A 57671-nucleotide genomic window follows, 5' to 3' on the forward strand; every position below is an offset into this window, starting at 1 on the left:
TCACGCCCTGGGTGTTGCGGCTCAACTGCGAGATCTCTGCCACGCGCGTGCGCACCAGCGTGCCCTGATCGGAGATCAGCATCAGCTCGTGGGCCTCGGTGACCTGCGTGGCGGCCACCAGCGGGCCGTTTCGCTCCGAGCACTGGATGCCAATGACGCCCTGCGTGCCACGTCCCTTCTTCGGGAACTCCTCGAGCGCCGTGCGTTTGCCGTAACCGCGCTCGGTTGCGGTGAGGATGTCGCCCTCGGCCGCCACGATCAGCGACACCACGCTGGCATCGTCAGCCAGCTTCATGCCGCGCACGCCGGTGGCGGTACGCCCCATGGAACGGACTTCGGATTCGTCGAAACGCACCGTCTTGCCGTTGGAGGCGAACATCAGCACATCGCTGTTGCCGTCGGTCAGTTCCACGCCGATCAGCGCATCGCCCTCGTCGAGGTTGATGGCGATCTTGCCCTTCTGCAGCTGGAACGCGAACTCGGTGAGCGGGGTTTTCTTTACCGTGCCCTGCTTGGTGGCGAAGAACACGAAGCGGTCTTCGGTGTACTCGCGCACCGGCAGCACGGCCTGCACCTTCTCGCCCTCGCCCAGCGGCAGCAGGTTCACCATCGGCTTGCCACGCGCGTTGGGGCCCGACTCCGGCATCTGGTAGACCTTGAGCCAGTAAACGCGGCCGGTGCTGGTGAAGGTGAGCAGCGTGTCATGCGTGTTGACCACCCACAGCTGCTCGACGAAATCCTCGTCCTTCAGCGCCGAGGCCGAACGGCCCTTGCCACCGCGACGCTGCGCGCGATAGGTGCTGGCCGGCTGGCGCTTCACGTAGCCGGTGTGCGACAGCGTGACGACCACGTCTTCCGGCGCGATCAGGTCGAGTACGTTGAGGTCTTCCTGCGAATGCTGGATCTCGGTGCGGCGTTCGTCGCCGAACTCGTCCTTGATGGCCTGCAGCTCGTCGCGGATCACCGCGAGCAGGCGCGCCGGATCTTCCAGGATTTCGATCAGGCCACGAATGGTCTCGAGAATCTGGCGGTATTCGTCGGAAAGCTTTTCCTGCTCCAGGCCGGTGAGGCGGTGCAGGCGCATGGCCAGGATTTCCTGGGCCTGCACTTCGGACAACTGGTAGCCCTCGGCCTTGAGGCCGTCGCGCGGGTCCATGTCTTCCGGGCGCGAGGCTTCGGCACCGGCGGCGGCCAACAGGCTGCCCACCATGCCCGGCTGCCACTTGCGCGCCAGCATGCGTTCGCGCGCTTCCTGCGGCGAGGCCGAGGTGCGGATCAGCTCGATCATCTCGTCGATGTTGGCGAGCGCTACGGTGAGACCTTCGAGGATGTGTGCGCGTGCGCGCGCCTTGCGCAGGTCGAAGATGGTCCGGCGCGTCACCACTTCACGGCGGTGACGGATGAACGCCTCGAGGATTTCCTTGAGGTTGAGCAGGCGCGGCTGGCCATCCAGCAGCGCCACCATGTTGATGCCGAACGTCACCTGCAGCTGGGTCTGCTGGAACAGGTTGTTGAGCACCACGTCCGCCATCGCGTCGCGACGGATCTCGATGACCACGCGCATGCCGTCCTTGTCGGACTCGTCGCGCAGCTCGCTGATGCCTTCGAGTTTCTTTTCCTTGACCAGCTCGGCGATCTTTTCGATCAGGCGAGCCTTGTTCACCTGGTACGGCAGCTCGTGGACGATGATCGTCTCGCGGCCGTTCGATTCGGTTTCGATCTCGGTGCGCGCACGCACGAGGATGCGGCCACGACCGGTGCGATAGGCCTCGATGATGCCCGACGAGCCGTTGATGATGCCCGCGGTCGGAAAATCCGGACCCGGGATGTACTGCATCAAGTCTTCGATCGACAACGAGGGGTCGTCGATCAGGCCGATGGTGGCGGCGACCACCTCGGTGAGGTTGTGCGGCGGCACGTTGGTCGCCATGCCCACCGCGATGCCGGCCGAGCCATTGATCAGCAGGTTCGGCACGCGCGTGGGCAGCACCAGCGGCTCGTGCTCGCTTTCGTCGTAGTTGGGGCCGAAGTCGACGGTGTCCTTGTCGATATCGGCAAGCAGCTCCTGCGTGAGGCGCGCCATGCGCACCTCGGTGTAACGCATGGCAGCGGCGTTGTCGCCGTCGACCGAACCGAAGTTACCCTGGCCATCGACCAGCATGTAGCGCAGCGAGAACGGCTGGGCCATGCGCACGATCGCGTCGTAGACCGAGGCATCGCCGTGCGGGTGGTACTTACCGATCACGTCACCGACCACGCGGGCCGATTTCTTGTACGGCTTGTTCCACGCGTTGCCCAGTTCGTTCATGGCGAACAGGACGCGGCGGTGCACCGGCTTCAAGCCATCGCGAACATCCGGAAGGGCACGCCCCACGATCACGCTCATGGCGTAGTCGAGATAGCTCTGACGCATCTCGTCTTCGATATTGACGCGAATGACTTCTTTGGCGAGTTCTGCCATCAATCGGCTTCCCTGATGAAGAAAAGGGCCGCTCTACACCCGCATTTCAGCGAGTGCGCCGGCGACCTAAGGACAACCTGCGAAGTGTAACACGTTCACAGCCGGATTCACAGTATTTTCACATTGCGAATCAAAGGCTTACGTAGAGGTTTTGGCACTCTTGAAAAGCACGCCGCGCGCCGTCGCGAAATTGACCAGCGAGGCCGCCGCCGAGCTCGCCGCCACGGCCACCGCAGGCCAGCGATGCAGCCATGGATAGACCATCAGAATGGCGGCGTAGGCGGCATAGTTGACCACCGCGCCCACGCTCATCAGGGCAACCCAATGCAGCCATTCGGCATGCAGCGAACGCCCGCTTTCGCGATGGCCGAAGGTGAAGCGCCGGTTCCACAGCCAGGTGGCCGTGGCCGCGCAGAGGAAGGAAACCACGCGCGCGAGATAAGGGTTCCAATGCCCCCAGCTCACCAGTGCCTGCACCACGCCGGCATCGACCACCAGGCCGATGGCGCCGCCGACGCCAAAAAGCACGACTTGTCGACGAAGACTCATCGACCGAACAGCGCCTGCATCGCCAGCGTATTCGGACGCTCGATCACGCCGCGCTCGGTGACGATGGCGTCGATCAGCTCGGCCGGCGTGACGTCGAACACCGGGTTCCACGCTTCGGCGCCCTCGACCACGGTGCGGCGCCCGGCCACGGACAGCAGCTCGGCGGCGTCGCGCAGCTCGATCTCGATCTCCTCGCCGGAAGCCGTCGCCATGTCCACCGTGGACGACGGCGCCACTACCATGAACTTCACGCCATGATGGCGCGCGGCGATGGCCAGCTGATAGGTGCCGATCTTGTTGGCCGTATCGCCATTGGCGGCGATGCGGTCGGCGCCCACGATCACCCATTGCACCGCCCCCGATCGCATCAGGTGCGAGGCGGCGGAGTCGGCGATCAGTTTGGCGGGAATGCCGTCGCGCACCAGCTCCCACATGGTCAGGCGCGCGCCCTGCTGCCAGGGACGCGTCTCGCCGGCATAGACCTGTTCGATACGGCCGCTGGCCACGCCCGCGCGGATCACGCCCAGCGCGGTGCCGTAACCCGCCGTCGCCAGCGAACCGGTATTGCAGTGGGTGAGCACGCCCGAGTGCGGGGCGATCAGGGCCGCGCCCAGCTCACCCATGTGGCGGTTGGCGGCCAGGTCCTCGTCCTGGATGGCCTGCGCCTCGCGCTCCAGCGCCACGGCATCGGCGCCGGCGGCGATGCGGGCCTTCATGCGATCGAGTGCCCACATCAGGTTCACCGCGGTGGGACGGGCGGCGCGCAACATGGCCAGCGCCGCATCCAGCGATTCACCCTGCTTGGCGGCAAGCACCACGCCCCAGGCCGCCGCAATGCCGATGGCCGGCGCGCCGCGAACGGCCAGGTCCCTGATGGCCTGGGTTACCTGGGCGGCGGTGGCGCAATCGATCCAACGCTCTTCCTGGGGCAGCAGACGCTGGTCCAGCAGGCGCAGATGATCGCCTTGCCACTGCACGGCGCGGATGCGGTCGTAACGGTCGTAATCCATAAATGTCGTACTACTCGAAGAAATCGAAGGGCTAGCGGAGGTCCGCCGCGAAGACTCAGGGCATATCGGGCATGACCACCCACAGGATCAGGTAGATCAGGATGCCCGATCCACCCGCCAGGGTGAGCAAGATCCACAGCAGGCGAACCAGCGTCGGATCCCAACCGAGATAGTCGGCGATGCCGCCGCAGACGCCGGCAATTTTCCTGTCAGTGCTCGATCGATGAAGACGCTTGTCCATGACAACCCCCTCTCCTTTGGAACGTATCAGTTTCGCGTACTCAGCCACTGATGGATAGCCGGCGGCACTTCGCGCTGCGCGCGACCGGACACATAGATGCCGATGTGGCCACCCTTGAAGGCGAGCTGCGTGTAGTCGGTGGTGCCCACGTAGCGCCCCAGCGCGCGCGAAGCATCGGGTGGCACCAGGTGATCCTGCTCCGCAAAGATGTTGAGCACCGGCTGCGTGATCATGCCGAGGTCCACCGGCTTGTCGCCGATCACCACCTCGCCCTTGATCAATTTGTTTTGCTGGTAGAAATCCTTGATGAACTCGCGGAACGCCTCGCCCGCCTGGTCCGGCGAATCGAAGATCCAGCGCTCCATGCGCAGGAAGTTCACCAGCTCCTTGGGGTTGTCGAGGATGTCGACCAGGCCCACGTATTTCTGCTGGTTCAGGCGCACCGGCTTGAGCGTGAGATACACCCAGTTGAGCAATTCGGCCGGAATATTGCCCATGGTGTCGACGAAGCGATCCACGTCCAGCTCCCGCGACCAGCTCGACAGCATGTTGTCCGGCGTCTGGAAATCCACCGGCGTGACCATGGTGATGAGGTTCTTGACCTTCTCGGCATGGGTCGCCGCATAGCACAGCGAGAACGTGCCGCCCTGGCAGATGCCGAGCAGGTTCACCGCATCGACGCCGGCATATCGGCGCACGGCATCCACGCAACGGTCGAGGTAACCGTTGATGTAGTCGTCCAGCGTCAGCCAGCGATCGGCACCGTCGGGATAACCCCAGTCGAGCAGGTAGACGTCTTCACCCTGCTCCAGCAGGTTGCGCACCAGCGAGCGGTCCTCCTGCAGGTCGGTCATCCACACCGTGTTGACCAGCGCATAGACGATCAGCGTCGGCGTCTTCGCCGTCGGCGCGCCCTGCCCCTTCATATGCCATAGCGTGAGCTTGTCCTCGCGATATACCGCCTCGCGCGGCGTATTCGCGTATTCGGGTTCAAGCTGATGGGCGAGATTGCCCAGTCCGGCCGCCAGCTTGCGCTGGAAGGCCGAGATCTCGCCCAGCAATGCGGCCGGATCGAGGCGTAGCGGCGGAAACATGAGCGCTCCTTACTTGCGCGTGCGCGTGGCGCCGCGCACGACGGTTTTGCGGGCGGCCACCGCGGCGGCCGGCTTGGCGCGACGCACGACAACCTCTTCTTCGACCGCACGCTTGCTGTTGCGCGTGGCGGACTTCTTCGCGGTGACCTTTTCTGCCGCGGGCTTGCTGGCCAGCTGGCGCTTCAATGCGGCGACTTCCGCGCGCAAGGCCATCAGCTCTTCCGATCCGGCGGCCGCGGCCTTCGCACGCACCTCGCGGCGCAGCTCGTGCAGCCGCTTGCTCAAGGCAGAGACTTCGCTGCGCGTAGGCATGCCCAGCTCACGGCAGTACGCCTCAAGCTGTTGCTGCTGCAGCTCGCGCACACGACTTTGCGCGTTGACCATCAGCCCGTAGATGTGACGGAACTCCTCGGACAGCGCGATCTTGGCATAGGCCTCTTCCGCACCGTCCACCCACAGGTCGTAAAGCCCCTTCAGCGATTCGATCTGGTGGTTGGAACTGCCCAGCTCGGCCAGCTTCGCCTGCAGCCGTTCGAACCCTTCGGCGTTGGCGCGCTGGATCAGCCCCTGGTATTTGTTGGCGCTATCGAGGTATTCGCGCATGGCTGCGGCCAACGCCTGCTGTTGCAGCTGACGCTCACGCGTATAGCCAAAGGCGGCCAGGTGCTCGACATCGAAGGCGAAGCCAGCCGTGCCCGATTGATTGGCCTGCAGCCAGCCTTGCCACATCTGCCCGAAGCTGCGCGCCGCCTCGCTGTCGAGCGTGGCGAAGGCATGGGCGAACGGCTGGCCACTCAAACTGGCATAAAGGTTCTGCAGCGCATGCTGCCAGTCACCACCGCCTTGCCCCAGTCCGCTGCTGGCAGCGCCTTGCAGCCACTCGCCATAACTCTTGAGGGCAGCCATGCTTCGCGCCAGCAGGTCATTGCTGGCGCCCGCGTGCGGCATGGGCGCCACCGACGCAAAGGGGTTTGTCGCCGTTGTCGCTTGCTGTTGCAGATAACGGGTCCAGGACTCCCAGGATTGCTGCGCCATCGCCTGGTAATCCTTCAACAAATCACTTGCCTGGTCGGCCATGCCTACATCCTCATCGCACTGCCGGCATCGTAGCAAAAGCGTGTTGCAGCGAACGCAAAAACAGCATTAGGAACGGCGCGTTCCTATGTCGCAGCCACCACTGAAAAATTCCGCAGTGCACCAAAAAGCAGAAGCCCGGCACGAGGCCGGGCTTCCGCAACTTACTGCGAGTCGACGACTCAGGCGTTGGCGCCCTCGTCCTCGGCCACGGCCTTCATGGACAGGCGAATGCGGCCCTGCTTGTCCACTTCCAGCACCTTGACCTTGACGATATCGCCTTCCTTCAGCTTGTCGGAGACCTTCTCCACGCGCTCGCTGGAAATCTGCGAGACGTGCACGAGGCCGTCCTTGCCCGGCATGATGGTGACGAACGCGCCGAAGTCCATCAGCTTGGCAACCTTGCCTTCGTAGATGCGGCCCGGCTCGACGTCGGAGACGATCTGCTCGATGCGCTTCTTGGCCTCGTCGGCCTTCAGGCGGTTCACCGAGGCGATGATCACGGTGCCGTCATCGCTGATGTCGATGGTGGTGCCGGTCTCTTCGGTGATCGAGCGGATGGTGGCGCCGCCCTTGCCGATGACTTCGCGGATCTTGTCCGGATGGATCTTGATGGTGAGCAGGCGCGGGGCGTACTCGCTCATCTCCGAACGCGGCGTGCTGATGACCTTGGCCATCTCGCCGAGGATGTGCAGGCGACCACGCTTGGCCTGGGCCAGCGCCGTGCGCATGATTTCCTCGGTGATGCCGTCGATCTTGATGTCCATCTGCAGCGCGGAGATGCCATCGGCGCTACCGGCCACCTTGAAGTCCATGTCGCCGAGGTGATCTTCATCGCCCAGGATGTCGGACAGCACGACGAAGTCGTCGCCTTCCTTGACCAAGCCCATGGCGATGCCGGCCACCGGTGCCTTCAGCGGCACGCCGGCGTCCATCATGGCCAGCGAGGAACCGCACACCGACGCCATCGACGAGGAACCGTTGGACTCGGTGATTTCCGAAACCACGCGGATCACGTACGGGAACTCTTCGATGCTCGGCTTGACGGCCTGCACGCCGCGCTTGGCGAGGCGGCCGTGGCCGATTTCGCGACGCTTCGGCGCGCCGAAGCGACCCGCCTCGCCCACCGAGAACGGCGGGAAGTTGTAGTGGAACAGGAAGGCATCCTTCGACTCGCCTTCCGGCGCATCGATGATCTGCGCGTCGCGGGTGGTGCCCAGCGTGGCCACGACCAGTGCCTGCGTTTCACCGCGGGTGAACAGCGCCGAACCGTGGGTACGCGGCAGCACGCCGACGCGCACGGAGATGGCGCGGACGTCGTCGAGGTTGCGGCCGTCGATGCGGACCTTGGTCTTCAGCACGCCGTCGCGCATGGTGCGGTACTCGAGCTCGGCGAATTCCTTCGCCAGCTCGGCCTTGTCCCAGCCCTTGGCTTCGGCGTCGCCGGCCAGCGAGGCCAGCACGTCGGCCTTGATCGCGGCGATGGCGTCACGGCGCTGCAGCTTGTCGCGCACCTGGAAGGCTTCTTCCAGCTTGTTGCCGACCGCACCCTTGAGGGCGGCGACCAGCGACTCGTTGCGGGCCGGCGGCTGCCAGTCCCACGACGGCTTGGCGGCTTCGGTGGCCAGTTCCGCGATGGCGCGGATGGCGGCCTGCATCTGCTGGTGGCCGAACACCACGGCGCCGAGCATCACTTCCTCGGACAGCAGCTTGGCTTCGGATTCCACCATCAGCACGGCGTTGGAGGTACCGGCCACGACCAGGTCCAGGTCCGAGCCCTTCAGCTCGGTGGCGGTCGGGTTGAGCAGGTACTTGCCATCGACGTAACCGACGCGGGCGGCGCCGATCGGGCCCTTGAACGGGATGCCGGCGAGGCTCAGCGCGGCGGAGGCACCCAGCATGGCCGGGATGTCACCGTCGATTTCCGGGTTCAGCGAAACGACCTGCGCGATGACCTGCACTTCGTTCTTGAACTCTTCCGGGAACAGCGGGCGCACCGGACGATCGATCAGACGCGAGGTGAGCGTCTCCTTCTCGGTCGGGCGGCCTTCGCGCTTGAAGAAGCCGCCCGGGATGCGGCCGGCGGAGTAGAACTTCTCGACGTAGTCGACGGTAAGGGGGAAGAAATCCTGCCCCTCCTTCGCCTTGGCGGCGGCCACCACGGTGACGAGCACGACCGTGCCGCCCATGCTGACCATGACGGCACCCGAAGCCTGGCGGGCGATTTCGCCCGTCTCCAGTGTGACTTCGTGATTACCGAACTGGAATGACTTGGTTACTTTCGCCACTGTCTTTTCCTGATTGGGGAAGTGCGGCCAGGAATGGCCGCCCTTTTGATTCTCGCGTTCATGGGAGAACGCAGAAATTACCTGCGCAGGCCCAGGCGCTCGATCAGGGTCTGATAACGAGCCAGGTCGCGGTCTTTCAGGTAGCCCAGCAGGCGCTTGCGCTGGTTGACCAGCTTCAGCAGGCCGCGGCGGGAATGGTGATCCTGCTTGTGGGCCTTGAAGTGGTCGGTGAGGTGGTCGATGCGGGCGGACAGCAGGGCGACCTGCACTTCCGGCGAACCGGTATCGTTCGCCACGCGGCCGAAGTCAGCAATGATCTTGCCGGTCTGTTCTGCGGTGAGGGACATGGTATCTCTTCCTAAAAAAACGGGTGCGAAGCTTGCGCAACGTCACGGCATGACGTTGCGCAAGCTTCGCCTTGATGAATGAAAATTCTCGAACAAGCTCCGTATTGTAGCGACCGGAGCCCTATGACAACAAGACCGTCATAGTTGGCTGGCAGGCTCGCCGGTAACGGGCAGATTGAAGCCACGCACGATGTGCAGTTTCCCGCCCATCGCCTCGCCCAGCGCCAGCAGGCGACCGTCCTCGCCAAACACCGCCAGCCGCCCGGTCATGTCGGCATCCAGCGGAATCTGCTGGCCCTGTGAGACGGCCACGCTACGCTCGGCATCCAGGTGTAGCTCGGGCAGATCCGCCAGGCCGGCCGAGACCGGCAACAGCAGCGTCAGCAAGGCATCGTCGCCCTGCGCGAGGGCGGCGTTGAGCTGGTCGACGGTGACCATGGCAGGCTCCCTGAACGGCTCCACCCACAGCCGGCGCAAGGCCGTCAGGTGGGCGCCACAGCCCAGGTCCTCGCCCAGGTCCACGGCCAGGCTGCGCACGTAGGTACCCGCGCCGCATTCCACATACAGGGTGAGGCTGTTCTCCGTGCGGGAGACCAGCTCCAGGCGATAGACCTCCACCTCGCGCGCGGGCACGTCCACGGCCTCGCCGCGCCGGGCCTTCACGTAGAGCGGCTCGCCATCCTTCTTGATCGCCGAATAGGCTGGCGGCACCTGGGTGATGCGTCCGCGCAGCTTGGCCAGCGACTGCTCGATGACGTCGTCGGTCAGGGTCGGCACCGGCCGCTCCAGCACGACCTCCCCTTCGAGATCCGCCGTGGCGGTGGTGGCGCCCAGCCGGCACTCGGCCAGGTAGGCCTTGCGCGAGCCCAGCAGCATGCCGGCCAGCTTGGTGGCCTCGCCGAAACACAGCGGCAGCAGGCCGCTGGCGAGCGGGTCCAGGGCCCCGGTATGGCCACCCTTCTCCGCCCGGAAAATACCCTTGCGCACGACCTGCAGGGCCTGGTTGGAGCTCAGGCCCAGCGGTTTGTCCAGCAGCACGATGCCGTGCAGGTCGCGAAAACGTATCCGCTTCATCAGTCCTCGGTGCTTTCCTCATCCGGCGCCACGGCGCGGGCACCGTCCTGGCGCAGCAGGCTGTCGATGCGCTCGCCCTTGTCGACCGAGTCGTCGTACTTGAAGCGCAGCTCGGGTACCCGGCGCAGGCGCATGCTGCGCGACAGCGAGCGGCGGAATTCCACCGCCAGTTCCTTCAGCGCCTTCATCGCCTCGGCGGAACGCTCCGGCTGCAGGGCCGTGACCCACACCGTGGCCCAGTCGAGATCACGGGTGACCTCCACATCCGACACGCTCACCGAAGGCAGGCCATGGTCGCGCACGGCGGCGTGGACCAGCAGGCCCAGTTCGCGGCGCAGTTCGGCACCGACGCGGTCGGTACGCTTGAAATCGCGTGAAGGCATGACGCACTCCTAGGTTTTTGCGTCCATCCATGAACGCGAGGATCAAAAAGCGGCCATCCATGGCCACACTCTTCAATGTGAGACCCGCCAGCGTGGCGGGACCCGAAAAACAAAGCGAGCGATGTGGATGTCCACACCGCCCGCTGGAAAACCACCACTGAGGGCTATCGGCCCGCCTCCTGGCAGGCCGAGGGCCGTTACAGCGTGCGGGCCACCTCGATACGCTCGAAGCACTCGATCTGGTCACCGACCTTGACGTCGTTGTACTGCTTCACGGCGATACCGCATTCCATGCCGTTGCGCACTTCGTCGACCAGGTCCTTGAAGCGACGCAGCGACTCCAGTTCGCCCTGGAACACCACGGTGTTGTCGCGCAACACGCGGATCGGCTTGCTGCGCTTGACCGTGCCTTCGATGACCATGCAACCGGCCACCGCGCCGAACTTGGAGCTGCGGAACACCTCGCGCACCTGCGCCACGCCGATGATCTCTTCGCGCACTTCCTTGCCCAGCAGACCCGAAGCGGCCTGCTTCACCTGGTCGATGACGTCGTAGATGATCGAGAAGTAGCGGACGTCCAGGCCCGAGGTGTCGATGACCTTGCGGGCCGAGGCATCGGCACGCACGTTGAAGCCGATCACCAGCGCCTTGGACGCGGCGGCCAGCGTGGCATCGGACTCGGTGATGCCGCCGACGCCGGCCGCGATCACGTTGACCTTCACGTTCTCGTTGCCGATCTGGCTGAGCGACTCGCGCAGCGCCTGCACCGAACCCTGCACGTCGGCCTTGACCAGGATGTTGAGCGTCTGCTGCTCGGCACCCTGACCCATCTGGGCCATGATGTCCTCGAGGCGATTGGCCTTGCTGACCATGCGCGTCTCGCGGCGCTTGAGCTGACGCTCGGCGGCCACTTCACGGGCGAGGCGCTCGTCGGCCACCACCACGAAGTCGTCACCGGACTCCGGCACGCCGGACAGGCCCAGCACCTGCACCGGAATGGACGGGCCGGCTTCCTGCACGGTCTTGCCGCTTTCGTCGATCAGTGCACGCATGCGGCCGTATTCGATGCCGCATACCACGAAGTCGCCGCGCTTGAGCGTGCCCTGCTGCACCAGCACGGTGGCCACCGGGCCACGACCGCGATCCAGGCTGGACTCGATCACCACGCCCGACGCCGGGCCGTCCTCGACGGCGGTCAGCTCCATCACCTCGGCCTGCACCGAGATAGCATCGAGCAGGTCGTCGATGCCCATGCCGGTCTTGGCCGACACCGGCACGAACGGCGTATCGCCGCCCCACTCTTCCGGAATCACTTCCAGCACGCCGAGGCCCTGCTTGACGTGGTCCGGATTGGCGTCGGACTTGTCCATCTTGTTGATGGCGACGATCAGCGGCACCTTGGCGGCGCGCGCATGCTGCACGGCTTCCGCCGTCTGCGGCATCACGCCGTCGTCGGCCGCGACCACCAGCACCACGATATCGGTGGACTGGGCACCGCGGGCACGCATCGAGGTGAACGCTGCGTGGCCTGGGGTATCCAGGAACGTGATGACGCCCTTGGGCGTTTCCACGTGGTACGCACCGATGTGCTGGGTAATGCCACCGGCTTCGCCCGAGGCGACCTTGGTGCGTCGGATGTAATCCAGCAGCGAGGTCTTGCCGTGGTCGACGTGGCCCATGATGGTGACCACCGGCGGACGCGGCTTCTTCTCGCCTTCCAGCTCCGCGTTCTGCGTATGCGCAGCCAGCGTGGCTTCGGCGTTGTTTTCGCTGGCAGCTACCGGCGTGTGGCCCAGCTCTTCGATCACCAGCACGGCGGTATCGTGGTCGATGGTCTGGTTGATGGTCGCCATGACGCCCATCTTGAACAGCGCCTTGACCACTTCCGAACCCTTGACCGCCATCTTCTGCGCAAGGTCGGCCACCACGTTGGCGTCGCCCACCACCACTTCGCGCACCACCGGCGCGGTCGGGCGGGAGAACCCATGGGCACCGCTGCTGGCCTGGTTGCCGCCACGCGATACCTCACGGCCAGAACCCTTGCCGGGCTTGCCGCGCTTGTTGTTGCTGGACCGGCGCGCGCGATCGGCGTCGCTCAAATGCAGCTCGCCGCCGGCAAAACGCTTGCCGCCCGGCGTGTCGTCACGGTCGCGACCGTGACGAGCCTTGTTGCGATTGTCGCCGGCAGGCGCGGCAGCGGCGCCACCCGCGGCTGCATTGCCCCCGACGGCCGGAGCCGGACGGGTGGCCGCCGGCGCGGCAGCGGCCGGTGCGGGCTTGGGCGCGGGCGGAGCCGGCACCACCACGACCTTCTTTTCGCGACGACGCGGCTCATGAATGGTCGGCACGATCATGCCGAGCGAGCTGTGATCGATGCGCTGGATCACCGGCTCGGCCACGACCGGCTTTTCGGCGGGCTCGGCGCTGGCCGGCGCGGCAACCACCGGCTCGACCGGCGCAGCAGCCGCTTCCGTGGCGACCTGGCGCGCCTGCTGTTCCTGGGCGCGCGCGGCGGCTTCAGCCTCGGCCTGCTGGCGACGCTGTTCTTCCTCCGCCTCGCGCTGGCGCTGGACCTCTTCCTCGCGCTGCCGGGCTTCTTCCTGGCGGCGGCGATCGGCCTCGATGCGCTCGTTTTCTTCGTGGTCGCGCTGCTGCTGCGACTCATGCAGCTTGCGCACCGCCTCTTCGCGCTCGACATCGCTGCCGGCTTCTTCGGCAATGACGCTGCGCTTGACGTAGGTGCGCTTGGCGCGCACTTCCACGTTGACGGTCTTGGCGCCGCCGCTGGCAGCGCCGCGGCCGCCCGGGGTGGACAGCTTCAGCTCGCCGCGCGTGCTGCGCTTCAAGGTGATCTGTCGCGGCGAACCGCCTTCGCTTTCGGCGGGCGCATCCTTGCCGTGGCTGCGCCGCAGGAAGCCCAGCAGCTTCATCTTTTCCGTGCTGCTGATGACTTGCTCAGGGTCCGAGAAGGACATGCCTGCCTGACTCAGCTGCGTAAGCAGCCTGTCGACGGGCACCTTCATGCTCAGGGCCAGTTGTTTGATCGTTTCACCGGACATCGTGTTCTTTCTCCGCCGTTCCCGCGCTAAGTCCGTGAGGCCTCGCCTGCACGTCCACCCCCATCCTTGGTGGAGGGCTTTTCAGCCCTCCTCGGCGCGCCCATCCAGGGCGCCGCCGTCCGCGGTTAGCCACCCTTCTCCAGACGCGCGATCATCGGCGCACGTGCAGCCATGATCAGCGCGGCAGCGCGATCCTCGTCCATGCCATCGATATCGATCAGGTCATCGACCGCCAGGTCGGCCAGATCGTCCACCGTCACCACTTCGCGCGAGGCCAGCGCGTACGCCGTGGCCTCGTCCATGCCCGGCAGCGAGAGCAGTTCTTCCGACGGCTGGTGCTCGTCGATGCCCTCTTCCACCGCCAGCGCCTCGGTCAGCAGCGCATCGCGGGCGCGGGCGCGGAGTTCCTCGACGATATCCTCGTCGAAGCCTTCCACGGCCAGCAGCTCGGCGCTGGGGACATAGGCGATTTCCTCGACGCTGGAGAAGCCTTCCTGCACGAGGATATTGGCGATCTCCTGGTCCACTTCAAGCTTGTCCATGAACAGCTGGCGCGCCGCTTCCTGCTCGGCCTCGCTCTTGGCGGCGACCTGGTCCTGCGTCATCACGTTGAGCTGCCAACCGGTGAGCTTGCTGGCGAGGCGCACGTTCTGGCCACCACGACCGATCGCCTGGGACAGCTTGTCCTCGGCCACCGCGATGTCCATCGAGTGCTTTTCCTCGTCCATGATGATGGACTGCACTTCGGCCGGCGCCATCGCATTGATGACGTACTGGGCCTGGTTCTCGTGCCACAGGATGATGTCCACGCGCTCGCCATTGAGCTCGTTGGACACGGCCTGCACGCGCGAACCACGCATGCCGATGCACGCGCCGATGGGATCGGTGCGGGTGTCGTGCGCGACTACGGCGATCTTGGCGCGGTCGCCCGGATCGCGGGCGCAGCCCTTGATCTCGACCAGGCCCTGGCCCACTTCCGGCACTTCGAGCTTGAACAGCTCGATCATGAATTCCGGCGCGGCGCGCGACACGAACAGCTGCGGGCCGCGGGCTTCCGAGCGCACCTCGTAGAGGTAGCCACGGACGCGGTCGCCGACGCGGGCCGACTCGCGCGGGATGGTCTTGTCGCGCGGGATGAAGGCCTCGGCGTTGCTGCCCAGGTCCAGGTAGACGTTGCCGCGCTCGACGCGCTTGACGATGCCGGTGACCAGCTCGCCCACGCGCTCCTGGAACGCGTCGACCACCTGCTGGCGCTCGGCTTCGCGCACGCGCTGCACGATCACCTGCTTGGCGGCCTGCGCGGCGATGCGGCCGAACTCGGCGTTCTCGATCTGCTGCTCGATGTACTCGCCGACCTGCGCGTCTTCGCGCTCGTCCACGGCGTCCATCAGGCGCACCTGGTGGAACGGCGATTCCATCTCGCCGTCATCGGCGATGACTTCCCAGCGACGGAAGGTCTCGTAGTCGCCGGTATGGCGATCGATGGACACGCGGATATCCGGATCTTCGTCCGGATAGCGCTTCTTGGCGGCGGACGCGAGCGCCGCTTCCATCGCCTGGAAAATCACTTCACGCGGCACGCCCTTTTCATTGGCAACCGCGTCAACCACCAGCAAAAGTTCTTTGCTCATTGCAGCAACTCCGTAGACGCCACTGGCGCCCGATCGCTTTCGATTGATTACTTCGTGGTCTTCTTGCCCGGCTTTTTGCCTGGCTTGGGCTGCGGCACGTAACCGAGCGCCACCCAGTCAGGCACCACGCGCGCACTCTCCACCGCGTCATGGTCGAACTCGAAGGTCTTGCCTTCGGCTTCCAGCGAAATCCGCTCGCCTTCGACCGACACCACCTTGCCGCGCAAACGGCGACGTCCTTCCAGGGGCGCCTTCAGCAAAATCTTTACTTCCGCACCGGCCACCTTGGCAAACTGCGCCGCGGTGAACAGCGGGCGGTCGATGCCCGGGGAGGAAACCTCGAGCACATAATGGCCCGGGATCGGATCCTCCACATCCAGCAACGCCGACAGCTCGCGACTGGCCGTTTCGCAGTCGTCCAGGCCGACCTCGCGACCTTCAGTGTCCAGGTAAACCCGCAGGGTACTCTGCCCCTGCGACGGGGTGAACTCCACTCCGATGCATTCCAGCCCCAGATCGGCCAGAACCTCGGTGAAGCGTTGAGCCAATGCTTGCGTATCCATGTCGCCTACCACCGTTACCGTCGCCAGAAACAAAAAATGGGCTCAAGCGGCCCATTCCCTGCTCTATACAAGAGCGTTCTCGCCGATGTCCCGACCCGTCCAGACGCTTTCCGGGGCACCCCGTACATGCTGCATCGAAGCGGCATGCGACGCATGTGCGACGCCTCCTTGCGCCCAACAAAAAAGCCTCACGAGGAGGCTTTCTTGTTCTAAGAAAGATCTGGTAGCGGGGGCAGGATTCGAACCTGCGACCTTCGGGTTATGAGCCCGACGAGCTGCCAGACTGCTCCACCCCGCATCAGAGTTCGAGAATATTAACGAGATGGCCGAATTCTTGCAAGCTTTTTCGTCAATATTTTTACGACATCGTCTGACAGCGTCATGACGGAAGGCATCCGTCATGACACGCATCAGCCGACAAACACTCGCTGGCACCAGCCAAACAGCGGGCCCCAGCTGAAACCAAGCACCAGCAGCGCCAGCACGTTCAACGACAGCACCAGGCGTACCGACACGTCGCCCTGCAGACGGATCTCGGCGCCGTCAACCGGCTTGTCGAAGTACATCACCTTCACCACGCGCAGGTAGTAGTACAGGCCGATGATGGCGAACACGGCGCCCACGATGGCCAGCCACATGAAACCCGCGTGGATCGCCGCCTGCAGCACCAGCAGCTTGGCGAAGAAGCCAAACAGCGGCGGCACGCCGGCCAGCGAGAACATCACCAGCATCATCAGGAACGCCGCCCAGGGCGAACGCTGGTTGAGGCCCTTGAGGTCGTCGATGTCCTCGCACTCGAAGCCCACCCGGGCCAGCGCCAGGATGATGCCGAAGGCGGCGGTGCCCATCAGCGCGTAGCTGATCGCATAGAACAGCGCGGCGGCATAGCCTTCCGGGCCGGCGTTGACCAGGCCCAGCAGCAGGTAACCCATGTGCGAAATGGTCGAATAGGCCAGCAGTCGCTTGAGGTTGCTCTGCACGATGGCCACCAGGTTACCGATCGCCAGCGACAGCACGGCCAGGCAGGCCAGCATCAGCTGCCAATGCTGCGACAGGTCGCCCATGCCCGTGGCCAGCAGGCGATAAGCCATGCCGAACGCAGCCAGCTTGGGGGCCGAACCGATGAAGATGGTCACGGCCGTCGGCGAGCCCTGGTAGACGTCCGGAATCCACATGTGGAACGGCGCGGCACCCAGCTTGAAGCCGATGCCCACGATCATGAAGATCAGGCCGAACACCAGCAGGTGCGGCATGGTCGTGGCGGCCGCCGCCGTGTGCAGGTGCGCCAGGTCCAGCGTGCCGGTGGCGCCGTAGACCATCGACATGCCGTACAGCAGCATGCCGGAGGCCAGCGCGCCCAGCACGAAGTACTTGATCGCCGCTTCCGAGGACATCTGCGAATCGCGGTTCAACGCGACCAGCGCATACGACGACAGCGTCAGCAGCTCCAGGCCCAGGTACACGGTGATCAGGTTGCCCGCCGACACCAGCAGCATGATGCCGATCACCGCAAAGATGGTCAGCGTGTAGAACTCGCCGATGAACAGCTTGCGATCGATCAGGTAGGGCTTGGCATAAACGAACACCAGGGCCGTGCTGAGCAGCGCGAACACCTTGAGGATCTCCGCCACGCCATCGCGCACGAACATCCCGTTGAAGGCGGTGACCGCCTGGTCGGGCTGGCCGGCGACCACCAGGTAGATGGTCATCAGCAGGCCGACGATCGAGAACCAATGCAGCGTCCAGCGCAGCTTGGGTTCCATGAAGGCGTCCAGCAGCAAGAGCACGCACGCCCATGCAACGAGGAACGCCTCCGGCAACAGGATCAGAATGTCATTGAGATTCGGCATGATCAGTCCTGTTAAATCTTGTGGTTGCCAAGCTGCGTGACCAGCTGCGAGACCGATGCATCCATCAGGTGGATCAGCGGCTGCGGCCAGATACCCAGCACCAGCACGGCGGCGGCGAAGGCGCCCAGCACCAGCCATTCGCGGCCGTTGATGTCCTTCATCTCGGCCACGTGCGGGTTGGTGATGTCGCCCCACAGCACGCGCTTGACCATGTACAGCGTGTAGGCGGCGCCGATGATCAGGGTGAAGGCCGCGAACAGCGCGATCCACGGATTGGCCTGGAAGCTGGCCAGGATCACCTGGAACTCACCCACGAAGCCGCTGGTACCCGGCAGGCCGCTGTTGGCCATGGCGAACAGCACGTAGAAGAAGCCGAACCACGGCATCACGTTGATGACGCCGCCGTAATCCTTGATCTGGCGGGTGTGCAGGCGGTCGTACAGCACGCCGATGCAGGAGAACATCGCGCCCGACACGAAGCCGTGCGAGATCATCTGCACCATCGCGCCCTGCATGCCCAGCTTGGCGGCATCCAGGTTGTCGGCGTGACGCACCAGCATGAAGGCGATGAAGATGCCCAGGGTGACGAAGCCCATGTGCGCCACGGACGAATACGCCACCAGCTTCTTCATGTCCTCCTGCACCAGCGCGATATAGCCGATGTAGACCACCGCGATCAGGCTCAGGCCGATCACCACCCAGGCATACGCGTCAGCCGCGTCCGGGGTGATGGGCAGCGAGAAGCGCAGGAAACCGTAGCCACCGATCTTCAGCATCACCGCGGCCAGCACCACCGAACCACCGGTAGGCGCTTCCACGTGGGCATCCGGCAACCAGGTATGCACCGGCACCATCGGCACCTTCACCGCGAATGCGATGAGGAAGGCGAAGAACAGCCAGGTCTGCTCCTTCATCGTCAGCGGCAGGGTCGCCAGCGTCTGCAGGTCGAACGTGCCGGCCTTCAGGTACAGGTAGATCAGGCCCACCAGCATGAAGATGGAGCCGAAGAACGTGTAGATGAAGAACTTCAGCGTCGCATACACGCGGCGCGGGCCACCCCAGACGCCGATGAGGATGAACATCGGGATCAGCATGGCCTCGAAGAACACGTAGAACAGCAACGCGTCCGTAGCGCAGAACACACCGATCATCAGGCCTTCGAGCACCAGCATGGCGGCCATGTACTGGTGCGGGTTGACCTGGATGACCTCCCAGGCGCCGACGATCACCAGGATGCCGACAAAGCTGGTAAGCAGGATCAGGGCCACCGAGATGCCGTCGACCGCCAGGCTGTAGTGCACGCCGAGCGAGGCGATCCACAGATGGCTTTCGACCAGCTGCTTGGCACCATCGGCCGCGTTGTACTGCGGCAGCAGGTAGAGGCTGACGACAAAAGTGATCACGGCCACCAACAGCGCCAGCCAGCGCGCAACGTTGGGTCGACCGGAGCCGGCGAGCAGCACCGGGACGGCACCCACGATGGGGAGCCAGATCAGCAGGCTGAGCAAATGATTGAACATGGAGCAGGTTCCCTTATTGCCCGACCAGCCAATACCCGCCAAGCAGCAGGATCAGGCCGAGAATCATCGCGAAGGCGTAGTGATAGAGATAGCCGGACTGCAGGCGGCGCGCGCCGCTGGCAATCCGCTCGACCAGACCCGCCGAACCATTGATCAGCGCACCGTCGATCACGGCCGCGTCACCACCCTTCCACAGCGCACGACCGAGCGCGATACCGCCGCGGGCGAAGACGATGTAGTACACCGCGTCGAACCAGTACTTGTGGTTGAGCACGTTGTAGATCGGCTTGAGCGCGTTCTTGATGCGACCAGCCACGGCCGGGTTGAACAGATAGATATAGGTCTGGATGGCGAAGGCGGCGGCTACCAGCCAGAACGGCAGCTGCGTGAACCCGTGCAGCGCCATGGCCACCGAGCCATGGAACTCCCTGGCCAGCTCGCCCAGCACGTTATTGGCCTCGTGCACCTGGATGGCGCTGCCGAACCAGCCCTGGTAGAGCATCGGCTCGATCGCGAAGAAGCCCACCAGCAGCGACGGAATCGCCAGCAACACCAGCGGCAGCGTCACCACCCAGGGCGACTCCTTCGGCGTCTCGTGCATGATGCCCGCGTCATGATGACCATGGTCATCCTTGTGCGAGTCATGATGGTGCTCGTCATGGCCGTGCCCGTGATCGTGCACCACCGTGAAGCGCTCCTTGCCGTGGAAGGTCAGGTACATCTGGCGGAAGGTGTACAGCGCCGTCACGAAGGCACCGGCCATGACGCAGAAGTATGCGTAGTTGGCACCCCAGCGATGCGACTCGCCCACCGCCTCGATGATGGCGTCCTTCGAGTAGAAGCCCGAGAAGAACGGCACGCCGCACAGCGCCAGCGAACCGATCCACATGGTGATCCAGGTCACCGGCATGTACTTGCGCAGGCCGCCCATGTAGCGCATGTCCTGCTCATGGTGCATGGCGATGATCACCGAGCCGGCGCCCAGGAACAGCAGCGCCTTGAAGAACGCATGCGTCATCAGGTGGAACACCGCCCCCGAATAGGCGGACACGCCCAGCGCCACCGTCATGTAGCCCAGCTGCGACAGTGTGGAATACGCGACGACGCGCTTGATGTCGTTCTGCACGATGCCGATCAGGCCGGTGAACAGCGCACCGGTGGCGCCGATGATCATCACGAAGCTGAGCGCGGTTTCGGACAACTCGAAGATCGGCGACATGCGCGCGACCATGAAGATGCCCGCGGTCACCATGGTGGCGGCGTGGATCAGCGCGGAGATCGGCGTGGGGCCTTCCATCGAGTCCGGCAGCCACACATGCAGCGGCACCTGGGCGGACTTGCCCATCGCGCCGATGAACAGCAGGATGCAGATGACCGTCGCGGCGTCCCAATGCGTGTTCTGGGTGATCTGCAGGGTCTTGCCGATCAGGCTGTCCGAGCTGGCGAAGGCCGTGGCGTAGTCGAGCGTACCGAGGAAATACAGCACCGCGGCGATGCCCAGCAGGAAGCCGAAGTCACCCACGCGGTTGACCAGGAACGCCTTGAGGTTGGCGAAGATCGCCGTGGGACGCTTGTACCAGAAGCCGATCAGCAGGTACGACACCAGGCCCACCGCCTCCCAGCCGAAGAACAGCTGCATGAAGTTGTTGCTCATCACGAGCATCAACATCGAGAAGGTGAACAGCGAGATGTAGCTGAAGAAGCGCTGGTAGCCCGGGTCTTCCGCCATGTAGCCAATGGTGTAGATATGCACCAGCAGCGACACGAAGGTCACCACCACCATCATCATGGCGGTCAGGCGGTCGATCAGGAAACCGACATTGGCGGTGTAGCGACCGATCTCGAACCAGGTGTAGAGATTGTGGTTGTAGACCGGTGCACCACCTACGGTGAGCTGGTACAGCACATAGAACGACAGGCCGCATGCGATCACCAGGCCCAGGATGGTGACGCTATGCGCACCGGCCCGGCCAATGACCTGACCAAAAAAGCCCGCGAGCAGGCAGCCGACAAGCGGCGCCAGCGCGATGGTCAGCAAAATGGATGTGGAAAGTTCCATCGGCTCAGCCCTTCATGCTGTCGATTTCGGCGATGTTGATGGTGCTGCGGTTACGGAACAGCAGGACCAGGATCGCCAGGCCGATAGCGGTTTCCGCCGCGGCCACGGTAAGGATGAAGAACACGAACACCTGCCCCGCCACGTCGCCCAGGAAACGGGAGAACGCGACAAAGTTGATGTTCACCGCGAGCAGCATCAGCTCGATCGACATCAGCAGCACGATGACGTTCTTGCGGTTGATGAAGAGGCTGGCCAGGGCGATGCAGAACAGCACCGCGCCGAGCACGATGAAGTGCGAAAGCGTGATCATGGGGTGGTCTCCTTGCCCGGTGCCGGCTGGGGCGCAGCGGGAGCTACGGCCGCCATCTTCACCACACGGATGCGGTCACGCGGATTGACGAGCACCTGTTGCGACGCCGACTGGTGACGCACGCCGGTGCGCTGGCGCAGGGTCAGCACGACGGCCGCCACCACGCCCACGGTGAGGATCAGCGCGGCGATTTCGAACGGCAGCAGGAACTGCGTATACAGCGCATGCCCCAGCCATTCGGTGTTGGACATGCCGGCGACGGTGGCCGGGTTGTCGCCCATCACCTTCTCATGCATGGCACGCACGCCGATCAGCGCAAGCATTTCGCCCAGCATGACCAGGGCCACGATGATGCCTACCGGCAGGTACTTGATGAACCCTTCGCGGACCCGTTCCTGGTTGATGTCCAGCATCATCACCACGAACAGGAACAGCACCATCACCGCGCCCACGTAGACCACGATGAGGGCAATGGCCAGGAATTCGGCCTCGGCCAGCAGCCAGATGCAGGCGGTGCTGAAGAAGGTCAGCACCAGCGACAGCACGGCATGCACCGTATTGCGCAGCGTGATCACGCCCAGCGCCGCCGCCACGGTAACCGCGGCAAAGGCGTAGAAGCAGACCAGTTGGAACACAGACGGATCAATCACAGTAGTGTCCTCAGCGATACGCGGCGTCTTGAGCGCGGGCAGCCGCGATGTCCTGCTCGAAGCGGTCGCCAATGGCGAGCAACTGCGGCTTGGTCACCACGTTCTCGCCACGCTGCTCGAAGTGGTACTCGTGGATATGCGTCTCGACGATCGAGTCGACCGGGCAGCTCTCTTCGCAGAAACCGCAGAAGATGCACTTGAACAGGTCGATGTCGTAGCGCGTGGTACGGCGCTGGCCGTCGCTTTCGCGCGGCGCCGAGTCGATGGTGATGGCCAGCGCCGGGCACACCGCCTCGCACAGCTTGCACGCGATGCAACGCTCTTCGCCGTTGGCATAACGGCGCAGGGCATGCAGGCCGCGGAAGCGGTTCGACTTGGGGATGTGCTCCATCGGGTAGCGCATCGTGTACTTCGGGCTGAACATGTAGCGCATGGTCAGGCCCATGCCCTTGAACAGCTCGATGAGCAACAGGCTCTTGAAATAGTGGGTAATGCGGGACATGGTTTTCTTCAGCCTCCCGTGCCGACGGTGACCCAGCCGAAGTACTTCATGCAGCCGGCGACAAGGACCCAGACGATGGTGATGGGAATGAACACCTTCCAGCCCAGACGCATGATCTGGTCATAGCGGTAACGCGGGAAGCTGGCACGGAACCACAGGAACAGGAACGCGAACGCGAACGCCTTGGCGAACAGCCAGAAGAAGCTGCCCTGCCCGATCAGGCCCCACGAGGCCGGGAACGGCGACAGCCAGCCGCCCATGAACAGGATCGAGGCCAGGAAGCTGACCAGGATCATGTTGGCGTACTCGGCCAGGAAGAACAGCGCGAACGCCGAACCGGAGTACTCCACGTGGAAGCCGGCCACGATTTCCGACTCGCCTTCGGCCACGTCGAACGGCGCACGGTTGGTTTCGGCCACGCCCGAGACGAAGTAGATGATGAAGACCGGCAGCAGCGGCCACATGAACCAGTCGAGGATGCCCTTGTGGCCAGCCTGCGCATGCACGATGTCGGTGAGGTTCAGCGAACCGGCCAACACCAGCACGCAGACCAGGCACAGGCCCATCGCCAGCTCGTAGGAGATCACCTGTGCCGCCGAACGCATGGCACCCAGCAGCGCGTAGCGCGAGTTGGACGCCCAGCCGGCCAGGATGATGCCGTACACGCCCAGCGAGGTCATCGCCAGCAGGTACAGCACGCCGGCATTGACGTTGGCCAGCACCAGCTTGTCGTTGAAGGGGATCACCGCCCACGCCGCCAGGGCCGGAACCAGGGCCAGCATCGGCGCCAGGTAATACAGCACCTTGTTCGCGCTGGTCGGAAGGATCACTTCCTTCAGCAGCAGCTTGACCACGTCCGCGAAGGCCTGCAGCAGGCCGAGGGGACCGATCTTGTTGGGCCCCATGCGCACGTGCATCCAGCCGATGACCTTGCGCTCCCAGTACACGAACATCGCCACCGCGATCACCAGCGGCAGCACGATGCACAGGATGTAGACCACCGGCCAGATGATCTGGTTGAGAATCTGTTCGCCCATGTGCTTACGCCTTGCTCAGGGTGAGGGCCGCGCCATAAGGCGGCAGGGTGACGGTGTCATCGTGTGCCGCCTCGATCCATGCGGCGCCATCGGGCACGGCGGCGTCGATCGTCAGCGGCAGCACCGCATCGGCAATACGCACCGCGGCGCCATGGCCCAGACCCAGGCGCTGTGCCTCGGCCGCATTGACGCGCACGGCCGGTGCGCGGTTCAGCGGATGGGCGCTCAATGCCTTGGCACGACGCAGCACCGCGTCGGTGCGGTAGATCGGCCAGGTCGCCAGGCGGACCAGGCCGCCGGCCGCCGGACGCGAGGCCAGCTCGGCGCGGCCCTGGTGGCCACGCTCGCTGATGCCTTCGCGCAAACCGGCCAGGTCGTCGAACTCGAAACCCGCCAGCTTCAGCACACCGCCCAGCGCACGCAGCACCTTCCAGCCCGGACGCACGTCGCCCGGCGCCTTCGCGCCGGCGGCGACACCCTGCGAGAGGCCGTCGACATTCACCAGCGTGCCGTCGATTTCCGGCAGCAGGCCGATCGGCAGGATCACATCGGCCACCTCGCGCAGCGCGGGACTGGCATAGGCGGAGAACGCCACCACCTGCTCGGCACCACGCAGCGCCTTGAGGAAGGCGGCGCCATCGGCCACGTCCTGCGGTTCCACGCCGTACAGCACGTAGGCCTTGCGCGGCTGCGCCAACATGGCCTGCGCGTCGAGACCACCGTTGCCCGGCAGCACGCCGACGCGGCCCAGGCCCACGGCGTTGGCCCCGACCGGCAGCTCGTTGTAGGCCGCACCGGTGGCTTCGGCGATGAAGCGGGCCACGGCGCGCAGCCACGAGGCTTGCGGGTGCGTCACGGCAGCTTCGCCAAGGATCACGACCGCATGGCCGCTCTTGAGATCGGCGATGGCGCCCTGGTCACCCTGGTCGGCCGAGGCACCGTTGATGGCATTGGCCAGCGCGGCCGGTGCGGTGGCACCGGCATCGACGGCGGCCTTGGCCAGCGACAGCAGCGCATCGACCAGCGCCTGCGGCGCCACGATGGCTTCGCCGGCCAGCTTGTAGTTGAAGTTGAAGCTCGCCGGATTGACGGCGTAGACCTTGGCGCCCTTCTTCACCGCCTGATGGATGCGGTGATTGACCAGCGGCAGCTCGTGACGCAGGTCCGAGCCGACCAGCAGCGCGGCCTTGACCTTGTCCAGCTCGGCCACCGGCTTGGCGAAGGTCCGCGCCACCGCGTCGTCGGCCAAGTCCAGCTGACGCACGCGATGATCGATATGGGCACTGCCCAGGCCACGGGCTAGGCGCACCAGCAGATCGCCTTCCTCGTTGGTGGTGGCCGGATGCACCAGCACGCCCAGCTCGCTGCCCGGCACCGCCTTGAGCGATTCGACCGCGGCGCCGATGGCGTCTTCCCAGGTGGTGGCCTGCCACTGGCCGTTGCGCTTGACCTGCGGCGCGCTCACGCGATCGGCGGCGTACAGGCCCTGATGGCTGTAGCGGTCGCGGTCGGACAGCCAGCATTCGTTGACCGATTCGTTGTCGCGCGGCACCGTGCGCAGCACCTCGCCGCGGCGCGTGTGCAGCCACAGGTTGGAACCCAGCGCGTCGTGATAGGCGATGGACGGCTTGGCGATCAGCTCCCAGGCGCGGGCCTGGAACTGGAACGGCTTGTTGGTGAGCGCACCCACCGGGCAGACGTCGATGATGTTGCCCGACAGTTCCGTCTCGATGGTCTTGCCGATGTAGGTGCCGATCTGCAGGTTGTCGCCGCGGCTCATGCCGCCCAGCTCGTAGGTGCCGGCGATTTCGCTGGTGAAGCGCACGCAGCGCGTGCACTGGATGCAGCGGGTCATCTCGGTGGCGACCAGCGGGCCGAGGTTCTCGTCGGCGATGGTGCGCTTGCGCTCGGTGTAGCGCGACACGCTGCGGCCGTAACCCAGCGCCACGTCCTGCAGCTCGCACTCGCCGCCCTGATCGCAGATCGGGCAATCCAGCGGGTGGTTGATCAGCAGGAACTCCATCACGTCCTTCTGATACTTCAGGGCGACGTCGGTGCGGGTCTTCACCTTCATGCCTTCGGCCACCGGCGTGGCGCAGGCCGGCTGGGGCTTGGGCATGGGCTTGCCGCCCATCTCCACCTCGACCAGGCACATGCGGCAGTTCGCGGCGATGGGCAGCTTGCGGTGATAACAGAAACGCGGGATCGCCACGCCAATGGCGTCGGCGGCCTCGATGATCATGGCGCCCTTGCGGATCTGCGTGGGCTTGCCGTCGATCTCGATGTTCAGCAGATCAAGGGCGGGGGCGGCGGGCTGCGCACTCATGCGGCGGCTCCAAGCTTGTCGTCGACGATCGAGCGGCCGTTGACGATGTAGTACTCGAATTCATCCCAGAACTGGCGCAGGAAGCCCTGCACCGGCCACGCGGCGGCTTCGCCGAACGCGCAGATGGTGTGGCCTTCGATCTGGCCGGCAATGGCCTTGAGGCGATGCAGGTCGTCCATCGTGCCCTGGCCGGCCACGATGCGGTCCAGCACGCGGTGCATCCAGCCGGTACCCTCGCGACACGGCGTGCACTGGCCGCAGGACTCCTTGTGGAAGAACTGCGAGATGCGGCGGGTGAAGCGCACCGTGCAGACGGTGTCGTCCAGCACCACGATGGCGCCGGAACCCAGGCCCGTCTTGAGGTCGCGCAGGGTGTCGTAGTCGAACGGCAGGCCCTTCAACTGTTCCGCGCGCAGCACCGGCATCGACACGCCGCCCGGAATCGCGCCCTTGAGGGTGCGGCCCGGACGCAGGCCACCGGCCATCTCCAGCAGTTCGTCGAAGGTGGTGCCCAGCGGCACTTCGAAGTTGCCGCCCTTCTGCACGCAACCGGACACCGAGAAGATCTTGGGGCCGCCGTTCTTGGTCTTGCTCTGCGCCAGGAACCAGTCCGCGCCCTTGCGCAGGATGGCCGGCACCGAGGCATAGGTTTCGGTGTTGTTGATGGTGCTGGGCTTGCCGTACAGGCCGAAGTTGGCCGGGAACGGCGGCTTGAAGCGCGGCTGGCCCTTCTTGCCTTCCAGCGACTCCATCAGCGCGGTTTCTTCGCCGCAGATGTAGGCACCGGCGCCGAGCGCGCCATAGATGTCCACGTCGAGGCCGGTGCCCTGGATGTTCTTGCCCAGCAGGCCAGCCGCGTAGGCTTCCTTCAGCGCCTCTTCGAAATGCTCGAACGGCTCGTGATGGAACTCGCCACGCAGGTAGTTGTAGGCAACGGTGGAGCCGGTGCAGTAGCACGCGATGGCCATGCCTTCGATCACCGCATGCGGGTTGAAGCGCAGGATGTCGCGGTCCTTGCACGTGCCCGGCTCGGATTCGTCCGAGTTGCAGAGGATGTACTTCTGCATGTTGCCCTTGGGCATGAAGGACCACTTCAGGCCGGTCGGGAAACCCGCGCCGCCACGGCCGCGCAGGTTGCTCTTCTTGATCTCTTCGATCAGAGCGTTCGGATCGGGCTTTTCGGCGAGGATCTTCTTCCACGCTTCATAGCCACCGACCTGGGTATAGCTGTCCATCGCCCACGGCTTGTCGAAATGCAGCGTGGTGTAGACAACCTGGTGTTCCTGGGGTGCGGGTCCGTATGCCATTGCGCCCTGCCCTTACTTGAGACCGTCGAGAATCTCGTCGATCTTCGCGATCGAGAGTTTCTCGTGGTAGTGACCATTGACGGTCATCGCCGGCGCGTGGGCGCAGGCGGCGATGCATTCTTCTTCGCGCTTCAGATACACGCGGCCATCGGCGGTGCTTTCACCGAGCTTGATGCCCAGCTTCTTCTCGGCGTGGGCCACCAGCTCCTCGGCGCCGTTGAGCCAGCACGAGATGTTGGTGCAGATGGCCACGTTGTTGCGGCCGACCGGGCGCGTCTCCAGCATCGAATAGAAGCTGGCCACCTCGTAGGCCCATACCGCGGGCAGCTCCAGGTACCTGGCGACGGCGGTGATCAGCTCGTCGGTGAGGAAGCCGTGGTTCTGCTCCTGCGCGGCGAACAGCGCCTGGATCAGCGCCGAGCGCTTGCGATCCGGCGGGAAGCGGGCAACCCACTCGTCGATGTGATGGCGGGTGTGGTCGTTGAGTTCGACGAGCGGGTCGACGTTCTTGACCTGCTCGTAATTTCCGGTGGCTTTCATGTGTGCTTTCCTCCGGGCTCAGCGATCGACTTCGCCGAACACGAGGTCATAGGTGCCGATCATCGCCACCACGTCGGCCAGCATGTGGCCGGTGACGGTGGCGTCCATCGACGACAGGTGGGCAAAGCCCGGCGCGCGCAGGTGCACACGGAACGGCTTGTTGGCGCCGTCCGATACCAGGTAGCAGCCGAATTCACCCTTGGGCGCTTCCACCGCGGCATAGGTCTCGCCGGCCGGCACGCCGTAGCCTTCGGTGAACAGCTTGAAGTGGTGGATCAGCGCTTCCATGTCCTCTTTCATGTTTTCACGATGAGGCGGGGCGACCTTGTAGTTCTGCACGATCACCGGACCGGGGTTGGCCTTCAGCCACTTCACGCACTGCTGGATGATGCGGTTGGACTGACGCATCTCCTCGACGCGCACCAGGTAACGGTCGTAGCAGTCGCCGCCCACGCCCACCGGGATGTCGAAATCCACCTCGGCGTACTTGGCGTACGGCTGCTTCTTGCGCAGGTCCCACTCGATGCCCGAGCCGCGCAGCATCACGCCGGTCATGCCCCAGGCCTGCGCCTTCTCCGGCGGAATCACGCCGATGCCGACCGTACGCTGCTTCCAGATACGGTTGTTGGTGAGCAGTTCTTCGTACTCGTCCACCTTCGACGGGAAGTCGCTGGTGAACGCTTCGAGGAAGTCGAGCATGGAACCTTCGCGCCAGCTGTTGAGGCGCTTGAGGTCCTTGCCCTTGTGCCAGGGCGACTCGCGGTACTGCGACATGTGGTCGGGCAGATCGCGGTAGACGCCGCCCGGGCGGTAGTACGTGGCGTGCATGCGCGCGCCCGACACCGCCTCGTAGACGTCCATCAGTTCCTCGCGCTCACGGAACGCGTACAGGAACACCGCCATCGCGCCCAGGTCGAGCGCGTTGGAGCCGACCCACATCAGGTGATTCAGGATGCGGGTGATTTCGTCGAACATGGTGCGGATGTACTGCGCACGCTCCGGCGCCTCGATACCCAGCAGGGTTTCGATGGCACGCACGTAGGCGTGCTCGTTGCACATCATCGACACGTAGTCGAGACGATCCATGTAGCCGATCGACTGGTTGAACGGCTTGGATTCGGCCAGCTTCTCGGTACCGCGGTGGAGCAGGCCCACGTGCGGATCGGCGCGGACGACGGTTTCGCCGTCCATCTCCAGCACCAGGCGCAGCACGCCGTGCGCAGCGGGATGCTGCGGGCCGAAGTTCATCGTGTAGTTGCGGATCTCTTGCACGGATTAGTTCCTCCGCCAGTCGTCGGCGGCTTCGGCCTTGGCCTGCACCAGGTCGGCGTCGTCACGGATGACGCGCGGCACCAGCACGCGCGGTTCGATCGACACGGGTTCGTACACCACGCGCTTCTGCTCGGGGTCGTAGCGGACCTCGACATTGCCGATCAGCGGGAAATCCTTGCGGAACGGGTGACCCACGAAACCGTAGTCGGTGAGGATGCGGCGCAGGTCCGGATGCCCCGAATAGATGATGCCGTACAGGTCGAACGACTCACGCTCGAACCAGTTCACGCCCGGCCAGATACCGGTCAGCGACGGCACCACCGGCAGCGAGTCGTCTTCGCAGAACACGCGCAGGCGCAGGCGCTGGTTGTTCTCCAGCGACAGCAGGTGCACGACCGAGGCGAAACGGCGCGGCACCGCGTCGGCGTGCGGACGGTCGGCCCACTTGAAGCGGCCCATGGCCTCGCCTTCCACGCCGCGCGAGAAGCCGGTACCGGAAACGGTCTCGGTGTCCCACTCGGTCTGGCCGTAGCCGAGATAATCGATGCCGCAGACGTCGATCGGCACGCCGAAACGGAACGTGGCCTCGTCACGCAACGCCGTGGCCACCGCGAGCAGGTCGGCGGCGGCCACTTCGGCGGTGACTTCGTGGCGGACGATGCTGATCTTCAGCGTATCGCCGAATCGCGCCGAGAGGCGCTCGGCCAGCGAGTTCGATGGTGTATCAGTCATGGCTGGGCAGCGCCTATCAGGAACGCGCGATGGTGTTGGTGCGACGGATCTTCTTCTGCAGCTGCAGAATGCCGTGGATCAACGCCTCGGCCGTAGGCGGGCAGCCCGGCACGTAGATGTCCACCGGCACAATGCGGTCACAGCCGCGCACCACGGAATACGAATAGTGGTAATAGCCGCCGCCGTTGGCGCAGCTACCCATCGAGATGACCCACTTGGGGTCCGGCATCTGGTCGTAGACCTTGCGCAGCGCCGGGGCCATCTTGTTGACCAGGGTGCCGGCCACGATCATCACGTCGGACTGGCGCGGGCTCGGGCGGAAGATCACGCCGTAGCGGTCAAGGTCCAGACGCGCCGCACCGGCATGCATCATTTCCACCGCGCAGCAGGCCAGGCCGAAGGTCATCGGCCACATGGAACCGGTGCGCGCCCAGTTCATCAGCGCATCGACGCTGGTGGTGGCAAAACCGCGCTGCATGACCGGGTTGTCTTCGGCCGGACGCAGGATGTCGTCCACCAGGTTCAGCGGCTGCGGGTTGTGCATCACCCGGTCGAGGGACGAGATCACTCCCATTCCAGTGCTCCCTTCTTCCACACGTAAGCAAAACCGACCACCAAGAGCAGCAGGAACAGCGCCATTTCCACCAGCGCGATCAGACCGATCTTCTGGAACACCACCGCCCAGGGGAACAGGAAGGCGATTTCCAGATCGAAGATGATGAAGATGATCGCCAGCAGGTAGTAGCGAACGTCGAAGCGCATGCGCGCATCTTCGAAGGCTTCGAAGCCGCACTCGTAGGGCGAGAGCTTTTCCGCTTCGGGGCGACGGGGACCGGCAAGCAGGCCAACGGCCAGCAGGACCACGCCAAGGCCGGCGGCAACGCCGATGAACAGCAGAATGGGCCAGTATTCGGCAAGCACGATGGAACGTACCTCCGCGCCTTCATTGGCGCATCAGTGACCGTCGGGGGAAACGGTCCGGAACCGGGGGGTTCAGCAGGCCGATGAAGGCCATGGGCTTACGCCACGATCACGCAGATTTGCAGCCGCAATCGTCCGACTTTCCACGATCAGGGTCGGGAACCGCGACATTGTATCAGCGCGCTTAGCAACAACAAGCCTTGACGGGTATTTGGAACGCACTGCACGCGTTTTATTTGCAGCCCGCGCTGCAGCGGCCGCAAGGCATTACTACCAAGGTCTAATCACATCGTGTGCGTGGGACGCTCGGAGCCCGTCATGCCGGCGAGAATGTTCTCGATGCGGGTGCGCGCGACCTCGCCATCGGAGGACTCGTTGAACTGCACGCCGATGCCGGCGGTGCGGTTGCCCTGGGCACCGACCGGGGTCACCCAGACCACCTTGCCGGCCACCGACAGGCGCTCCCCTTCGTCGGTGAGGTTGATCAGCAGCACCACCTCGTCGCCCAGTGAGTAGCGCTGGGCCGTGGGCGCGAACAGGCCGCCGTTCTTCAGATAAGGCATGTACGCGTTGTAAAGCGACGCGGTGTCCTTGATCTTCAACGAAATGATGCCCTGGCGGGCGGCAATGGCCGGATTCATGGCTGCTCCTGCGAACCGCTGGGACGAAGGTCCCTGAAGCGGCATCCTAGCGAGCGCCGAGGCCGAGCGTAAAGCGACGCGTCGACGGAATGTGACGGAGAAGCGACCCGCCGTGGCCGCTCAAAGCTCGCACCAGCCCCAGCGGTCGAAAATCCACGGCGACGGCAGGTTCATATAGAGCTTGGCGAAACGCGGACCCGCCTGCCCTTCGCCCAGGGCATGCAACAGGTAGCGGCCCTGGTCATCGCGGGCGACGGGAGCCTTGGCCCACGGCCAGTGACGGACACCATCCTGGCCGGCCACCATCAGCCGGAGCCAGGGACGCAGCGCGGCCGGGGGCTGCCATGGCAGGGCCGGAGCTCCCGCATGGGGGCCAGTGTCCTTTACCGCCTGATAGCGCTCGGCGCGATCCGCCAGGCGCCGCATGCGCTTGCCGCTCAGCGCCATCTGGCTGCGATGACAGGCAAGTGCCGCCAGCTTGTTCGCGTGCAGCCCGACCGAGGAGTCGAGCTTGACCCTGCCCGTCACCTCGCCTTCACGGCCATGGACCAGGTAGGCCAGCTGTTCCGGCGTCCTGCCCGGCCATCGGGCCAGTGCGAGCCGCGTGATGACGTGGGCCGCACCATGGTCGGGATGGTGATCCCCCAGCGCCGGCATGACCACGAGGTTCGGTTCGTAGGCGTCCAGGCTGGTGGTCAAGGCCGCCAGCGTGGAATGGAAATGTTCGCTTAAGCGATCGGTAAGCCCCATGTCGGGCCAGCCCAGGGCCTGCAGCGCAGACGACTCCACCCCCAGCTGCTGCAGCGCCTGCGCCACCTCGCCTCGACGCCGCTCGCCCCAGCGACGCCGCTCTTCGCCACCAATGCGCAGGCGACGCTCGACCCAGCGCTGCGGCCACGGGTTGTTGTCGCCATTGGTCAACAGCAGAATCCGCACGTCGCCGCCAGACTGGCGCACCTGCTGGATCAGCTCACCGGTCGCAATCGATTCGTCGTCCGGATGGGGCGAAACCACCAGCAGCCGGGTCTGCGCGTTGAGACTCAACGCCATGTCAACCGCCCTCCGCGGGCGGCGGCAATGGCTTCCAGCCCCGCTCGAACGCCTGGGTCCAGACGAACGCCACCGGCGCGCCGTTGGTTGCCTTCAGGTGATGGACGCCGCGCTCGAGATACCAATGGTCGGCGACCGGCCCGCCGTCCAGGCTCCCGCTCAAGCGCTGCTGTCCATCGGTCAACACGTAATCTCCCGGCACCAGTATGTCGATCACCTGATCGGGCTCATGCGTGGGCAGCATACGCCCCGCCACCCAGACGTCCCCGCCGGCCGGTACATAGTTGAGCATCACGAAGCGTGCGCTGTCGTGCGATAACCGGCGCAGCACCACCACCATGGTGTGATGACTTATCAGGTCATCGACGATGGTGTTCGCCACCTGCCCGCGCCGCAGTCGATGCAGGGCCAGGCTTTCCAGCACCGGATAGTAGGGGCGCATGCGGAAGATGGCGTCGCCCTTGGCATCCATCACGAAGTCGGACTTGTCCGTGTAGTGAAGCACCAGCGCCAGCTCGGCGCGCTGCGCCGCCAGCTTGTCTTTCCACGGCGGCGCATAGGCCACGATGGCGGCCAGCTCGCAGCCAAGCACCAGCACCAGCAACACGCCGCGCAAGCGGGGACGCTGCGCAAGCCAGGTCCATTGCGATGCCCATCCGGCGCCGGCCAGTACCAGCGTAGGCAGCACCGGCAGGAAATCCTGCCTGGTCACCAGCGGCCAGACGAACCAGATCAACAGCAGATACAGGCCGCCCTGTAGCGCAAGGAAGGCGGCCCAGTCGAATTCGCTCAGCGCACGACGACGCACCGCTCGCACCGTCAGCGCCACCATGGCCGACGCGAGCACCAGGAACCACAACCCGTTGAGTGCCGCGTGGCGCTTGCTTGCACCGCCGATGTTGTAGCCGGCCAACCCGTACCAGGCATCGCCCAGCACGCCATGCATCGCGAGCCAGATGACGAATAGCGTCGGGACCAGCAACAGGCCGAACAACGCCGCCAGCCAGCAGCGGCCGCTGGTACGCGCGGTGCCGGCCGGACGCATCAGTCCAAGCAGCGCCGCCACCAACAGGGTGGTGACGAGCAGCACCAGCGTCTTCTGCGATACCGACAATGCGCAGCCCACGCACAGGCCCGCCAGGAAAAAACGCCAGGCGCGCGCCGGCGCTCCCACCACGAAAGCCAGCCCGGCCAGCCACATGGCCATCCACATGTCGTCGGTGCGGAACTGTCCGCTCACGATGAAAAAGCGCGGAAACAAGCCAGCCACCAGCACGGCGACCACGGCCACGCGCCAGCCGAACAGGCGCCGCCCCATCCAGCCGACCGCGCCCAGGGCGAGCACGTACCAGAACTGCATGGCGAGCCGCAGCCAGGTCAGCACATCGGCCCGCTCATCGAGCAGCCTGATCAGCGGCGAGTGCAACCAGCCGAACAGCGGGCCGTGGTTGTCGAACACATCGCGATAGGGCAGCAGGCCCTGGGTCCACGCCCACGCCACGTGCGCGTGCTGTGCCTCATCGGAATTGAGGGTGTACGCGTCCAGCCACGCCAGTCGAAGGACCAGCAGGATCAGCAGGGATAACCACGGCCAAACGGGGAGACGGTACTGCAGCGGGGACTTCATCCCACAAGGCTAGGCAGGCGGCCTGTCAACAAGCTTTCCCAGCCCGCAGGCGGGCCGGCCCGCGCTAGCGCCAGCGCGCCAGCAGTTCGAGCAACAACAGGTCGCCGCGCAAGGGGCCGCGCAAGGATTCGCGCGTGCGATTGGCCGCCATGTACCACTGGTCCAATGCCTCGGTATCCAGCTGGCTGGCCAGCGGACCGGTACCCGCCGCGGCCCGCCCCTTCACTTCATCGGCCACGGCCTGGGCGGCAAACCACAGGCGCTGCCCGGGCTCGTTGTCGAGCCAGCGGCGGGCCACTTCCATCGCCTCGCCACGACCGGCGGCAAGCGCGCCCAGGTCCTTGCGGACCTCCTGTCGTCGCGCCAGCGCACCTTCCTGCACCCAGGCACGTGCAAGCCCCGGATTGCCACCGGCCGCATCGAGCGCCGCGGACGCGTCGGCGACGCCCTGCTGCTGCAACCAGGCGAGCGCGTCCTCGCGTGGCGGCAGGTGGAACTCGATGCGCTGGCAACGGCTGCGGATGGTCTGCGGCAATCGCCAGGGCGCATCGGCCACCAGCAGCAGCAAGGTCTGCGGCGAAGGCTCTTCCAGGGTTTTCAGCAAGGCATTGGCGGCCGCCGCGTTCATGGCATCGGCCGGATCGATGCATACGATCTGCCAGCCGCCGAACTGACTGGACATGGCCAGCCGCGCCGACAACTCGCGGATCTGGTCGACCACGATCTCGCTGCGCTGCACACCGTCCTTGCGCAGGCCGAAACTCAGCGTGGCGAAATCCGGGTGCGTCCCGGCCGCGAACAACTGGCAACTGCGGCACTGCCCGCAGGCCATGCCATCCTGCGCTTGCGTGCACAGCAGGCCCTGGGCGAAACGACGCATGAAGTCGCGCTTGCCCAGGCCGACAGGCCCGCACAGCAGCAAGGCATGCGGCATGGCATCACGCGCGCGCCGCGCCTGCAGGCGCGACCAGTGCTCGGCATGCCAGGGCATCGCGCTCATGCGACCGCTCCAAACAAATGATGCGTGGCGCCGATGGCCGCCTCCAGCACCTGGGCCGGCGTCAGGCTGGCATCGATCACGCGGAAACGCGCGGGGTCCGCCGCCGCGCGCGTGCGATACACCTCGCGCACGCGCTCGAAGAAGGCATCGGCCTCCACCTCGATGCGGTCGGCCTCGCCACGGCCCGCCGCCCGCGCGCGTCCGGTCGCCACGGGCAGGTCGAGCAGCAGGGTGAGATCCGGCGTCAGGCCGTTGGTTGCCCAGCGCTCCAGCTCGGCGATGCGCTCCATCGGCATGCCGCGGCCGCCGCCCTGGTAGGCATAGCTGGCGTCGGTGAAGCGATCGCACAGCACCCACTTGCCGGCCGCCAGTGCCGGCTCGATGCGCTCGCGCACCAGCTGGGCGCGCGAGGCGAACATCAGCAGCAATTCCGACTCCGCGCTCAGGTCGCGCCGCCCCGCATCGAGCACGATGGCGCGTATCGCCTCGCCCAGCGGAGTGCCGCCGGGTTCGCGTGTCTGCACGAGATCCACGCCCTGCTCCACCAGGTGCGCCTGCAGGCCGGCGAGCAGCGTGCTCTTGCCGGCGCCTTCGCCGCCTTCGAGCGAGATGAATTTTCCGCGTGGTGTCATGGACAGCGCTTCAGTTGATAGCAGGCAACGTTGCGATTGTGCTCGTCCAGGGTACTGGAGAACACATGGGTGCCGTCGCCACGCGCCACGAAATACAGCTCGGTGCCGGCGGCCGGATGCAATGCCGCCTCGATGGCCGGCTTGCCGGGCATGGCGATCGGCGTCGGCGGCAGGCCCTGGCGCGTATAGGTGTTGTAGGGCGTGTCCGTGGTGAGATCCACCTTGTGGATACTGCCGGTATAGGCATCGCCCAGGCCATAGATCACCGTGGGATCGGTCTGCAGCAGCATGTGGGTCTGCAGGCGACGGATGAACACGCCGGCGATGCGCGGGCGCTCGTCGGCACGGCCGGTTTCCTTCTCCACGATGGAGGCCAGGATCAACGCGTCGTAGGGCGTGGCCAGCGGCACATCCTTGTCGCGCTGCGCCCACAGCGCATCGAGCAGCTTCGCCATCGCGGCATGCGCGCGGCGGAGAATGTCCAGGTCGCTGTCGCCCTTCACGTAGGCGTAGGTTTCGGGAAGAAAGCGGCCTTCCGGCATTTCGCCGGTGGCGCCGATCCTGGCCATCAGCGCGGCGTCATCCAGGCCCGCAGCGTCCTGGCGCAGCCTGTCGGCCTTGGCCAGCGCCTGGCGCAGTTCGCGGAAGTTCCAGCCGTCGACGATGGTGAAATTGCGCTGCAATACCTTGCCTGCCGCCATGTTGAGCAGCAGCTCGCGCGGCGTCATGCCGGCCACCAGCGCATACTCACCGGCATGCAGGCGGCCGGCCACGCGCAACTGCTCGGCCAGCACGCGCCAGTACAGCGGGCCGACCGTCGTCACCTTGTTCCGGCGCAACTCGCCCACCACGTCGCGCAGGCTGCTGCCCTTCGCCACATCGAGGCTGGGCGTCTGTGCGGTGACGGCCAGCGGCGTCTGCACGAAGCGCCGGTAATCCAGCCAGCCATAGACCACGGCAGCAGCCACCGCCAGCAACACCAGCACGACCAGCCCGCGCCAGAACGCACGCCCCCGCCTCTTGTCTCGACTCATGCCTGCTCCATCGGGAAACCCAGTCCGCGCCAATGCTGTTGCAAGGCACGGGACACCGGGCCGGGAACATACACGGTATTGCCCACGGCCTGAACCGGCAGGATGCCCCGGACGCTGGAGGTGAGGAAAACCTCGGCCGCACGCGCCAGCTCCCCGGGACGCAGGCGCACCACGTTCGCCTCGGGCCGGATCGCCAGCACCTCGGCGCGCGCCACGCCGGCCACGCCGCAGCGCTCCAGCGCCGGCGTCACCAGCACCCCATCGATCACCGCGAACAGGTTGGCCATGGTGGCCGAGATGACGTCACCGGCGGTATCGCAAAGCAGGCCTTCGGCCACGGTGGCGTCGCTCCATTCGGCGCGCGCCAGCACCTGCTCCAGGCGATTGAGATGCTTCATGCCGGCCAGCAAGGGTTGCTGCGCCAGTCGCGTGTCGCACCAGCGCACGCGAATGCCGTTCGCATAGGCGTCGCCGCCCATGGCGGGCGCATCGAAAGCAGCCACCACGCGGGTGGGCTGCGGCGTGGCCGGTGGCGCATAGCCCCGCTCGCCAATGCCTCGCGTCAGGGTGATGCGTACCACCGCGTGATCGAGACCCGCGGCGGCGACCAAGGCCTCGCGCAGCAGCAAGGCCGCATCCGGCACCGGCAGGCGCAAGCGCGCGCCACTATCGGCCAATCGCTGCATGTGGCGCGACCACAACGGCGCCTTGCCATGCGCGAACCGGATGGTCTCGAACAAGCCATCGCCATAGCCAAGCCCGCGATCGAACACGGACACGGTGCTGCACGACAGGCCGTCGACAAGCACGCGCGCAGCGGCGGCCGTCACCCCTGCACTCCAAGCGCCCGCAACAGGCCACGGGCCTTCGCGCGCGTTTCGTCCAGCTCCTTCTCCGCCACCGAATCCGCCACGATGCCGGCCCCGGCGCGCAGCGTCACCTGCGCGCCGGCCAGGGTGAAGGTACGGATAAGAATGTTCAGGTCCAGGTCGCCATTGCGATCGAGATAGCCCAGCGCGCCGGTATAGGCGCCGCGCGGGGCATGCTCCAGCGCGGCGATAATCTCCATGCAGCGCACCTTGGGGCAGCCGGTGATGGTGCCGCCCGGAAAGGTCGCCGCGATCACTTCGCCCGGCGTGATGCCTTCGCGCAGCCGGCCGCGCACATTCGACACGATGTGGTGCACGTGCGCGTAGCTTTCCACCACCATCAACTCATTGACCTCGACCGATCCCGGCACGCACACGCGCCCCAGGTCGTTGCGCTCCAGGTCGATCAGCATCACGTGCTCGGCGCGCTCCTTCGGATGCGACGTGAGTTCGTGGATGCGCGCCAGCTCGTCGTCGCCCGGCGTACGCGGTCGCGTGCCGGCGATGGGCCGGGTCTGGGCCACGCCATCGCGTACTTCCACCAGGCGCTCGGGCGACGAACTGACCACGGCCCAACCGGGCTGTTGCAGCAATCCGGCGAACGGTGCGGGATTGGCCTGCCGCAGCGCGGCATACAACTCGACCGGCTGCGGCGGCGTCGCATAGTGCGCGCGCCATGCACGGGAAAGATTGACCTGGAAAATATCCCCCGCGTGCAGGTGCTCGTGGACGCGCGCCACGCCATCGAGGAACAGCGCGGGATCATCCTCATCACAACGATCCGGCGTAGCCAGCGCGGCAATGGCCGGAACCGCCGCGAGATCCGCCTCCATCGCATCGAGCAGCGCCTCATGGCCGGGCTCCGCCAACAGCACCGTGCAACCACGTTCGTGATCGACCACCACGGCCGCGGGACAGCGCAACGCCAGCGCCGTCGGCAACGACTCCGTGGACCGAAGACGCAGTCGCGGCTCGATGTCACCGACCAGCTCATAGGCGAGCAGCAACAGCCAGCCACCGTGGAACGGCAGGTTGTCCGCGTCGTCGCGCGGCACCCTCGCCGCCTTCCACGCCTGGTCGAGTGCATCGAGAAAACGCCCCGGGCGAAGCTCGCCGCTGGCGTCCGCCAGACGACCATCGGCACGCAGCGTCAGGCTGTCCTGCGGAAACGCAAACAGGATGTCGTAGCGCGACTGCGGCGTGCCGTGCGTCACGCTCTGCAACAGCCCGGGATAGCGCTCCGGAAATGCAGCGGCCGGCGCGAGCAGGTCGCGCCGGCCGTGCAGGGTACGACGATGGACGTTCGACACGTCGATCAGTTCACGCCGCTCAAACGCGGCGGAACGCCAGCGTACCGTTGGTGCCGCCAAAGCCAAACGAGTTGGAGATGGCCACGTCGAGCTTGGTCTCGCGTGCGGTGTGCGCCACGAAATCCAGGTCGCAGCCCTCGCCCGGCTCGTCCAGGTTGATGGTGGGCGGCAGCACCTGGTCGCGCAGCGCCAGGATGGTGAAGATCGCCTCCACGCCGCCGGCGGCACCGAGCAGGTGACCGGTCACCGACTTGGTCGAGCTCATCGCCAGCTTGTAGGCGTGATCGCCGAACACGCGCTTGGCCGCCAGCACTTCACCCAGGTCGCCCAGCGGCGTCGAGGTGCCATGGGCATTGATGTACTTCACCTCGGTCGGGTTGATGCCCCCATCCTTCAGTGCGCTGTCCATGCAACGCGCCGCACCCTCGCCGCCCTCGCTGGGCGCGGTGATGTGATAGGCGTCGCCGCTCATGCCGAAGCCCACCAGCTCGGCGTAGATCTTCGCGCCGCGCGCCTTGGCATGCTCGTACTCTTCCAGCACCAGCACGCCGGCGCCGTCGGACAGCACGAAGCCATCGCGGTCCTTGTCCCACGGACGGCTGGCCTTGGTCGGCTCGTCGTTGCGGGTGGACATGGCCTTGGCCGAGCAGAAGCCCGCCATTGCCGTGCCGGTGGTGGCGAACTCGGCGCCGCCGGCGATCATCGCGTCGGCATCGCCGTACTGGATCATGCGCGCGGCCAGGCCGATGTTGTGCGTGCCGGTGGTGCAGGCCGTCACGCAGGCGATGTTCGGGCCCTTCAGGCCATACATGATCGACAGGTGGCCCGAGACCATGTTGATGATGGAACTGGGCACGAAGAACGGCGACACGCGACGCGGGCCCTTGTCGTGCAGCTCGATCGACGTGTGCTCGATGGTATGCAGGCCACCGATGCCGGCCGCCACCGCCACGCCGATGCGCGGCGCGTTCGCTTCCGTCACTTCCAGCCCGGAATCGCGCAGGGCTTGGGTGCCCGCGGCGATGCCGTAGTGGATGAACGGATCCATCTTCTTGATCTCTTTCGCGGCAATCCATTCCGCGGGATCGAAACCACGTACCTGGCCGGCGATGCGCGTGGCATAGGCGGTGGCGTCGAAATGGGTAACCTCGCCGATGCCACTGACGCCCTTGAGGATGTTGTCCCAGGCGGTAGCGATATCGTTGCCAACCGGCGAAATGATGCCGAGGCCGGTTACAACCACACGTCGTTTGCTCATGCTGATCTTCCTTCGTGTTTCCGTGGTGCCGCCGCTACCGGCGGCATTTGCGCGTTATCGCGGCCACGTCATCCGGGCCGTGCGATACGCAGGCGCGCACCATACGGGATCGGACGTTGCAAAATGCAGAAACGAAAACTGCGCCAATGTGGCGCAGCTTCCGGTATCGCTGGTGGGCGGGCACATCAGGCCGACGCGCCTGCCGCAACGGAGCGATCAGTCCTTGGTGTGGGCCTTGATGTAGTCAACAGCCTGCTGCACCGTGGTGATCTTCTCGGCTTCTTCGTCCGGGATCTCGGTCTCGAACTCTTCCTCGAGGGCCATGACCAGCTCGACAGTGTCCAGCGAATCAGCGCCCAGATCGTCCACGAACGAAGCGTTCGCCGTGACTTCATCCTCCTTCACGCCCAGCTGCTCGATGACGATTTTCTTGACGCGCTCTTCGATGGTGCTCATGTTGCCAATACCTCCCAAGGAGTAGTTACCTGTCAACGCCGGCTTCAAGGCCGGCATATGGCCGGCGGATTGTAGTGGCTAAGCCCCAAGGCCGCCATGGTCCGCCAACAATGCTTGGGCGCAGGCCACGGGACCGGCGCGAAAGAAGCAATTGTCTCCTAAAACGATCTCGCTGGCGACAATTCCTCGTTAAGCCGGCCCGTGCCGGCACGCCAGGGGGCTGTCCGCCGTCCCGGCCGTTTCAAACAGCGGGGTGGCCGATGGCATCGCCCATCCCCGCTTTTGCGCCTTACGGCATGTACATGCCGCCGTTGACGTGAAGGGTCTCGCCGGTGATGTAGGCCGCCGCCGGGGACGCCAGGAAGCCCACTGCCTTCGCGATATCGCTCGCCTCGCCCAGGCGCCCCAGGGCGATCTGGCCGAGCAGCGCCTGCTTGGACTCTTCCGGCAGGGCGCGCGTCATGTCGGTATCGATAAAGCCCGGTGCCACCACGTTCACGGTGATGCCGCGCGAACCGATCTCGCGGGCCAGCGACTTGGAGAAGGCGATGATGCCGGCCTTGGCCGCCGCATAATTGGACTGCCCCGGGTTGCCGGTGAGGCCGATCACCGAGGCGATGGAGATGATGCGGCCCTTGCGCGCCTTCATCATGCCTCGCATCACCGCCTTCGAGGTGCGGTAGACCGAGCTGAGGTTGGTGTCGAGGATGCTCTGCCAGTCGTCCTCCGACATGCGCATCAGCAGCTGGTCGCGGGTGATGCCGGCGTTGTTGACCAGGATCGACACGGGACCGAACTGCTTGCCGATATCGCCGATCAGCGCATCGACCGCGGCGCTGTCGGTGACGTTCAGCACGCGGCCGTGGCCACCGCTGGCAGCAAGGCGCTCGCCGATCGCCGCCGCACCGCTTTCGCTGGTGGCCGTGCCGATCACGGTGGCGCCCTGCGCCGCCAGCTCATCGGCAATGGCGGCACCGATACCGCGACTGGCGCCCGTGACGAGGGCGATCTCACCTTGCAGTGTCTTGCTCATCTGTGACTTCCCTTTGGATGGCTGGACGTCGATCCGTCCAGCGGCATGGATTCGTGTAAAAGCGAGGGCTCAGGCCCACTCGGTGCGCGCGGCGTCGAGCTCGGCCGGCGTGCCGATGGCGCGGGCCTCGACGCTCTTGTCGATACGCTTGATAAGGCCTGCCAGTACCTTGCCCGGGCCGGCCTCGGCCATGCGCGTGGCGCCACCGGCCACCAGCGCCTGCACGCACTCGGTCCAGCGCACCGGCAGGTAGAGCTGGCGCTGCAAAGCACCGCGGATCTCTTCCAGCGTGGCATAGCTGCGCGCCTCGGCATTCTGCACCACGGGAATCACCGGCAGCTGCCAGCTCAAGGTGGCCATGCGCTCACCGAGGCGATCGGCCGCATCGCGCATCAACGCGCAATGCGAAGGCACCGACACGGCCAACTTGATGGCCTTCTTCACGCCCAGTTCGGCCAGCCGGGCGAGCGCGCGATCCACCGCCTCGGCATTGCCGGCAATCACCAGCTGCCCCGGCGAATTGAAGTTGGCCGGCGACACCACCTGCCCCTGCGCCACCTCATCGCACACGGCCGCGATCTGCGCATCATCGCCACCCAGGATGGCCGCCATCGCGCCCACGCCCGGCGGCACCGCCGCCTGCATCAAACGCCCACGCTCGGCCACCAGCGCCGCCGCGTCATGCAGCGAAAGCGCGCCCGCGCACACCAGGGCGCTGTACTCGCCCAGGCTATGGCCGGACAACTGCGCCGGCTGCGCGCCGCCCAGCTTCTGCCACACGCGCCACACCGCCACGCTGGCCGCCAGCAGGGCCGGCTGGGTGTTCTCGGTGCGGTTGAGCTGATCTTCCGGTCCCTGCTGGCTGAGCGCCCACAGGTCGATGCCCGCCCCCTGCGAGGCCTCGTCGAAGGTGGCCTGCACTTCCGGGTGAACCGCGGCCAGTTCGGCCAGCATGCCTACCGATTGCGAGCCCTGGCCAGGGAAAACGAAAGCGAGCGAAGTGGCGGTCTGGGTCATGGAACGGACGTTTCGGGAAGCCAAAAACGGAATGGTGCCAGTTATGGCGGCCATACGCAGCTGTATCCCGTGACCAAGGCTGTCCGCCCCGGCAGGCAGTCCTGTCGCTGGCGACCTAGCGCGGAAGGAAATGGTTGCGTTCGAGCCAATCGCCGAACAGGCTGGGCCACGCATTTTCTTCCGGAACATCCTGGGCGAGGCCGGCGCCGTGCACGCCGTGCGCGAACAGATGGATCTCGGCGGGAACCCCGGCGGCATGGAGCGCCGCGCCGAACAGTACGCTGTTCTGCGCGCTGATCCGCTCATCATCGAGGCTTTCGAAGAGGAACACCGGCGGCGTGGCGGAGCTCACCTGCTCCTGGCCGGACAAGTCGTGTTCCAGCCGCGCCAGCTCGCGTCCTTCATACCCATACAGCAAGTGCCTGAGTGAATTGGGCGAGGCATAGGCGGACGGCAGCATGGAGATCACCGGATAACCCAGGCCCAGGAAATACGGCCGCGCGCTCGCCTCATCGACGGCGTCGCGCCGGGGCAACCCGAAATCGGCGCCCGGATGCAGCGCCAGCGTGCTGGCGAGGTGGCCCCCGGCGGAAAAACCGAACAAGCCGATGCGCTTGGGATCAACGCCATAGCGCCCCGCCTCGTGCCGGATCAGGTTCAAGGCGCGATAGCCATCCCACATCGGCACCGGATAGCGATAAGTGCCGTCGCGCTGCACCAGCCGGTAATACAGCACAAACGCTTTCACGTGGTAGCTGCGGGCGAAGTATTCCGCTACCGGCGCCTGCTCTCTCGTATCGGATAGGCGATCGTAGCCGCCGCCGGGAATGATCAGGATCGCGGGCCGCGCCGCCGGGCTGTCGCCCTCGGGGGCATACATCTTGAGGAATGGAATATCGCGGCAGGGATCGTCACCCGTGGCGCCGGGGGCCGGGCCGTTCCACAGCCTGATCTCGGTGGGATCGGCCGGGTCGTAGCAATGCCGCCCGCTCGCCGCAACCATCGATTCGACCGCTCGATGATGCTGCTGGGCCGGCGCAGCGCCGATCGACAACCACGGCAACACGACGGCAATCGCTGCGATAACGCTCAGGCGCATACGTTTCTCCGGGAGGCGTCGGGCGCGATGGGCCGGGAGGAAGCTCTTGGCCATTCTAGCCTTGGAAAAAAATGCCGCCCGGAAGGGCGGCATGGATGAAACTCACGCGGTACGGGCGCGCATCAATAGCGCAGCAGCGCCGAGGCCCAGGTAAAGCCGCCGCCGAATGCTTCCAGCAGCAGGTTCTGCCCACGCTTCACCTTGCCCGAGCGCACCGCGAAATCCAGCGCCAGCGGCACCGAGCCCGACGAGGTGTTGGCATGCTTGTCGACGGTGACGATGACCTGCTCCATCGGCATGTTCAGGCGCTTGGCCGTGGCTTCGATGATGCGCAGGTTGGCCTGGTGCGGAATCAGCCAGTCGATCTGCGAGGCCTCCATGCCGGCGGCCTGCAGGGTTTCGTCCACCAGCGAGTCCAGCGTCTTCACCGCGACCTTGAACACTTCGCGGCCGGACATGTTGATGCGCACGCCGTGGTTGGGCTCGTCCTTGAAACCGGCCGACACGCCCACCGGGTTGTACAGCAGGTGCTTGAAACCGCCATCGGCGTGCAGGCAGGTGGCGAAGATGCCGGGCTCTTCCGAGGCCTCCAGCACCACGGCGCCGGCGCCGTCGCCGAACAGCACGCAGGTTTCGCGCTCGTTCCAGTCGACCATGCGGGTCAGCGTCTCGGCGCCGATAACCAGCACCTTCTTCGACTGCCCGCTGCGGATGAACTTGTCGGCCACGCCCAGGGCGTAGACGAAGCCCGAGCACGCCGCATTGACGTCGAACGCCGCGCAGCCGTTGGCACCCAGGCGGTGCTGCACCAGGCAGGCGGTGGATGGGAAGATGATGTCGGGGGTGGTCGTGCCGAGCACGATCAGGTCCAGCTCGGAAGCCTTGACGCCGGCCGCCTCGAGGGCCCGCTGGGCCGCCAGGGTGGCCAGGTCGCCGGTGGTCTCGCCATCGGCGGCGATGTGCCGCTGCTGGATGCCGGTGCGGGTGCGAATCCATTCGTCGCTGGTGTCGACGATCTTCTCGAGATCGGCATTGGTCACCACGCGTTCGGGCAGCGCGCTGCCGGTACCGGTGATGCGGGCGTAGATCTGGGCCATTAACTTTCCATGGAGCGGTGCGATGAGAACGAACGGCCACGCCAGGGCGCCGCCATCGGTTGTCCGACCGTCAACGTTACGTGGCTGGTGCCACAAACGCAAAGCGGCGCGTGAACGCGCCGCCCTGCGGAACCGTATCCCTTGCGGGAACGATCAATCCTCTTCGACCACCGAGGTGTTGGTGTCGATGACCTTCTTGCCGCGGTAGTAGCCATCCTTGGTGACGTGATGGCGCAGATGCACCTCGCCACTGGTCGGATCGGTGGCCAGCTGCACGGTCTTGAGCGCATCGTGCGAACGACGCATGCCGCGGGTGGACGGGGTCTTGCGGCTCTTGGCAACGGCCATGGCGAATCTCCAGCTAAATCAACGTTTCTTGAGTTCGCGCAAAACCGCGAACGGGTTATCGGAACGCCCTTCGCCCGAGGAGGATTCCTCAGGCCCGGGGCCTACTACTTCTTCGGGCAAGCTGCTGTCCGGGTTGACCGGGACCAGCGGCAGTGCCAACAGCAATTCGTCTTCGATCACATCCGCCAGGTTCAGCTTGTCGTCGTCGGCGACGAGCAAGGGCTCGCAACCCGGCGGCAACGCCGACTCCTCGCGCTCGGAACGGATCAGCCCGAGGCGGCTATCCACCGTCACCGGCAATACGAACGGTTCCAAGGTGCGCTGGCAGGTCAGCGTGAGCGGGGCCTGGACGCGGACATCGAGGTACGCCGTACCAAACTCGTCCCGACCAAAATCCAGCTCGTATTGCAGCGTTCCTTCCGTGCCGGCCAGGACCTCGCCCAGTCGCTTCAGGGCGACCACGGGCAATTCCCCTTGGAACGAACGCCGCGCCGAGACCATGCGCCAAGCGTCCACGGACTCTGGCAGTGTCACGGACATAGACCCGAAATCTTAGGATTACAACACCTTGAAGTCAACGGGTAAGCCACCCCGAAACAGGGGATCAGGGCCATTTTGCCTGAATGCTTCCGGTACGGCAGACTGCGAACACCTCTTTTCGCGAGCCGGCCGTTCCCGTGGACTCTTACCTGACGCTCGGCTTGGCCGTATTGCTGGTGCTGGCCGTGGCCTTGATCAGCCTCGCCCTGGTCTATCGGCGCCGGGCCGACCGTCGCTCCGGCAGCCTGCACCAGTTGCTGGAGCTGGCCGACCGGCTGGAGGCGGATCTCAAAACCTGCCGGGCCGGGCTGCAGCAGGCCCATGCGGTCATGTCGCTCAACCCGGACCTGCCGGCCAGCGGCGAACAGGAAGCCCGCCAGGCCATCGACGCCGGGCTGCGCTCGCTGCTGCAACAGCGTATCTGGATTCGTGACCAGGCGCCCCGCGCCACCCAGCAGCAGCTGGACCAGGCCGTCGCCGCCATGAATGACACACGGGCCAAGCTGCGCCCGCTGCTGGATGCGCTGGACCGCGCCCAGCACGACCTGGACAGCGCCATGCGGGAGCACCTGCGGCGGGAGCACGACGCATGAGCCTGCCGACCCTCGTACTGGGCTCCACCTCCCGCTATCGCGCCGAGCTGCTGCGCCGGCTCTATGCCGATTTCGAGCAGCGCGCGCCCGGCACCGACGAACGCCCCATCGACGGTGAAACGCCGCCCGAGCGTGCGCTGCGCCTAGCGGTAGCCAAGGCACGCGCCGCCGCTGCCGGGCTGGAAGATGCCCTGGTGATCGGCTCGGACCAGGTCGCCGAACTGGATGGCAACGTGCTCGACAAACCGGGCACCATCGAGCGCGCCCACGCGCAGCTGACGGCCAGCTCGGGGCGCGAAGTGCACTTTCATACGGCGCTGTGCCTGCATGACACGCGCAACGGCCGCGAGCTGGTGCACGTGGATCACACCCGCGTGTATTTCCGCAGCCTCGACAACGCGGAGATCGCCCGCTACATCGAACGCGAACAGCCGCTGGATTGCGCCGGCAGTTTCAAGTGCGAAGGGCTCGGCATCAGCCTGTTCGAACGCATCGACAACGAAGACCCGAGCGCCTTGATCGGCCTGCCGCTGATCGCGCTGGCCCGCTTGTTGCGCGAATCCGGCATCGCCCTGCCCTGAGCGCGCCCGGCTCAGCGTTCATCCGATTCCGCCGCATGAGCCTGCTGCCACAAAAGGCACGCGTCATCGCTATGGGCCACGATGGGCAAATCCGCAGGAACACGCCCCGCGTAGAAGGCGATCCGGCGACGCCCGTCGAAAAGATCCAGTCGCCGTAACGATTGCGGCTGCGCGATGCGCCCGCACAGCGTACGTAGCCAGTCCGGACGCTCGCGTACCAGCAGCGCCTTCTCGTCCACCGCCAGCAGCATCGGCTCGCCGGCATGGGCGCGCCGCAACGCGGCTTCGTCGCGTTGCCAGAGGGCAAGCTGCGGCGCCCGCCCATGCTTCACGTTGAGCGGGTTGTCGAGCGCATAGACCGGCACGACGCCATCCAGCTGAAAATCGATTTCCGCCGCGAGCATGAAGTTGTCAGCCACCAGCACGCCCGGATGACTGGCCATCAATGCGCGCGCCGCGTCGCCACTTTCACGCCAGCCCACGAAACGCGCGGGGAACGCCTTGAGGCCAGCCAGCGCACGCGCGCCTTCCTCATGGGCGGCCATGCCCAGGTAAAGCAACCCGCCAAGCTGGCCCAGCACCGCCATGGCGAACGCCGCCGCCAGCCAACCCCGTCGCCATCCGCTTCGTTCGCGCAGCAACACCGGCAGCGCGGCCAGCAGCGGCAGATAACCCGGCAAGGGCCAGTGCGCGCGAAAACGCAGGTCGTCGGCAAACAGGCCCAGCACGAAATAGAGGGCGATAAAGCTCAGGGAGACGACGGCGATGAGGTCCCACGGCGCGCCCACCTGACGACTGCGGCGCCAGCTTTGCCACGCCGCCCACAGCAACAGCAGATAGAGCAGCGGCGTGCAGGCGATGGCCTGCTCCAGCGGCTGCACCAGCGCATCGGCGTGGAAGCGCCATGGGTTGCGTTCCACCACCTGGAAGGCGACGCCAGCGCCATGCTGCTGCCAGTTGGAAACCAGCAGCGGCACCAGCCCGAGCGCGGCCACGCCAAGCGCCAGCCAGAAACCGCCACGGCGCCACTGCCGCCGCCCGCGCGGCGTGACCGCGCACAACAACAGCCCCGCCAGCATCGGCATGGCCGCGCGGTAATGAGTGAGCCAGCACACCGCCAGCGCCACGCCGAGCAGCAGCCAGTCGCGCCACCGATCGCTATCCATGGCATGCGCCAGCGCCAGCACGGCCAGCATGATCGCCACCGTCAGCGGCACATCCGGCAACGCCATCACGCCCAGGCTGCCCGCCAATGGCAATGCCAGGCACAACGCGCCGGCCTGCCAGCCTGCCCGCTCATCGAATACATAGCGCGCAAAGCCTCGCACCAGCCAGGGCAGCGCACTGCCGATCAGCAGGAACGGCCAGCGCATGCCAAGCAGGCCGTGACCCGCGACAGCCTCACCGCATCGGATCAGCCATGCCGTCAACGGCGGCAGGTCGCTGTAGCCCCAGGCGAGGTGGCGGCTTTCCTGCCAGTAGAAGGCCTCGTCGCCGAACGGCGACAGCGTGGCGGCAAGCATCAGCTTGATCAGCAACAGGGCCAGGAAACCGGCGATGAACACGGCTCGCCAGCGCGCAAGGCTGACGGCTACACTGCCCTCGTCACGCATGCGCCTTGCCTTGCATCACCCTTCCCCGCTGCCAGAAAACCATGTCCGCCATCACTCCGTTGCACGATGAAACGCTGCGCACGCACCTGGAAGCCGCCATGGCCCAGGTCAATCGCGTGCTACTGGGCAAGCCGCGCCAGGTCAAGCTCGCCTTCACCTGCCTGATCGCGGGCGGCCACCTGCTGCTGGAAGACGTGCCCGGCGTGGGCAAGACCACCCTGGCCCATGCGCTGGCCGCGAGCTTCGCGCTGGATTTCCAGCGCGTGCAGTTCACCAGCGACCTGCTGCCGTCGGACATTATCGGGGTCAGCGTGTACGAGCGCGAGACGGGCCAGTTCCGCTTCCATGCCGGCCCGATCTTCACCGGCCTGCTGCTGGCCGACGAGATCAACCGCGCCACGCCCAAGACCCAGAGCGCGCTGCTGGAGGCAATGGCCGAGGGCCAGGTCACCGTGGATGGCCAGACCCATGTATTGCCGCAGCCCTTCTTCGTGGTCGCCACGCAGAACCCGCTCGACCTGGCCGGCACCTTCCCGCTGCCCGATTCGCAGTTGGACCGCTTCATGCTGCGCGTATCGCTCGACTATCCCGACGCCGCCGCCGAGCGCGCGCTGCTGACCGGCAGCGATCGACGCGACCTGCTCGCCCAGCTCACCCCTCAACTCGATGGCGCCGGCCTGGCCGAACTGTCGCGCCGCGCGCAGGCCGTGACCGCCAGCGGCGCCCTGTTGGACTATCTGCAGGCGTTGCTGGCCGCCAGCCGCCGCCACGCGGATATCCGCGTGGGCTTGTCGCCGCGTGCGGGCCTGGCCCTGCTCGGCGCCGCGCGCGCCTGGGCCTTGCTGAGCGGTCGACAGCATGTGCTGCCGGAAGATATCCAGGCGCTGTTCGTGCCCCTCGCCGCCCATCGCCTGGTGCCCACCCGTGGCGCCAATGGCGACAGCCTGGCGCGCAACCTGCTCGCCGAAGTCGCGGTGGGTTGATGTTTCCAGCGATTCGTCGCTTGCAAAGCTGGGCCGAGCGTCGCCTGCCCGCGCTCACCCGCTACAAGCGACCGGAAAGCCTGCCCATCGCGTTGCACCGGCGGCGCATCTATATCGTGCCTACCGGCTTCGGTGCCGGCTTCACGGTGTTGCTGCTGGTGATGATGGTCGGCTCGCTCAACTACACCAACAACGCCGCGTTGCTGCTGACCTGCCTGCTCGGAGCCGCCAGCGTTTCCAGCATGCTGGTGGCGTTTCGCAGCCTCAACGGATTGCACCTGACCGCCATTCGCCAGGGCAACGCCATCGCGGGCGAGCCGCTGGCGGTGCAACTGGTCTTCAGCGGCGGCGATCACCCGCATGCCTCCGTGCATGCCGACATGGATGCACAAACCGACGCCTTCGCCGTGCCCGCCGATGGCGAGACACTGGTGACCTTGAACCTGGCCACGTCGCGACGCGGCTGGCAGCACCTGCCGCGGATCAAGCTGTGGAGCAACTGGCCGCTGGGATTGTTCCATGCGTGGAGCTGGATTCATCCGGACCAGGCCGTACTGGTATGGCCACAACCGGAAACCGCCGGTCCGCCGCCGGTGCTGCCGGGCGAACAGGGGCTGCGCCAGCGGCTGCGCCAGGGCGAGGACATTGCCGCCCTGCGCGACTATCGCGCTGGCGATCCCCAGCGGCATATCGCGTGGAAAAGCAGCGCCCGCCACGAAACCCTGCTGGTGAAGGATTTCGAGCAACCCGAATCGCGCGAGGAATGGCGACTGGATTGGCGTCACCTGCCGCAACTGGCACCCGAGGCGCGCATCTCGCGACTGGCACGCTGGCTGGGCGAGGCCGAAGCAGCCGGACGCACCACCAGCCTGTGGCTGCCCGATGAGGAAATCGGCCCGGGCCACGGCCGCAGCCACTATGCGCGCTGCATGAACGCGCTGGCGCGTCTGCCGTGATGCGTTTCAGCCTGTTCAAGCGCAAGCCACCGGAGCCGTTGGGCGGACGCGCCTTCGACTTGCTCTGCCTTACCGTGGCCGTGGTGCTGGGCGTGCACGCGCCACATATGCCGGCCTGGCTCAGCGCCGCGCTGGCGGCCACGCTGATCCTGCGCTGGTGGCAACGTCGGCGCTACGGCGGCCGCGCGCCGCTGGCGCTCAAGTTGCCGTTGGTGGCGTTGCTGTCGGCCGCCGTGATCTTCCATTACGGCACCCTGTTCGGACGCGAACCCGGCGCGGCGCTGGCGGTGGGCCTGCTGGTGCTCAAGCTGCTGGAAACGGAATCGCCGCGCGACGCACGCGTCGGCGCCGCCTTTGCCTGCTTTGCGCTGATGACGGCCTTGCTGTTCGACCAGGGCATGGTGGCAACGGTGCTGGTGGCGCTGGGCCTGCTGCCCGCGCTGGCCACGCTGCGCGCACTCGAGCCCGCCCCCGCGGCCACCAGCCTGCCGCGCGAGCTGCTGCCCGCCTTGAAGCTGCTTGCCATCTCGCTGCCGCTGGCCTTGCTGGCCTTCGTGCTGGTGCCACGACTGAGCTCCCCGCTGTGGGGCGCCCCCAATGCCGCGCAATCCAAAACCGGCCTCAGCGAAGACATGTCGCCGGGTGATTTCTCCGAGCTGCTGACCGATGATCGCGCCGCCATGCGGGTCGACTTCCAGGGCGCCCCACCACCGACCGCGCTGCGCTACTTCCGCGCCTACGTGATGTGGGACTACGACGGACGCCGCTGGAGCCACAGCAACGAACCCGGCGACCCGGCCGGCGTCGAGCACGGCCCCGTCATCAACTACACCGTCAGCCTGGAGGCCAGTGGACAGCGCGTGCTGCCGGCACTGGACATGCCGCTGGAAGCCCCCGCACAGGCGCAACTGACGCGTGACCGCGAAGTGATGGCGCTGCGCCCGGTCAACGACACGCTGGTCTACACGATGCGTTCGTCGCCCGGCTATCACCTGGCAACGCAGCTGGATGGGGCGGACCGCCGTCGCGGCCTGCAGCTTCCGGCCGGCTTCAATCCACGCGCCATTGCCCTCGCCGAGCGCTGGCGCGCGCAATACGGGCGCGACGATGCGGCCATCGTCCAGGCTGCGCTCCGCCTGTTCCACGATGGCGGATTCAGCTACACGCTCGCGCCTGCGCCGCTGGGTCGCGATGCCGTGGATGATTTCCTGTTCTCCACCCATGAAGGTTTCTGCGAGCACTACGCCTCCGCCTTCACCGTGCTGATGCGTGCGGCCGGCATTCCCGCCCGCGTGGTCACCGGCTACCAGGGGGGCTACTGGAACACCATGGGCAGCTACCTGCTGGTGCGCCAGTCCGATGCCCACGCATGGAGCGAGGTGTGGCTGCCGGGACGCGGCTGGGTACGCACGGACCCCACCGCCGCCGTGCGGCCGGAACGCGTCAGCCTCGGTGCCGCCGCCACTGCCGCAGGCGCAGGCACGCTTGCTAACTGGTCACCCAATCAATGGTGGCTTGGCCTGCGTAATCAGTGGGACATCGTCAACCACTGGTGGAACCAAGGCGTTATCGGCTTCGACTCGCTTCGACAGCACGGGTTGTTGACGCCGTTCGGCATGCAGGACACCGATGCGGGCACGCTAGGCCTGTTGCTGGCGATCGGCGGCTCGCTGTTCGCGACGCTGGGGTTGGCCTGGGCGGTATGGAAACGCCCCTCGTCCGACCCGGCACGCGCGGCGATGCAGTTGCTGGAGCGAAGGCTGGCCGCGGCGGGTGTGGCCCGCCGTCACAGTGAAGGACCGCAGCATTACTTCAGTCGCGCGGCACGGGCCCTCCCCACCCAACGCGCGGAACTGGACCGACTGATGAGGACGTATCTGGAGCTGCGCTACGCCTACGAAGAACCGCCTGCGGCCCTGCTGAAGAACTTTCGACAGGCTGCGCGGCACTTTCGACCGCGTCGCATGGTCAAATGATATAGAACCGTGGATGCGTGGCATCCACTACACGATGGAGAAAGCGTCATGTCCATGTACAAGCCGTTGATTCTCGCGACCGCCGTTACCGCACTGGCCGCCTGTGCAACGGTGCCGCAACCGCTGCAAGGCACCTACACCGATGTCACTTCCGTAGCCGCCCAGCAGGGCACCACCAGTGGCGTGCAGGTGCGTTGGGGCGGTCAGATCATCAAGACGGAACCGGGCCCGCAGGAAACCTGCTTCTACGTGCTGCAGCGTCCGCTTGATGACGAGGCCCGTCCGAAGGCCGCCAACACCAACAGCGAGACCCAGGGCCGCTTCGTGGCCTGCCGTGCGGGCTTCTATGACCCTGAAGTGTTCGCTCGCGGCCGCGACATCACCGTCACCGGCGTGCTGCAAGGCACCGTGTCGGAGAAAGTGGGCGACTACAACTACGCCTATCCGCGTGTCGAGGCCAATGTGGTCTACCTGTGGCCCAAGCGCGTGGTCGTGAATTACGGCCCGGGCTATTACGACCCGTTCTGGGGTCCCTATTGGGGACCGTACTGGGGTCCGTGGGGCTGGGGTGGCTACTACGGTGGCTACTACCCGTCGCGCGTGATCGTGGTGCCGCGCCGCGGGCCGCCGCCGCACGGCTGATTCCCGCCTATCGAAAAAACGCCGGCCTGGGGCCGGCGTTTTCTTAGGTGCTCATGGCGGACCGGCGTCAACCCGGCGGCCAATGCATGGGGCGCCCGCCCAGCAGATGCACATGCAGGTGGAACACGGTCTGCCCGCCATGCTCGTTGCAATTGATCACGGTGCGATAGCCCTGCTCCGCCAGGCCTTCGCGCCGGGCGTAGGCGGCGGCAGCCAACAGCAACTTGCCGAGCAGCTCGGCATCGTCCGCGGTTGCCGCGTCGAGCGTGGCAAGCGGCTTGCGCGGAATGAACAGCACATGCACCGGTGCCTGCGGATTGAGGTCGCGAAAGGCGAGCACGTCATCGTCCTCGTAGACGATGTCGGCGGGGATTTCGCGCCGGATGATCTTGCCGAAAATGGTATCGCCCACAGCAGACTCCTTCCTTTCACAGATGCGGCAGCATAGCGCGCGACAGCCGCGGCCCCGCGGTCATGGATATCAATCCACCGATTGCCGGCTGCCGAAGGCATGCGCCAGCGTGCCGCGATCGACGTATTCCAGTTCGCCCCCCAGCGGCACGCCGTGCGCCAGCCGGGTCGGCTTGACGTTGGCGGCACGCGCCAGCTGCGCCAGATAGTGGGCGGTGGCCTCGCCCTCGACGGTCGGATTGGTGGCGATGATCATTTCCTCGATCTCGCCCTCGCCGAGCCGTTCGGCGAGCAGGTCCAGGCCCAGTTCCTGCGGACCAAGGCCATCGAGCGGCGACAGCCTGCCCAGCAGCACGAAGTATTGCCCGCGATAACCGGTGGCCTGCTCGATGGCGGCCAGCTCGGTCGGCGATTCCACCACGCATAGCACCTGGCGGTCGCGCCCCGGGCTCGCGCACAACGTACACACCGGCGTTTCGCTGAAATTGCGGCAGCGCGAGCAATTGCCGATCTGGCGCATGGCCTCGTCCAGCGCCTGGGCCAGGCGCAGGCCACGCTCGCGATCACGCTCCAGCAGATGGAAGGCCATCCGCTGCGCGCTCTTGCCGCCCACACCGGGCAGGCAGCGAAGCGCTTCGATGAGGTCGGTGAGTAGTTTGCTCATGGCGCCAACCGGCCCGGCCTACCGATCAAAACGGCATCTTGAAACCGGGCGGAAGATTCAGGCCCGAGGTCACGCCACCGAGCTTGTTCTTGCTGACCTCGGCCACCTTGTTCACCGCGTCGTTCACCGCCGCGGCCACCAGGTCTTCGGCCATTTCCGGATCATCGGCGAACAGCTTGCGATCGATCTGCACGCGACGCACTTCGTGCGCACCGGTCATCAGCACGCTGACCAGGCCGCCGCCTGCACTGCCGGTGACTTCCAGCTTGGCGATCTCTTCCTGCGCACGCTTCATTTCGTCCTGCATGCGCTGGGCCTGCTGCATCAGTTGCCCGATCTGTCCTCTCATGACGCGACTCCGTAATCTCTATCAGTTCTCGAACGGCTTGATCGACTGGGGCACCACGCGCGCGCCGAACTCGCGCTTGAGCGACTGCACCAGCGGATCTTCTTCAATCGCCTGCTCGGCCGCCGACTGGGCGGCCTCACGCGCGTTGGCGGCACGCGCGGCAGGGGTTTCGGGAGCGGCACCGCGCTCCTCCACAAAGCGCAGGCGAATACGCTCGCCCATCGCCTGGCTGATGCGATCCTCCATCTGGCCCACCATCGGCTCGACGGCCAGGTGCATATGCGCCGGCTGCAGGGCCAGCACCAGCGTGTTGCCTTCGCGCTCGCGCAGGGCGGCATTCTGGGCGAGCTGGCCCAACGGACCGCGCAGGTTGGCCTGTTCGATCAGCGTGTCCCAATGCGGCAGGCCACGGGCGTCGACGGCCACGGGCTCGCGCGGCGCGGTAGCCACCGGTGCCGCCGGCACGGGCGCGGCACGCGGCGCCGGCGGCTCGGCCACGCTGGCCACATGCATCCGCTCGTTCATGGCCGGCGGCGCGGTGCGCACTGGCGGCGCTGCCGATGCCCGCGGTGCGGCAGCCGTAGCACGCTCCGGCTGCGTCGTGCCACCGGCCTCGGCGGGGCGGAAGGCGAGCATGCGCAACAGCGCCATCTCGAAACCGGTGCGCGCGTCAGGCGCCAACGCAAGGTCGCGGCGACCCGTGGTGGCAATCTGGTAATAGAGCTGGACGTCTTCGGGCGCGAGCTGCTGGGCCAACGCCACCAGGGCGCCGTCGTCGCTGCCCTCCTCATCCGGTCGGTAGCCCGGTATCAGCTGGATCAGCTGGATGCGGTGCAGCACGCTGGCCAGGTCATCCAGCACGCCGCCGAAGTCGGGCGAGAACGAGGCGATGCGCGTGCATTCGGCCATCAAGGCGTCGCCGCTGCCTGCTGCCAGCGCATCGAGCAGACCCAGCACCTGGCCGCGCGCCACGCTGCCCAGCATCGCGCGCACATCGTCCACGCGCAGCGAACCGCCGCCATAGGCGATGGCCTGGTCCAGCAGCGACAGGCCGTCGCGCAGCGAACCGTCGGCGCCGCGCGCCAGTTCGGCGATGGCCGCATCTTCGTAGGGAATGTTTTCCGCGCCCAGGATATGCCGCATCTGGCCCGAGATCTGTTCCGGCAGCAGCCGCTTGAGGTTGAACTTCAGGCAGCGCGACAGCACCGTCACCGGCAGCTTTTGCGGGTCGGTGGTGGCCAGCAGGAACTTCACGTGCGGCGGCGGCTCTTCCAGCGTCTTCAGCAACGCATTGAAGGCCGGCTTGGAAAGCATGTGCACCTCGTCGACCAGGTACACCTTGAAGCGACCGCGCGCCGGCGCGTATTGCGCGTTCTCGATCACCTCGCGCACGTCGTCCACGCCGGTGTTGCTGGCCGCGTCGATTTCCAGCAGGTCCACGAAGCGGCCCGCATCGACCGCCGTGCACACCGCGCACTCGCCGCAGGGATCGGCCGATTCACCGCGCTCGCAGTTCAGCGACTTGGCGAAGATGCGCGCGATGGTGGTCTTGCCCACGCCGCGCGTGCCGGTGAACAGGTAGGCATGATGCATGCGACCGGTATCGAGCGCATTGGTAAGCGCGCGAACCACATGCTCCTGCCCGACGAGTTCGGCGAACTTGCGGGGGCGCCATTTGCGCGCGAGGACCTGATAGGACATGCCGGTATACCTTGGGGCGAATGTCGATTGTGCCAAGTCGCCGACGGCAAGTCAGTAAGCACTGACTTAGGCATCCGATCCCCGAAAAGGCGGCGGCCCTGCCAGCCACACCCCGGCACCCGAATCATTCGCTACCGTTGCTCCCTTCCGGGCCTGGCGGAGTTTACGAACTATCGTCGCGGGGGGACCGACAGGGCCACCATAGACTTCGACGGAGGCGTGTGCCTGACGTCTTGCATTTCCAGCGCCGGCGGTTAAACCGTCGCGTCGTTCAAACTGGCGGAGAGGGCGGGATTCGAACCCGCGATACGGGGATAAGCCGTATACACACTTTCCAGGCGTGCTCCTTCAACCACTCGGACACCTCTCCGCACGCAAAACCCTTACTGCATCCATCCATGTCGGGCGGGATGGTTCGGCCCGTCCTGGGCCCTCACCCCTCGCTTACGCTCGGGGCCAGCCTGCGGCCGGCCAAATTCGTTCCAGACGAATTTGTCGAACCCGCGATACGGGGATAAGCCGTATACACACTTTCCAGGCGTGCTCTTTCAACCACTCGGACACCTCTCCGCAATGGTGAAACCCGCTTACCGGGCAACTCGCCCCGGTAAAGAGGCGAAAGGATAGCGGGACGGGCCCGTTCACACAAGATAGCCCGGCGCGGCTTATCTCTGCGGCGTGGGCACATCACGCAGAAACACCGGCAGATCGGTGGTCGGCGGCCTGGCCGGCACCTGATAGAACATGTCGGCCACGAAACCGCGGTGATAGGTGGCGTGATTGACCACGTGCAGGATCATATCCTCGCGGCTCATCCGCCCTTCCCCGCCACCGATGAACTGGAAGCTCAGCACCTCGGTGGCCTGTTCCGGCGACAGCGCCCGCGCGTAATCCAGATACCAGTCGTTGATGGCCTGCTGCCGCTGCCACAACTCGTCGAACGGCAGCGGCTCGGCCGTGTTGCGACTGGTATGGCCATGCGCCCGCCCTTGCAGGTGGGCCTGGAAAATATCGTCGACCACGTAGGTGTGACTGAGCGTGCGCAGCATGTTGCCGAACACGGTGGCGCGCGCTTCGGTGGCCGCCCCTTCGGGCAACGCGGCCACCGCGTCATAGATGAGGCGGTCGGCCCAGGCGCGGTAGCGCAGCAGTTTTTGCAGATGGCTGGAAGACATGGCTATCGCAATACGTAGAGAGAAAGGAGATCAGCCCGCGTCAGGCCGCGTCGGCGACGGCGGCCGCAACGCCACGCGCTCGCCCGGCTGCACGATGGCGTAGCCACGGGCAGCGAGCGCTAGGCCATCGGCTTCGCTGCCGTAGTGATAGAGACGCAATCGCTGGCGCACGCTTGCCGGGTACTCGCGCTCGATATCGTCGATGCCGGTATGCGA

Annotated in this window: 56 protein-coding genes, 2 tRNA genes and 1 other RNA gene (2 of these 59 cut by a window edge); 6 read left to right on the plus strand and 53 right to left on the minus strand. The window is 65.9% G+C overall.

All coding sequences use genetic code 11. From position 1 onward, the window contains the following. From gyrA to MJ606_RS09470, 44 genes are all read right to left on the minus strand, one after another. A protein-coding gene (gene gyrA, locus MJ606_RS09255) for a DNA gyrase subunit A (RefSeq protein ID WP_243049247.1) crosses the window boundary here: on the minus strand, positions 1–2461 show its 5' portion. 131 nt of this gene lie to the left of the window's left edge; the window shows 2461 of its 2592 coding nt (coding positions 1–2461); it begins with the start codon at positions 2459–2461; its stop codon lies off the left edge, out of view. A 138-nt stretch (positions 2462–2599) separates the two neighbouring features. Beyond that, complete coding sequence (locus MJ606_RS09260; RefSeq protein WP_243049248.1) at positions 2600–3010, minus strand: GtrA family protein; 411 nt, start codon at positions 3008–3010, stop codon at positions 2600–2602. Beyond that, positions 3007–4020, minus strand: a complete 1014-nt coding sequence (gene mtnA, locus MJ606_RS09265; RefSeq protein WP_243049249.1) for an S-methyl-5-thioribose-1-phosphate isomerase — start codon at positions 4018–4020, stop codon at positions 3007–3009. Before mtnA ends, MJ606_RS09260 begins: the two co-directional genes overlap by 4 nt. A gap of 55 nt (positions 4021–4075) precedes the next feature. Beyond that, a complete protein-coding gene (locus tag MJ606_RS09270) occupies positions 4076–4261 on the minus strand; it encodes a PspC domain-containing protein (RefSeq protein ID WP_243049250.1) in 186 nt (61 codons plus the stop codon). Positions 4262–4287: 26 nt separating this feature from the next. Beyond that, positions 4288–5355, minus strand: coding sequence for a class III poly(R)-hydroxyalkanoic acid synthase subunit PhaC (locus MJ606_RS09275; RefSeq protein WP_243049251.1), 1068 nt, complete (start codon positions 5353–5355; stop codon positions 4288–4290). 9 nt (positions 5356–5364) lie between these two features. Beyond that, on the minus strand, positions 5365–6432 hold the full coding sequence (locus tag MJ606_RS09280; protein ID WP_243049252.1) for a poly(R)-hydroxyalkanoic acid synthase subunit PhaE: 1068 nt from the start codon (positions 6430–6432) through the stop codon (positions 5365–5367). Positions 6433–6611: 179 nt separating this feature from the next. Then, a complete protein-coding gene (pnp, locus tag MJ606_RS09285) occupies positions 6612–8717 on the minus strand; it encodes a polyribonucleotide nucleotidyltransferase (protein WP_243049253.1) in 2106 nt (701 codons plus the stop codon). A gap of 77 nt (positions 8718–8794) precedes the next feature. Further along, a complete protein-coding gene (gene rpsO, locus MJ606_RS09290; protein ID WP_131407394.1) occupies positions 8795–9064 on the minus strand; it encodes a 30S ribosomal protein S15 in 270 nt (89 codons plus the stop codon). Between the two features lie 138 nt (positions 9065–9202). Then, on the minus strand, positions 9203–10138 hold the full coding sequence (gene truB / locus MJ606_RS09295) for a tRNA pseudouridine(55) synthase TruB (protein ID WP_243049254.1): 936 nt from the start codon (positions 10136–10138) through the stop codon (positions 9203–9205). Next, entirely contained in the window at positions 10138–10521 is a 384-nt protein-coding gene (rbfA, locus tag MJ606_RS09300; RefSeq protein ID WP_243049255.1) for a 30S ribosome-binding factor RbfA, read from the minus strand. Before rbfA ends, truB begins: the two co-directional genes overlap by 1 nt. 197 nt (positions 10522–10718) lie before the next feature. Further along, complete coding sequence (infB, locus tag MJ606_RS09305) at positions 10719–13580, minus strand: translation initiation factor IF-2 (RefSeq protein WP_243049256.1); 2862 nt, start codon at positions 13578–13580, stop codon at positions 10719–10721. A gap of 125 nt (positions 13581–13705) precedes the next feature. Continuing rightward, the gene (gene nusA / locus MJ606_RS09310; RefSeq protein ID WP_243049257.1) at positions 13706–15211 is read right to left on the minus strand and encodes a transcription termination factor NusA; all 1506 of its coding nucleotides are present in this window, start codon (positions 15209–15211) and stop codon (positions 13706–13708) included. Between the two features lie 47 nt (positions 15212–15258). Continuing rightward, positions 15259–15774, minus strand: coding sequence for a ribosome maturation factor RimP (rimP, locus tag MJ606_RS09315; protein WP_243049258.1), 516 nt, complete (start codon positions 15772–15774; stop codon positions 15259–15261). Between the two features lie 221 nt (positions 15775–15995). Continuing rightward, positions 15996–16072: transfer RNA gene (locus MJ606_RS09320), tRNA-Met, on the minus strand. A gap of 112 nt (positions 16073–16184) precedes the next feature. Further along, positions 16185–17624, minus strand: a complete 1440-nt coding sequence (gene nuoN / locus MJ606_RS09325) for an NADH-quinone oxidoreductase subunit NuoN (RefSeq protein ID WP_243049259.1) — start codon at positions 17622–17624, stop codon at positions 16185–16187. Positions 17625–17635: 11 nt separating this feature from the next. Beyond that, positions 17636–19144, minus strand: a complete 1509-nt coding sequence (locus tag MJ606_RS09330; RefSeq protein WP_243049260.1) for an NADH-quinone oxidoreductase subunit M — start codon at positions 19142–19144, stop codon at positions 17636–17638. 13 nt (positions 19145–19157) lie between these two features. Further along, on the minus strand, positions 19158–21203 hold the full coding sequence (gene nuoL, locus MJ606_RS09335; RefSeq protein WP_243049261.1) for an NADH-quinone oxidoreductase subunit L: 2046 nt from the start codon (positions 21201–21203) through the stop codon (positions 19158–19160). A 4-nt stretch (positions 21204–21207) separates the two neighbouring features. Continuing rightward, complete coding sequence (gene nuoK / locus MJ606_RS09340; protein ID WP_131407376.1) at positions 21208–21513, minus strand: NADH-quinone oxidoreductase subunit NuoK; 306 nt, start codon at positions 21511–21513, stop codon at positions 21208–21210. Then, a complete protein-coding gene (locus MJ606_RS09345) occupies positions 21510–22160 on the minus strand; it encodes an NADH-quinone oxidoreductase subunit J (protein WP_243049564.1) in 651 nt (216 codons plus the stop codon). The genes nuoK and MJ606_RS09345 overlap by 4 nt, the downstream gene beginning before the upstream one ends. Positions 22161–22173: 13 nt before the next feature. Next, positions 22174–22665 carry an NADH-quinone oxidoreductase subunit NuoI gene (gene nuoI / locus MJ606_RS09350; RefSeq protein WP_243049262.1) on the minus strand — a complete coding sequence of 164 codons (492 nt, stop codon included), beginning with the start codon at positions 22663–22665 and terminating at the stop codon, positions 22174–22176. Positions 22666–22673: 8 nt separating this feature from the next. Beyond that, complete coding sequence (gene nuoH, locus MJ606_RS09355; protein WP_243049263.1) at positions 22674–23702, minus strand: NADH-quinone oxidoreductase subunit NuoH; 1029 nt, start codon at positions 23700–23702, stop codon at positions 22674–22676. Between the two features lie 4 nt (positions 23703–23706). After that, positions 23707–26028: an NADH-quinone oxidoreductase subunit NuoG gene (gene nuoG / locus MJ606_RS09360; RefSeq protein ID WP_243049264.1), complete on the minus strand. Its 2322-nt coding sequence runs from the start codon at positions 26026–26028 to the stop codon at positions 23707–23709. Beyond that, positions 26025–27335 carry an NADH-quinone oxidoreductase subunit NuoF gene (gene nuoF, locus MJ606_RS09365; RefSeq protein WP_243049265.1) on the minus strand — a complete coding sequence of 437 codons (1311 nt, stop codon included), beginning with the start codon at positions 27333–27335 and terminating at the stop codon, positions 26025–26027. Before nuoF ends, nuoG begins: the two co-directional genes overlap by 4 nt. 12 nt (positions 27336–27347) lie before the next feature. After that, positions 27348–27875: an NADH-quinone oxidoreductase subunit NuoE gene (gene nuoE, locus MJ606_RS09370; protein WP_243049266.1), complete on the minus strand. Its 528-nt coding sequence runs from the start codon at positions 27873–27875 to the stop codon at positions 27348–27350. Between the two features lie 18 nt (positions 27876–27893). Continuing rightward, complete coding sequence (locus MJ606_RS09375; RefSeq protein ID WP_243049565.1) at positions 27894–29123, minus strand: NADH-quinone oxidoreductase subunit D; 1230 nt, start codon at positions 29121–29123, stop codon at positions 27894–27896. A gap of 27 nt (positions 29124–29150) precedes the next feature. Next, on the minus strand, positions 29151–29879 hold the full coding sequence (locus MJ606_RS09380; RefSeq protein ID WP_243049267.1) for an NADH-quinone oxidoreductase subunit C: 729 nt from the start codon (positions 29877–29879) through the stop codon (positions 29151–29153). Positions 29880–29895: 16 nt separating this feature from the next. Next, entirely contained in the window at positions 29896–30453 is a 558-nt protein-coding gene (locus MJ606_RS09385; protein WP_243049268.1) for an NADH-quinone oxidoreductase subunit B, read from the minus strand. Further along, positions 30444–30800, minus strand: a complete 357-nt coding sequence (locus tag MJ606_RS09390; RefSeq protein WP_243049269.1) for an NADH-quinone oxidoreductase subunit A — start codon at positions 30798–30800, stop codon at positions 30444–30446. Before MJ606_RS09390 ends, MJ606_RS09385 begins: the two co-directional genes overlap by 10 nt. 284 nt (positions 30801–31084) lie before the next feature. Next, complete coding sequence (locus MJ606_RS09395) at positions 31085–31441, minus strand: PilZ domain-containing protein (protein ID WP_243049270.1); 357 nt, start codon at positions 31439–31441, stop codon at positions 31085–31087. 120 nt (positions 31442–31561) lie between these two features. After that, the gene (locus tag MJ606_RS09400) at positions 31562–32491 is read right to left on the minus strand and encodes a PIG-L family deacetylase (protein ID WP_243049271.1); all 930 of its coding nucleotides are present in this window, start codon (positions 32489–32491) and stop codon (positions 31562–31564) included. Position 32492: 1 nt separating this feature from the next. Next, on the minus strand, positions 32493–34118 hold the full coding sequence (locus MJ606_RS09405; protein WP_243049272.1) for a glycosyltransferase family 39 protein: 1626 nt from the start codon (positions 34116–34118) through the stop codon (positions 32493–32495). A gap of 64 nt (positions 34119–34182) precedes the next feature. Next, the gene (gene holB / locus MJ606_RS09410; protein ID WP_243049273.1) at positions 34183–35118 is read right to left on the minus strand and encodes a DNA polymerase III subunit delta'; all 936 of its coding nucleotides are present in this window, start codon (positions 35116–35118) and stop codon (positions 34183–34185) included. Beyond that, entirely contained in the window at positions 35115–35750 is a 636-nt protein-coding gene (gene tmk / locus MJ606_RS09415; RefSeq protein WP_243049274.1) for a dTMP kinase, read from the minus strand. The genes holB and tmk overlap by 4 nt, the downstream gene beginning before the upstream one ends. Further along, positions 35747–36784: an endolytic transglycosylase MltG gene (mltG, locus tag MJ606_RS09420; protein ID WP_243049275.1), complete on the minus strand. Its 1038-nt coding sequence runs from the start codon at positions 36782–36784 to the stop codon at positions 35747–35749. Before mltG ends, tmk begins: the two co-directional genes overlap by 4 nt. After that, a complete protein-coding gene (gene pabC, locus MJ606_RS09425) occupies positions 36781–37614 on the minus strand; it encodes an aminodeoxychorismate lyase (protein WP_243049276.1) in 834 nt (277 codons plus the stop codon). The genes mltG and pabC overlap by 4 nt, the downstream gene beginning before the upstream one ends. Then, positions 37611–38939 carry an aminodeoxychorismate synthase component I gene (locus tag MJ606_RS09430; protein ID WP_243049566.1) on the minus strand — a complete coding sequence of 443 codons (1329 nt, stop codon included), beginning with the start codon at positions 38937–38939 and terminating at the stop codon, positions 37611–37613. The genes pabC and MJ606_RS09430 overlap by 4 nt, the downstream gene beginning before the upstream one ends. Positions 38940–38982: 43 nt before the next feature. Beyond that, a complete protein-coding gene (gene fabF / locus MJ606_RS09435; protein WP_243049277.1) occupies positions 38983–40221 on the minus strand; it encodes a beta-ketoacyl-ACP synthase II in 1239 nt (412 codons plus the stop codon). A gap of 216 nt (positions 40222–40437) precedes the next feature. After that, positions 40438–40677 carry an acyl carrier protein gene (acpP, locus tag MJ606_RS09440; protein WP_091336635.1) on the minus strand — a complete coding sequence of 80 codons (240 nt, stop codon included), beginning with the start codon at positions 40675–40677 and terminating at the stop codon, positions 40438–40440. A 289-nt stretch (positions 40678–40966) separates the two neighbouring features. Beyond that, positions 40967–41710, minus strand: a complete 744-nt coding sequence (fabG, locus tag MJ606_RS09445; protein ID WP_243049278.1) for a 3-oxoacyl-ACP reductase FabG — start codon at positions 41708–41710, stop codon at positions 40967–40969. A gap of 69 nt (positions 41711–41779) precedes the next feature. Next, entirely contained in the window at positions 41780–42727 is a 948-nt protein-coding gene (fabD, locus tag MJ606_RS09450) for an ACP S-malonyltransferase (protein WP_243049279.1), read from the minus strand. Positions 42728–42842: 115 nt separating this feature from the next. Continuing rightward, positions 42843–43826 carry an alpha/beta hydrolase gene (locus MJ606_RS09455; protein WP_243049280.1) on the minus strand — a complete coding sequence of 328 codons (984 nt, stop codon included), beginning with the start codon at positions 43824–43826 and terminating at the stop codon, positions 42843–42845. A 122-nt stretch (positions 43827–43948) separates the two neighbouring features. Continuing rightward, positions 43949–44923, minus strand: coding sequence for a beta-ketoacyl-ACP synthase III (locus MJ606_RS09460; protein ID WP_243049281.1), 975 nt, complete (start codon positions 44921–44923; stop codon positions 43949–43951). Positions 44924–45076: 153 nt separating this feature from the next. Continuing rightward, positions 45077–45271 (minus strand): 50S ribosomal protein L32, encoded by a 195-nt coding sequence (rpmF, locus tag MJ606_RS09465; RefSeq protein WP_019466219.1) that lies wholly within the window; start codon positions 45269–45271, stop codon positions 45077–45079. A gap of 18 nt (positions 45272–45289) precedes the next feature. Further along, a complete protein-coding gene (locus MJ606_RS09470) occupies positions 45290–45772 on the minus strand; it encodes a YceD family protein (protein WP_243049567.1) in 483 nt (160 codons plus the stop codon). A 176-nt stretch (positions 45773–45948) separates the two neighbouring features. Between MJ606_RS09470 and MJ606_RS09475 the strand changes: the two genes are divergently transcribed. Together MJ606_RS09475 and MJ606_RS09480 are read left to right on the plus strand one after the other, a co-directional pair. Further along, positions 45949–46404 carry a hypothetical protein gene (locus tag MJ606_RS09475; protein ID WP_243049282.1) on the plus strand — a complete coding sequence of 152 codons (456 nt, stop codon included), beginning with the start codon at positions 45949–45951 and terminating at the stop codon, positions 46402–46404. Further along, entirely contained in the window at positions 46401–46985 is a 585-nt protein-coding gene (locus MJ606_RS09480) for a Maf family nucleotide pyrophosphatase (protein WP_243049283.1), read from the plus strand. Before MJ606_RS09475 ends, MJ606_RS09480 begins: the two co-directional genes overlap by 4 nt. 11 nt (positions 46986–46996) lie before the next feature. Here MJ606_RS09480 and MJ606_RS09485 read toward each other — a convergent pair whose 3' ends face one another. Next, the gene (locus MJ606_RS09485; protein ID WP_243049284.1) at positions 46997–48598 is read right to left on the minus strand and encodes a glycosyltransferase family 39 protein; all 1602 of its coding nucleotides are present in this window, start codon (positions 48596–48598) and stop codon (positions 46997–46999) included. 41 nt (positions 48599–48639) lie between these two features. On the opposite strand from MJ606_RS09485, the gene MJ606_RS09490 reads away from it, so the two are divergent. Genes MJ606_RS09490 through MJ606_RS09505 form a run of 4 tightly spaced genes read left to right on the plus strand, consistent with a single transcriptional unit; the run spans position 48640 to position 53155 of the window. Beyond that, positions 48640–49581 carry a MoxR family ATPase gene (locus MJ606_RS09490; protein ID WP_243049285.1) on the plus strand — a complete coding sequence of 314 codons (942 nt, stop codon included), beginning with the start codon at positions 48640–48642 and terminating at the stop codon, positions 49579–49581. Beyond that, the gene (locus MJ606_RS09495; protein ID WP_243049286.1) at positions 49581–50537 is read left to right on the plus strand and encodes a DUF58 domain-containing protein; all 957 of its coding nucleotides are present in this window, start codon (positions 49581–49583) and stop codon (positions 50535–50537) included. The genes MJ606_RS09490 and MJ606_RS09495 overlap by 1 nt, the downstream gene beginning before the upstream one ends. Continuing rightward, positions 50537–52513, plus strand: a complete 1977-nt coding sequence (locus MJ606_RS09500; protein WP_243049568.1) for a DUF3488 and transglutaminase-like domain-containing protein — start codon at positions 50537–50539, stop codon at positions 52511–52513. The genes MJ606_RS09495 and MJ606_RS09500 overlap by 1 nt, the downstream gene beginning before the upstream one ends. 48 nt (positions 52514–52561) lie before the next feature. Next, on the plus strand, positions 52562–53155 hold the full coding sequence (locus MJ606_RS09505; RefSeq protein WP_243049287.1) for a Slp/YeaY family lipoprotein: 594 nt from the start codon (positions 52562–52564) through the stop codon (positions 53153–53155). Positions 53156–53222: 67 nt separating this feature from the next. Here MJ606_RS09505 and MJ606_RS09510 read toward each other — a convergent pair whose 3' ends face one another. The 8 genes from MJ606_RS09510 to MJ606_RS09545 all read right to left on the minus strand — a co-directional run. After that, entirely contained in the window at positions 53223–53567 is a 345-nt protein-coding gene (locus MJ606_RS09510; RefSeq protein WP_243049288.1) for a histidine triad nucleotide-binding protein, read from the minus strand. A gap of 69 nt (positions 53568–53636) precedes the next feature. Continuing rightward, positions 53637–54230, minus strand: coding sequence for a recombination mediator RecR (gene recR, locus MJ606_RS09515; protein WP_243049289.1), 594 nt, complete (start codon positions 54228–54230; stop codon positions 53637–53639). A gap of 25 nt (positions 54231–54255) precedes the next feature. Then, positions 54256–54579 carry a YbaB/EbfC family nucleoid-associated protein gene (locus MJ606_RS09520; protein WP_243049290.1) on the minus strand — a complete coding sequence of 108 codons (324 nt, stop codon included), beginning with the start codon at positions 54577–54579 and terminating at the stop codon, positions 54256–54258. A gap of 21 nt (positions 54580–54600) precedes the next feature. Next, a complete protein-coding gene (gene dnaX, locus MJ606_RS09525) occupies positions 54601–56280 on the minus strand; it encodes a DNA polymerase III subunit gamma/tau (protein WP_243049291.1) in 1680 nt (559 codons plus the stop codon). A 96-nt stretch (positions 56281–56376) separates the two neighbouring features. Next, positions 56377–56473: signal recognition particle sRNA small type (gene ffs / locus MJ606_RS09530), an RNA gene on the minus strand. Between the two features lie 84 nt (positions 56474–56557). Continuing rightward, positions 56558–56650, minus strand: a tRNA-Ser gene (locus MJ606_RS09535). A gap of 295 nt (positions 56651–56945) precedes the next feature. Beyond that, positions 56946–57455: a DinB family protein gene (locus tag MJ606_RS09540; RefSeq protein ID WP_243049292.1), complete on the minus strand. Its 510-nt coding sequence runs from the start codon at positions 57453–57455 to the stop codon at positions 56946–56948. 30 nt (positions 57456–57485) lie between these two features. Beyond that, positions 57486–57671 carry the 3' end of an MBL fold metallo-hydrolase gene (locus MJ606_RS09545; protein ID WP_243049293.1) on the minus strand. Its footprint extends 573 nt past the window's final position, so only the last 186 of its 759 coding nucleotides appear in the window; the start codon falls outside the window, past its right edge; it ends in the stop codon at positions 57486–57488.

The organism is Dyella sp. RRB7 (assembly GCF_022761115.1).
GTDB lineage: Bacteria > Pseudomonadota > Gammaproteobacteria > Xanthomonadales > Rhodanobacteraceae > Dyella.

Coding starts and splice junctions, on each gene's coding strand:
- MJ606_RS09260 (WP_243049248.1), bottom strand. CDS start 3,010: ATGAGTCTTCGTCGACAAGTCGTGCTTTTTGGCGTCGGCGGCGCCATC.
- mtnA (WP_243049249.1), bottom strand. CDS start 4,020: ATGGATTACGACCGTTACGACCGCATCCGCGCCGTGCAGTGGCAAGGC.
- MJ606_RS09270 (WP_243049250.1), bottom strand. CDS start 4,261: ATGGACAAGCGTCTTCATCGATCGAGCACTGACAGGAAAATTGCCGGC.
- MJ606_RS09275 (WP_243049251.1), bottom strand. CDS start 5,355: ATGTTTCCGCCGCTACGCCTCGATCCGGCCGCATTGCTGGGCGAGATC.
- MJ606_RS09280 (WP_243049252.1), bottom strand. CDS start 6,432: ATGGCCGACCAGGCAAGTGATTTGTTGAAGGATTACCAGGCGATGGCG.
- rpsO (WP_131407394.1), bottom strand. CDS start 9,064: ATGTCCCTCACCGCAGAACAGACCGGCAAGATCATTGCTGACTTCGGC.
- truB (WP_243049254.1), bottom strand. CDS start 10,138: ATGAAGCGGATACGTTTTCGCGACCTGCACGGCATCGTGCTGCTGGAC.
- rbfA (WP_243049255.1), bottom strand. CDS start 10,521: ATGCCTTCACGCGATTTCAAGCGTACCGACCGCGTCGGTGCCGAACTG.
- infB (WP_243049256.1), bottom strand. CDS start 13,580: ATGTCCGGTGAAACGATCAAACAACTGGCCCTGAGCATGAAGGTGCCC.
- nusA (WP_243049257.1), bottom strand. CDS start 15,211: ATGAGCAAAGAACTTTTGCTGGTGGTTGACGCGGTTGCCAATGAAAAG.
- rimP (WP_243049258.1), bottom strand. CDS start 15,774: ATGGATACGCAAGCATTGGCTCAACGCTTCACCGAGGTTCTGGCCGAT.
- nuoN (WP_243049259.1), bottom strand. CDS start 17,624: ATGCCGAATCTCAATGACATTCTGATCCTGTTGCCGGAGGCGTTCCTC.
- MJ606_RS09330 (WP_243049260.1), bottom strand. CDS start 19,144: ATGTTCAATCATTTGCTCAGCCTGCTGATCTGGCTCCCCATCGTGGGT.
- nuoL (WP_243049261.1), bottom strand. CDS start 21,203: ATGGAACTTTCCACATCCATTTTGCTGACCATCGCGCTGGCGCCGCTT.
- nuoK (WP_131407376.1), bottom strand. CDS start 21,513: ATGATCACGCTTTCGCACTTCATCGTGCTCGGCGCGGTGCTGTTCTGC.
- nuoI (WP_243049262.1), bottom strand. CDS start 22,665: ATGTCCCGCATTACCCACTATTTCAAGAGCCTGTTGCTCATCGAGCTG.
- nuoH (WP_243049263.1), bottom strand. CDS start 23,702: ATGGGCGAACAGATTCTCAACCAGATCATCTGGCCGGTGGTCTACATC.
- nuoG (WP_243049264.1), bottom strand. CDS start 26,028: ATGAGTGCGCAGCCCGCCGCCCCCGCCCTTGATCTGCTGAACATCGAG.
- nuoF (WP_243049265.1), bottom strand. CDS start 27,335: ATGGCATACGGACCCGCACCCCAGGAACACCAGGTTGTCTACACCACG.
- nuoE (WP_243049266.1), bottom strand. CDS start 27,875: ATGAAAGCCACCGGAAATTACGAGCAGGTCAAGAACGTCGACCCGCTC.
- MJ606_RS09375 (WP_243049565.1), bottom strand. CDS start 29,123: ATGAACTTCGGCCCGCAGCATCCCGCTGCGCACGGCGTGCTGCGCCTG.
- MJ606_RS09380 (WP_243049267.1), bottom strand. CDS start 29,879: ATGACTGATACACCATCGAACTCGCTGGCCGAGCGCCTCTCGGCGCGA.
- MJ606_RS09385 (WP_243049268.1), bottom strand. CDS start 30,453: ATGGGAGTGATCTCGTCCCTCGACCGGGTGATGCACAACCCGCAGCCG.
- MJ606_RS09395 (WP_243049270.1), bottom strand. CDS start 31,441: ATGAATCCGGCCATTGCCGCCCGCCAGGGCATCATTTCGTTGAAGATC.
- MJ606_RS09400 (WP_243049271.1), bottom strand. CDS start 32,491: ATGGCGTTGAGTCTCAACGCGCAGACCCGGCTGCTGGTGGTTTCGCCC.
- MJ606_RS09405 (WP_243049272.1), bottom strand. CDS start 34,118: ATGAAGTCCCCGCTGCAGTACCGTCTCCCCGTTTGGCCGTGGTTATCC.
- holB (WP_243049273.1), bottom strand. CDS start 35,118: ATGAGCGCGATGCCCTGGCATGCCGAGCACTGGTCGCGCCTGCAGGCG.
- tmk (WP_243049274.1), bottom strand. CDS start 35,750: ATGACACCACGCGGAAAATTCATCTCGCTCGAAGGCGGCGAAGGCGCC.
- mltG (WP_243049275.1), bottom strand. CDS start 36,784: ATGAGTCGAGACAAGAGGCGGGGGCGTGCGTTCTGGCGCGGGCTGGTC.
- fabF (WP_243049277.1), bottom strand. CDS start 40,221: ATGAGCAAACGACGTGTGGTTGTAACCGGCCTCGGCATCATTTCGCCG.
- acpP (WP_091336635.1), bottom strand. CDS start 40,677: ATGAGCACCATCGAAGAGCGCGTCAAGAAAATCGTCATCGAGCAGCTG.
- fabG (WP_243049278.1), bottom strand. CDS start 41,710: ATGAGCAAGACACTGCAAGGTGAGATCGCCCTCGTCACGGGCGCCAGT.
- fabD (WP_243049279.1), bottom strand. CDS start 42,727: ATGACCCAGACCGCCACTTCGCTCGCTTTCGTTTTCCCTGGCCAGGGC.
- MJ606_RS09455 (WP_243049280.1), bottom strand. CDS start 43,826: ATGCGCCTGAGCGTTATCGCAGCGATTGCCGTCGTGTTGCCGTGGTTG.
- MJ606_RS09460 (WP_243049281.1), bottom strand. CDS start 44,923: ATGGCCCAGATCTACGCCCGCATCACCGGTACCGGCAGCGCGCTGCCC.
- rpmF (WP_019466219.1), bottom strand. CDS start 45,271: ATGGCCGTTGCCAAGAGCCGCAAGACCCCGTCCACCCGCGGCATGCGT.
- MJ606_RS09470 (WP_243049567.1), bottom strand. CDS start 45,772: ATGGTCTCGGCGCGGCGTTCGTTCCAAGGGGAATTGCCCGTGGTCGCC.
- MJ606_RS09480 (WP_243049283.1), top strand. CDS start 46,401: ATGAGCCTGCCGACCCTCGTACTGGGCTCCACCTCCCGCTATCGCGCC.
- MJ606_RS09485 (WP_243049284.1), bottom strand. CDS start 48,598: ATGCGTGACGAGGGCAGTGTAGCCGTCAGCCTTGCGCGCTGGCGAGCC.
- MJ606_RS09490 (WP_243049285.1), top strand. CDS start 48,640: ATGTCCGCCATCACTCCGTTGCACGATGAAACGCTGCGCACGCACCTG.
- MJ606_RS09495 (WP_243049286.1), top strand. CDS start 49,581: ATGTTTCCAGCGATTCGTCGCTTGCAAAGCTGGGCCGAGCGTCGCCTG.
- MJ606_RS09500 (WP_243049568.1), top strand. CDS start 50,537: ATGCGTTTCAGCCTGTTCAAGCGCAAGCCACCGGAGCCGTTGGGCGGA.
- MJ606_RS09505 (WP_243049287.1), top strand. CDS start 52,562: ATGTCCATGTACAAGCCGTTGATTCTCGCGACCGCCGTTACCGCACTG.
- recR (WP_243049289.1), bottom strand. CDS start 54,230: ATGAGCAAACTACTCACCGACCTCATCGAAGCGCTTCGCTGCCTGCCC.
- MJ606_RS09520 (WP_243049290.1), bottom strand. CDS start 54,579: ATGAGAGGACAGATCGGGCAACTGATGCAGCAGGCCCAGCGCATGCAG.
- dnaX (WP_243049291.1), bottom strand. CDS start 56,280: ATGTCCTATCAGGTCCTCGCGCGCAAATGGCGCCCCCGCAAGTTCGCC.
- MJ606_RS09540 (WP_243049292.1), bottom strand. CDS start 57,455: ATGTCTTCCAGCCATCTGCAAAAACTGCTGCGCTACCGCGCCTGGGCC.